The sequence below is a fragment of the Ktedonobacter sp. SOSP1-85 genome, assembly GCF_016587415.1.
Taxonomy (GTDB): Bacteria; Chloroflexota; Ktedonobacteria; order Ktedonobacterales; family Ktedonobacteraceae; genus Ktedonobacter.
The window spans coordinates 2,008,137-2,065,807 of the sequence record NZ_BNJI01000003.1 but is presented as its reverse complement, the minus strand read 5'-3'; the positions used below and the strand labels follow the sequence as shown (position 1 = coordinate 2,065,807).

54 protein-coding genes and 6 pseudogenes (1 of these 60 only partly in view) are annotated in these 57,671 nt (G+C 52.1%); 33 read left to right on the top strand and 27 right to left on the bottom strand.

Going from position 1 to position 57,671, the window contains the following annotated elements; genetic code table 11:
• Positions 1–168: 168 nt before the first annotated feature.
• From KTE_RS47125 to KTE_RS49220, 3 genes and pseudogenes are all read right to left on the bottom strand, one after another.
• Positions 169–953: pseudogene (locus KTE_RS47125) on the bottom strand (IS6 family transposase).
• A 2,720-nt stretch (positions 954–3,673) separates the two neighbouring features.
• On the bottom strand, positions 3,674–4,390 hold the full coding sequence (locus KTE_RS47120) for an IS6 family transposase (protein ID WP_201391781.1): 717 nt from the start codon (positions 4,388–4,390) through the stop codon (positions 3,674–3,676).
• Between the two features lie 53 nt (positions 4,391–4,443).
• Positions 4,444–4,680, bottom strand: a pseudogene (locus tag KTE_RS49220) (Tn3 family transposase); the annotation flags it as partial.
• Positions 4,681–4,928: 248 nt separating this feature from the next.
• On the opposite strand from KTE_RS49220, the gene KTE_RS47105 reads away from it, so the two are divergent.
• From KTE_RS47105 to KTE_RS47075, 7 genes are read left to right on the top strand one after another with little or no spacing between them, the layout of a single operon-like run.
• The gene (locus tag KTE_RS47105) at positions 4,929–5,249 is read left to right on the top strand and encodes a PadR family transcriptional regulator (RefSeq protein ID WP_201394645.1); all 321 of its coding nucleotides are present in this window, start codon (positions 4,929–4,931) and stop codon (positions 5,247–5,249) included.
• Positions 5,233–5,580, top strand: a complete 348-nt coding sequence (locus tag KTE_RS47100; RefSeq protein WP_201394486.1) for a DUF1048 domain-containing protein — start codon at positions 5,233–5,235, stop codon at positions 5,578–5,580. The genes KTE_RS47105 and KTE_RS47100 overlap by 17 nt, the downstream gene beginning before the upstream one ends.
• Before the next feature lie 10 nt (positions 5,581–5,590).
• Positions 5,591–5,938 (top strand): DUF1048 domain-containing protein, encoded by a 348-nt coding sequence (locus KTE_RS47095; RefSeq protein ID WP_201394484.1) that lies wholly within the window; start codon positions 5,591–5,593, stop codon positions 5,936–5,938.
• Positions 5,939–5,949: 11 nt separating this feature from the next.
• The gene (locus KTE_RS47090) at positions 5,950–6,723 is read left to right on the top strand and encodes an ABC transporter ATP-binding protein (protein ID WP_201394482.1); all 774 of its coding nucleotides are present in this window, start codon (positions 5,950–5,952) and stop codon (positions 6,721–6,723) included.
• Between the two features lies 1 nt (position 6,724).
• Positions 6,725–7,477 carry an ABC transporter permease gene (locus KTE_RS47085; RefSeq protein WP_201394473.1) on the top strand — a complete coding sequence of 251 codons (753 nt, stop codon included), beginning with the start codon at positions 6,725–6,727 and terminating at the stop codon, positions 7,475–7,477.
• A 20-nt stretch (positions 7,478–7,497) separates the two neighbouring features.
• A complete protein-coding gene (locus tag KTE_RS47080) occupies positions 7,498–8,193 on the top strand; it encodes an ABC transporter ATP-binding protein (RefSeq protein ID WP_201394470.1) in 696 nt (231 codons plus the stop codon).
• Positions 8,193–10,457: an FtsX-like permease family protein gene (locus KTE_RS47075; protein ID WP_201394468.1), complete on the top strand. Its 2,265-nt coding sequence runs from the start codon at positions 8,193–8,195 to the stop codon at positions 10,455–10,457. Before KTE_RS47080 ends, KTE_RS47075 begins: the two co-directional genes overlap by 1 nt.
• Before the next feature lie 122 nt (positions 10,458–10,579).
• Here KTE_RS47075 and KTE_RS47070 read toward each other — a convergent pair whose 3' ends face one another.
• The 4 genes and pseudogenes from KTE_RS47070 to KTE_RS47055 all read right to left on the bottom strand — a co-directional run bounded on the left by KTE_RS47070 (position 10,580) and on the right by KTE_RS47055 (position 13,616).
• Complete coding sequence (locus tag KTE_RS47070) at positions 10,580–11,365, bottom strand: IS6 family transposase (RefSeq protein ID WP_201394466.1); 786 nt, start codon at positions 11,363–11,365, stop codon at positions 10,580–10,582.
• Between the two features lie 43 nt (positions 11,366–11,408).
• Positions 11,409–11,706, bottom strand: a pseudogene (locus KTE_RS47065) (IS6 family transposase); the annotation flags it as partial.
• A 391-nt stretch (positions 11,707–12,097) separates the two neighbouring features.
• Entirely contained in the window at positions 12,098–12,457 is a 360-nt protein-coding gene (locus KTE_RS47060; protein WP_201394464.1) for a cupin domain-containing protein, read from the bottom strand.
• Positions 12,458–12,821: 364 nt separating this feature from the next.
• The gene (locus KTE_RS47055) at positions 12,822–13,616 is read right to left on the bottom strand and encodes an IS6 family transposase (protein WP_236601046.1); all 795 of its coding nucleotides are present in this window, start codon (positions 13,614–13,616) and stop codon (positions 12,822–12,824) included.
• A 135-nt stretch (positions 13,617–13,751) separates the two neighbouring features.
• On the opposite strand from KTE_RS47055, the gene KTE_RS47050 reads away from it, so the two are divergent.
• The 5 genes from KTE_RS47050 (at position 13,752) to KTE_RS47025 (ending at position 18,261) form a co-directional block, all read left to right on the top strand.
• On the top strand, positions 13,752–14,210 hold the full coding sequence (locus tag KTE_RS47050) for a hypothetical protein (RefSeq protein WP_201394462.1): 459 nt from the start codon (positions 13,752–13,754) through the stop codon (positions 14,208–14,210).
• 1,000 nt (positions 14,211–15,210) lie between these two features.
• On the top strand, positions 15,211–16,605 hold the full coding sequence (locus KTE_RS47040) for a mercuric reductase (protein ID WP_201394460.1): 1,395 nt from the start codon (positions 15,211–15,213) through the stop codon (positions 16,603–16,605).
• Between the two features lie 53 nt (positions 16,606–16,658).
• Positions 16,659–17,270 carry a sulfite oxidase-like oxidoreductase gene (locus tag KTE_RS47035; protein WP_201394458.1) on the top strand — a complete coding sequence of 204 codons (612 nt, stop codon included), beginning with the start codon at positions 16,659–16,661 and terminating at the stop codon, positions 17,268–17,270.
• The gene (locus tag KTE_RS47030; RefSeq protein ID WP_201394456.1) at positions 17,240–17,998 is read left to right on the top strand and encodes a ferredoxin reductase; all 759 of its coding nucleotides are present in this window, start codon (positions 17,240–17,242) and stop codon (positions 17,996–17,998) included. The genes KTE_RS47035 and KTE_RS47030 overlap by 31 nt, the downstream gene beginning before the upstream one ends.
• The gene (locus KTE_RS47025; RefSeq protein ID WP_236601045.1) at positions 17,995–18,261 is read left to right on the top strand and encodes a DUF6510 family protein; all 267 of its coding nucleotides are present in this window, start codon (positions 17,995–17,997) and stop codon (positions 18,259–18,261) included. Before KTE_RS47030 ends, KTE_RS47025 begins: the two co-directional genes overlap by 4 nt.
• Before the next feature lie 243 nt (positions 18,262–18,504).
• Here KTE_RS47025 and KTE_RS47020 read toward each other — a convergent pair.
• From KTE_RS47020 to KTE_RS50425, 6 genes and pseudogenes are all read right to left on the bottom strand, one after another.
• Positions 18,505–19,222 (bottom strand): annotated as a pseudogene (locus tag KTE_RS47020) (IS6 family transposase).
• Positions 19,219–19,437 (bottom strand): DUF4277 domain-containing protein, encoded by a 219-nt coding sequence (locus KTE_RS47015; protein ID WP_201390282.1) that lies wholly within the window; start codon positions 19,435–19,437, stop codon positions 19,219–19,221. Before KTE_RS47015 ends, KTE_RS47020 begins: the two are co-directional and overlap by 4 nt.
• Positions 19,438–19,701: 264 nt before the next feature.
• On the bottom strand, positions 19,702–20,889 hold the full coding sequence (locus KTE_RS47010; RefSeq protein ID WP_201394454.1) for an IS256 family transposase: 1,188 nt from the start codon (positions 20,887–20,889) through the stop codon (positions 19,702–19,704).
• 181 nt (positions 20,890–21,070) lie between these two features.
• Positions 21,071–21,436 (bottom strand): VOC family protein, encoded by a 366-nt coding sequence (locus KTE_RS47005; RefSeq protein WP_201394452.1) that lies wholly within the window; start codon positions 21,434–21,436, stop codon positions 21,071–21,073.
• A gap of 247 nt (positions 21,437–21,683) precedes the next feature.
• Positions 21,684–22,871, bottom strand: a complete 1,188-nt coding sequence (locus tag KTE_RS47000; protein ID WP_374226845.1) for a hypothetical protein — start codon at positions 22,869–22,871, stop codon at positions 21,684–21,686.
• Between the two features lie 10 nt (positions 22,872–22,881).
• A complete protein-coding gene (locus tag KTE_RS50425) occupies positions 22,882–23,232 on the bottom strand; it encodes a hypothetical protein (protein WP_374226844.1) in 351 nt (116 codons plus the stop codon).
• A gap of 214 nt (positions 23,233–23,446) precedes the next feature.
• Between KTE_RS50425 and KTE_RS46995 the strand changes: the two genes are divergently transcribed.
• The 3 genes from KTE_RS46995 to KTE_RS46985 all read left to right on the top strand — a co-directional run bounded on the left by KTE_RS46995 (position 23,447) and on the right by KTE_RS46985 (position 26,887).
• Positions 23,447–23,848, top strand: a complete 402-nt coding sequence (locus KTE_RS46995) for a response regulator (protein WP_201394450.1) — start codon at positions 23,447–23,449, stop codon at positions 23,846–23,848.
• A 331-nt stretch (positions 23,849–24,179) separates the two neighbouring features.
• Positions 24,180–25,370: an IS256 family transposase gene (locus KTE_RS46990; RefSeq protein WP_201394448.1), complete on the top strand. Its 1,191-nt coding sequence runs from the start codon at positions 24,180–24,182 to the stop codon at positions 25,368–25,370.
• 728 nt (positions 25,371–26,098) lie between these two features.
• A complete protein-coding gene (locus KTE_RS46985) occupies positions 26,099–26,887 on the top strand; it encodes a hypothetical protein (RefSeq protein ID WP_201394446.1) in 789 nt (262 codons plus the stop codon).
• A gap of 583 nt (positions 26,888–27,470) precedes the next feature.
• Here the strand turns inward: KTE_RS46985 and KTE_RS46980 are convergent.
• Positions 27,471–28,112, bottom strand: coding sequence for an ATP-grasp domain-containing protein (locus KTE_RS46980; protein ID WP_201394444.1), 642 nt, complete (start codon positions 28,110–28,112; stop codon positions 27,471–27,473).
• Between the two features lie 366 nt (positions 28,113–28,478).
• Positions 28,479–29,051 (bottom strand): hypothetical protein, encoded by a 573-nt coding sequence (locus tag KTE_RS46975; protein ID WP_201394442.1) that lies wholly within the window; start codon positions 29,049–29,051, stop codon positions 28,479–28,481.
• 230 nt (positions 29,052–29,281) lie between these two features.
• Here KTE_RS46975 and KTE_RS46970 point away from each other — a divergent pair, with 230 nt between their 5' ends.
• Entirely contained in the window at positions 29,282–29,773 is a 492-nt protein-coding gene (locus tag KTE_RS46970) for a transposase (protein WP_201394440.1), read from the top strand.
• Positions 29,774–29,927: 154 nt separating this feature from the next.
• A complete protein-coding gene (locus KTE_RS46965) occupies positions 29,928–30,644 on the top strand; it encodes an IS6 family transposase (protein WP_201394438.1) in 717 nt (238 codons plus the stop codon).
• A 150-nt stretch (positions 30,645–30,794) separates the two neighbouring features.
• Here the strand turns inward: KTE_RS46965 and KTE_RS46960 are convergent, their stop codons facing one another.
• From KTE_RS46960 to KTE_RS46950, 3 genes are all read right to left on the bottom strand, one after another.
• Positions 30,795–32,960: a DPP IV N-terminal domain-containing protein gene (locus KTE_RS46960; RefSeq protein ID WP_201394436.1), complete on the bottom strand. Its 2,166-nt coding sequence runs from the start codon at positions 32,958–32,960 to the stop codon at positions 30,795–30,797.
• Between the two features lie 181 nt (positions 32,961–33,141).
• Entirely contained in the window at positions 33,142–33,963 is an 822-nt protein-coding gene (locus KTE_RS46955) for an IS6 family transposase (protein WP_201394434.1), read from the bottom strand.
• 87 nt (positions 33,964–34,050) lie between these two features.
• Entirely contained in the window at positions 34,051–36,633 is a 2,583-nt protein-coding gene (locus KTE_RS46950; RefSeq protein WP_201394432.1) for a tetratricopeptide repeat protein, read from the bottom strand.
• Positions 36,634–36,941: 308 nt separating this feature from the next.
• On the opposite strand from KTE_RS46950, the gene KTE_RS46945 reads away from it, so the two are divergent.
• The 7 genes from KTE_RS46945 (at position 36,942) to KTE_RS46915 (ending at position 45,011) form a co-directional block, all read left to right on the top strand.
• Positions 36,942–37,547 (top strand): DinB family protein, encoded by a 606-nt coding sequence (locus tag KTE_RS46945; RefSeq protein WP_201394430.1) that lies wholly within the window; start codon positions 36,942–36,944, stop codon positions 37,545–37,547.
• 307 nt (positions 37,548–37,854) lie between these two features.
• Positions 37,855–38,805 carry a WD40 repeat domain-containing protein gene (locus KTE_RS46940; RefSeq protein ID WP_201394428.1) on the top strand — a complete coding sequence of 317 codons (951 nt, stop codon included), beginning with the start codon at positions 37,855–37,857 and terminating at the stop codon, positions 38,803–38,805.
• Positions 38,806–38,943: 138 nt separating this feature from the next.
• On the top strand, positions 38,944–39,288 hold the full coding sequence (locus KTE_RS46935; protein WP_201394426.1) for a hypothetical protein: 345 nt from the start codon (positions 38,944–38,946) through the stop codon (positions 39,286–39,288).
• On the top strand, positions 39,285–39,620 hold the full coding sequence (locus KTE_RS46930) for a hypothetical protein (protein WP_201394424.1): 336 nt from the start codon (positions 39,285–39,287) through the stop codon (positions 39,618–39,620). Before KTE_RS46935 ends, KTE_RS46930 begins: the two co-directional genes overlap by 4 nt.
• A gap of 332 nt (positions 39,621–39,952) precedes the next feature.
• Positions 39,953–40,993 (top strand): WD40 repeat domain-containing protein, encoded by a 1,041-nt coding sequence (locus KTE_RS46925; RefSeq protein ID WP_201394422.1) that lies wholly within the window; start codon positions 39,953–39,955, stop codon positions 40,991–40,993.
• Positions 40,994–41,286: 293 nt separating this feature from the next.
• Entirely contained in the window at positions 41,287–43,569 is a 2,283-nt protein-coding gene (locus KTE_RS46920; protein WP_201394420.1) for an FHA domain-containing protein, read from the top strand.
• Positions 43,570–43,733: 164 nt separating this feature from the next.
• Positions 43,734–45,011 (top strand): cation:proton antiporter, encoded by a 1,278-nt coding sequence (locus KTE_RS46915; protein WP_201394418.1) that lies wholly within the window; start codon positions 43,734–43,736, stop codon positions 45,009–45,011.
• Between the two features lie 600 nt (positions 45,012–45,611).
• On the opposite strand, the gene KTE_RS46910 is transcribed toward KTE_RS46915, so the two are convergent.
• A complete protein-coding gene (locus KTE_RS46910) occupies positions 45,612–46,178 on the bottom strand; it encodes a helix-turn-helix transcriptional regulator (RefSeq protein WP_201394416.1) in 567 nt (188 codons plus the stop codon).
• A 216-nt stretch (positions 46,179–46,394) separates the two neighbouring features.
• Here KTE_RS46910 and KTE_RS46905 point away from each other — a divergent pair, with 216 nt between their 5' ends.
• The 3 genes from KTE_RS46905 to KTE_RS46895 all read left to right on the top strand — a co-directional run bounded on the left by KTE_RS46905 (position 46,395) and on the right by KTE_RS46895 (position 48,239).
• The gene (locus tag KTE_RS46905) at positions 46,395–47,186 is read left to right on the top strand and encodes an IS6 family transposase (RefSeq protein WP_201394414.1); all 792 of its coding nucleotides are present in this window, start codon (positions 46,395–46,397) and stop codon (positions 47,184–47,186) included.
• Positions 47,187–47,326: 140 nt separating this feature from the next.
• Complete coding sequence (locus KTE_RS46900; RefSeq protein ID WP_201394412.1) at positions 47,327–47,656, top strand: YciI family protein; 330 nt, start codon at positions 47,327–47,329, stop codon at positions 47,654–47,656.
• Between the two features lie 166 nt (positions 47,657–47,822).
• On the top strand, positions 47,823–48,239 hold the full coding sequence (locus KTE_RS46895) for a hypothetical protein (RefSeq protein ID WP_201394410.1): 417 nt from the start codon (positions 47,823–47,825) through the stop codon (positions 48,237–48,239).
• Between the two features lie 98 nt (positions 48,240–48,337).
• Here KTE_RS46895 and KTE_RS46890 read toward each other — a convergent pair whose 3' ends face one another.
• Positions 48,338–48,565 carry a hypothetical protein gene (locus tag KTE_RS46890; protein ID WP_201394408.1) on the bottom strand — a complete coding sequence of 76 codons (228 nt, stop codon included), beginning with the start codon at positions 48,563–48,565 and terminating at the stop codon, positions 48,338–48,340.
• 494 nt (positions 48,566–49,059) lie between these two features.
• On the opposite strand from KTE_RS46890, the gene KTE_RS46885 reads away from it, so the two are divergent.
• Positions 49,060–49,485: a VOC family protein gene (locus KTE_RS46885; protein ID WP_201394406.1), complete on the top strand. Its 426-nt coding sequence runs from the start codon at positions 49,060–49,062 to the stop codon at positions 49,483–49,485.
• A gap of 600 nt (positions 49,486–50,085) precedes the next feature.
• Here KTE_RS46885 and KTE_RS46880 read toward each other — a convergent pair.
• Both KTE_RS46880 and KTE_RS46875 read right to left on the bottom strand, forming a co-directional pair.
• Entirely contained in the window at positions 50,086–50,670 is a 585-nt protein-coding gene (locus tag KTE_RS46880; protein ID WP_201394403.1) for a DUF308 domain-containing protein, read from the bottom strand.
• Positions 50,671–50,748: 78 nt separating this feature from the next.
• A complete protein-coding gene (locus KTE_RS46875; protein ID WP_201394401.1) occupies positions 50,749–51,324 on the bottom strand; it encodes a TetR/AcrR family transcriptional regulator in 576 nt (191 codons plus the stop codon).
• 69 nt (positions 51,325–51,393) lie between these two features.
• On the opposite strand from KTE_RS46875, the gene KTE_RS48700 reads away from it, so the two are divergent.
• Complete coding sequence (locus KTE_RS48700) at positions 51,394–51,588, top strand: helix-turn-helix domain-containing protein (protein WP_307812085.1); 195 nt, start codon at positions 51,394–51,396, stop codon at positions 51,586–51,588.
• 274 nt (positions 51,589–51,862) lie between these two features.
• On the opposite strand, the gene KTE_RS48695 is transcribed toward KTE_RS48700, so the two are convergent.
• From KTE_RS48695 to KTE_RS46860, 4 genes are all read right to left on the bottom strand, one after another.
• On the bottom strand, positions 51,863–52,066 hold the full coding sequence (locus KTE_RS48695) for an HNH endonuclease (protein WP_236601044.1): 204 nt from the start codon (positions 52,064–52,066) through the stop codon (positions 51,863–51,865).
• 55 nt (positions 52,067–52,121) lie between these two features.
• On the bottom strand, positions 52,122–52,502 hold the full coding sequence (locus KTE_RS48690) for a group II intron maturase-specific domain-containing protein (RefSeq protein WP_236601043.1): 381 nt from the start codon (positions 52,500–52,502) through the stop codon (positions 52,122–52,124).
• Positions 52,393–52,917, bottom strand: a complete 525-nt coding sequence (locus KTE_RS48685) for a reverse transcriptase domain-containing protein (RefSeq protein WP_236601042.1) — start codon at positions 52,915–52,917, stop codon at positions 52,393–52,395. The genes KTE_RS48690 and KTE_RS48685 overlap by 110 nt, the downstream gene beginning before the upstream one ends.
• Before the next feature lie 159 nt (positions 52,918–53,076).
• Positions 53,077–54,867: a reverse transcriptase/maturase family protein gene (locus tag KTE_RS46860; protein ID WP_201387724.1), complete on the bottom strand. Its 1,791-nt coding sequence runs from the start codon at positions 54,865–54,867 to the stop codon at positions 53,077–53,079.
• A 564-nt stretch (positions 54,868–55,431) separates the two neighbouring features.
• Between KTE_RS46860 and KTE_RS46855 the strand changes: the two are divergent.
• The 4 genes and pseudogenes from KTE_RS46855 to KTE_RS48675 form a co-directional block, all read left to right on the top strand.
• Positions 55,432–56,014: pseudogene (locus tag KTE_RS46855) on the top strand (ISKra4 family transposase); the annotation flags it as partial.
• Between the two features lie 88 nt (positions 56,015–56,102).
• The gene (locus KTE_RS48680; RefSeq protein WP_201394399.1) at positions 56,103–56,510 is read left to right on the top strand and encodes a DUF6444 domain-containing protein; all 408 of its coding nucleotides are present in this window, start codon (positions 56,103–56,105) and stop codon (positions 56,508–56,510) included.
• Between the two features lie 315 nt (positions 56,511–56,825).
• Positions 56,826–57,080, top strand: a complete 255-nt coding sequence (locus KTE_RS46845; RefSeq protein WP_201394397.1) for a hypothetical protein — start codon at positions 56,826–56,828, stop codon at positions 57,078–57,080.
• Positions 57,077–57,574: a hypothetical protein gene (locus KTE_RS48675; protein ID WP_236601041.1), complete on the top strand. Its 498-nt coding sequence runs from the start codon at positions 57,077–57,079 to the stop codon at positions 57,572–57,574. Before KTE_RS46845 ends, KTE_RS48675 begins: the two co-directional genes overlap by 4 nt.
• On the opposite strand, the pseudogene KTE_RS50420 reads toward KTE_RS48675, so the two are convergent.
• Positions 57,546–57,671 (bottom strand): annotated as a pseudogene (locus KTE_RS50420) (GNAT family N-acetyltransferase); it runs 314 nt beyond the window's last position. The gene KTE_RS48675 and the pseudogene KTE_RS50420 sit on opposite strands and share 29 nt — an antisense overlap.

Below are 57,671 nucleotides of genomic sequence, written 5' to 3'. Positions count from 1 at the left end.
ACAGCTCTTCCACACATTTCCGCGCTTTTCTCTCGGGGATTGCACATCGCGGCATTTCATGCTACAGTAAAGATGAAAAGAGGCATTCGTCCATGGTGTGAATGCCGGTTGTGTTGCAAGAAAGATGAGACAAACAATTAGGCATGGGATGAACCCTCTCGCTCCTTCTTAGGCAGCCACTCCAAACAGTGTGGAGATCAAGGCGCTCTGGCTTCTCACATCTCCTTTCGCCACTCCTTGCAGTTGTCCCTTTCTGATCATGTTCATGGCCTCATATCCTTGTAATGTTTGCCACGCCGTCGCAAAGGAAAAGAAGCCCATCCCCGGCTTCGTCAACCGCTTGATGAAGCGATGATCTTGTTCGATGAGATTATTGAGATATTTCACCTGTCTCAATTCCACGTGCTGAGGCAGCGCTCCAGCGGATTTGAGCTCACCAATGGCTTTGGGATAGGCCGCGTTCTTGTCGACATTGATCACACGAGGGCTGACGTGATGGTTGTGACGTCAGTCAGAGCTATGGGCTGAGTCACCTGCTCAGCGACCGAACATGCCAGAGGAACGAAACAAGCAGTCGAAGCGAGTGCTTTCAGGAAGAAGCGTTTCGCTGCCTCGGCATCGCGCGTCGGGCTCAAGAGAAACTCCAGTGTGTTCCCTTCGGAATCGACGGCTCGGTAGAGATAGACCCAGGCTTTTTTGATCTTAAGATAGGTCTCATCAACGCGCCAGGAGTCGTTGCATGCTTTGAGATACGGTCGGCAACGTTTTTCCAGTTCCGGCGCATACCGCTGAACCCAGCGATAGATCGTCGTGTGATCAATACGCAGACCCCGTTCGAGCATTATCTCTTCCAGGTCACGATAACTGAGCGCATACCGCAGGTACCAGCGCACACAGAGGAGAATCATGTCGGGCTGAAAGTGGCGCCACTTGAACGAATGCTGATGACTCATCAAGGGTACTCCTCGGCTACGCCTCAAATAAGGAAGAGTTTACCATCGCGCCCTCATTCTTGCAACACAACCGTTGTTCGCGCAGCCTTTGTCTACCGTTGGTATTTTAGGGACACTGAGCTTATGAGGATGCATTTTTGTGTATTCTTGTGTATCGTTTGGCATGTGAATGGATCGTGTCTGCTGTCAATGCTGCTGTCAAAGTAGGAGGTTCTAATGGCTTGCCACTGATACCCATAAGAAGGCTAGGAGTAGGTTTATTGATTCTACTCCTAGCCTTCTTATGGGTCGGGATGAGAGGATTTGAACCTCCTATTGTCGCTTTTAGCTTGGCTTAGGTAGGCAAATGATGGCTTTTTGAGCTTGAGCATCGGGTATTTTTGCCTATCCTTGTCTAACTTTTACGATGTGTGTTGAGCAGTTTTGCTCTCAATTGTTAAAGGGGTTTGGGTTCGTAAGAGGATTATAGCTTGGCACTAAGCCAGCTTTCCGATGGCCGTTTGTTTTAACATTCAGGCGTGGGAGGACCACTCTCAAAATTCAGGGAGGACTGGTACGCCGGTCCTGTACCTCCTTCTGCAAAACCCGTGGAATGGGTCCAACACGGCGTATCAACAAGCTGCTGCCACTGATCGTATTGATACGCTGTGTTATCGTCTGCTGGGGTGTTCCAGCAATACCAGTACTTCATATTGCCAACGTCACTTGAATACGAGCCGCACTCATTGTAGTTGTATTCGGTTACCCTAACCGTCTTTATGCTAGTGACCGCTCCTGTTCCCTTTGTACTCGCGGCTGACACTGGTGCCGTTGTGCCAATCATTGTACCAACCGCGAACAACAATACCACCACTTTAGTCAGTATGACGAGACAAACGTTCATCTTAATGGCGGAATGCCTCATTGTGTTCTCCTTTCCTATTTTCCTTCTCTGTATACTACGGAGCCCTCCTGCGTCTTTTCCTTCCAAGTAGTAGCCAGTCCAGATTGCCTTTGGTGTCAATACACCTTAACAATCACAATATGAAGCAATTCATTCTCGTTATTTTTGCAACAATCAAAGTGAACTGATACTCGTGGAAAGAGAGGTGTGGGCGTTTCATCTCTAACCAGTGCACTCTGGATCGTTAGCACGGGCATAGTTATAACCATCCATATAGCCCTCTTCTTTAGGGGTTGGTCGGTATGCTCTGCCATATCCAGGCTGTGTTTCGCAGTCGGTTACTGCGTCCCTGTATCCCATACGATAGCCTCTCATATAGGGAGTGCGCGGCCGTTGCTGTGAAAGGTTAACCTGGGATCTGCCCAAACTTTGGGAGAAGGCAGGCAGAGTCGTACCAACAAGAGAGAACGCGAAAGCGCTAAGGAGCAGTGCTCCAAACAGGATGACACGTAGCTTGTTATGCATAAATGTGTCCTTTTCTGGGGAATAGATCTACTCTTATCTCTTTTGCATTACTGGGCGCACTCTAGAGCCACTTACCTAACAATGTTTTCTGAGTAGCGCAACGTGTATGTATGTTGTCTTTTTGTACTATCGTCCTACTATAGCCTCCCTCCTCTCATTTTTGATACTAATTCCGCGTGGAGGCCAGAAACTTGTCTTAACTGTCTTGTAGACACTCACTACAGTGCTCTGACCATTGTGATAGTACCAACTTATCATCCCCAAAAAAAGTCAACCATGGTTGCTGTACCCACTTACTATATCGCATGCGTTCTTCTCAAATATCTTCATTCAGTTAGGACTTGAATCATTCTAAGGTAAATGATTTGATAATTTGTGATACTTGGTTTATGAGAATTGCTTCTACGATAGTTTTTTCCTGTAATGGCACTGAGGATGACGCCCACGCTATTATGGCCAGTGGCGAGGATGACATTTTTCCATTGAGGATCTGTGCCGAGGATAGGGTGTATCTGGCGTTTTGGGGCGTAGTTCTACTCATGCTGCTGTGAATGTGCTTTTCTATATTGCCTTTTGTAAATATAGTTTTGAACTAACTGCGATTAGTTGAAGCAATGCCAGTTTCTCACGTTTATGGTATTCTTTGAGGAGGAGACCATTTGTTTTTGAGAGGCAGGGTAACCATGACAACCAGGGCGAGATTGTTTGCAGTGACTCCTGCTGATTGGGTGCCAGGTCCAGGCCAGGGACAGTGGACATATGCGGAGTATGCAGCGATACCAGAGGATGGGCATCGTTATGAAGTGGTGAATGGAGTTGGGTGTTTGTGGGTGTTCTTCTAGCACTTAAAACCTGGGTTTAGCGTTGGTTGGTATTGATAGTTTCTTGTGTAAGTTTGTGGGTGTCGCTGTACTAATTGCTGTACTGATGGAGTAGCAACGAATAGGGCAGGCTGTAGGAATGTTTGCTACAACCTGCCTTACTTTCTAAGAGTTTAGCGGAACCGACGGGATTCTGCTTATTTCCAACAACACTGGGTGACAGGTTGCTATTTCAGCTTAGCGGAAGGGTCGCTATATGGCTAGACGATGGATGGGCTGTCGCCAGGATAGACGATGATAGGAGCGAGTCCGCCCAGGATAGGCCATATCGAGGGAGCTAGCGCCATGCGGGTAGGCGACCTGGGGGGGCGAGTTATGCGGAAAGGCAGCGGGGGGGTATTGTCAACTTAACCAGAAAAATGAAGAATATTGCTGAGTTATAGCGAAGAAGGATGTTGATGGGTCATGGAAGATGTGGGGGATACCTATGGTTATGCGACTCGCTTTGCTCCAGTCAGTTCATTCCACGTCTGAAATCGGTCCTGTAAAAGAGCGCGATATTTTCCGGCCCTCAGACGGTGTCGTCGCGGTTGAAAATGTCCCGAGATCAGACCGAAGGCGGAAAGAAAGCGTTGGGCGTGTTTGGCTGATGTAAAGCGCCGCATTTTCTTCTCTCGAAGTCGCGTGGGTTGATGCGAGTTTTCTGCCCGATTGTTCAAGCCTTTCTGCTGCCGATGCTCCACGCCAGGGAAGATCTCGCGTTTCGCCGCCCCATAGCTCTTCAGTTTATCGGTAATAATCACACGTGGCACGTATTGCAGCCCTTTGAGGAGTTTGCGGGAAAATCTTTTGGCCGCTTGTTTGTTGCGTCGGCTCTGCATCAGGATATCAAGCACATTCCCATCCTGATCCACCGCTCGCCAGAGGTAGTGTCTTTCGCCACGGATGGTGAGGAAGACCTCATCCAAATGCCATTTGTCGCCACAGCGAGGGCGACGATGACGCAATTCATTGGCATACCTTTGCCCAAATTTGAGGCACCACTGACGCACGGTTTCATAGGTGACCACGATATCGCGCTGTGCCAAAAGCTCTTCAACATCGCGAAAACTCAGCGAAAAGCGGAAATACAGCCAGACAGTATGGCTAATGATTGCAGGCGGAAAGCGGTAGCCTTTGTAATCAGGAGTGGTGGGGTTTATTTTCATGCAGCTATTTTAGCACAGTATTCAGCTCTGTTCCCAAGTTGACAATGCCGTGGCTCGATATGGGTGTAGTGAGTTGTGACGTCCGGACGGTAAAAGGTGAGGTTTTTCCAATTCCGTATCCGTGACATCAGCTCGATGCCTAAGAGCGACGCGAGACCAAAGACCGGCAGGTTCTACCCCTGCGTATCCGCGTGGACCGTTGTGGGTTTCATGGATGAGCGATTGCGAATAAGTCCATCCAGAATAGAAATGGCTTCCCAGACCCCGCAAGCAATGAGGATCTGGTGGAGCTTGGCGCCTGCGGTTTTGGGGTTCGTTGCCAGACAAGAGGCAGCTCATCGGAAATGCCCTGGGTGACATTCTGCTTCCACGTTACTCTTGGCCGAAATTGGGACCGTGTCGCACTTCACTTGAAAATCCATCATTGGCCTCTTGACACCCACACTACTGCGTGTTACAATATAGCAGTAGTAAGTGATACTTGATATTGGTGATACTGATTAGAAAGGAGGTGTTCGACACGGATAATTTAACAGAGATGCTCAAAGGTGTCCTGGAAGGGTGTGTCCTTGAAATTATCAACCGGGGAGAGATCTACGGGTATGAAATCACGCGCAAGCTCAACAATTTGGGCTTTACGGACGTGGTGGAGGGAACGGTGTATACCATCCTTATCAGGCTCGAAAAAAATAAGCTGGTGGAGATTACGAAAAAGTCGTCCGACATGGGGCCACCTCGAAAGTTTTTTACGTTAAACGACGCGGGCCGTGAGGAACTGCGCAAGTTCTGGGGAAAGTGGGAGTTTCTCTCAGCAAAAATCAAAGAGTTAAGGGAGCAAAACCATGAATTTTTGGGATAAAGTCACAGGCAACGACATGACGAGAGAAATGAAGACGTTTGAGGCGCGCGCAAAAGGACTTCCGGCTGATTATCAAGCGGCATGGGAAGAGATTCAGGTCAATCTTTGGCCTCGTACAGATTTCTCCGGACGGAACCTCATGCCGATTTTTGATCGTGTGCTTGGCCTGCTCGAAGAAGGGGTGGTGGACGGCCAGAGCGCCCGGGAGGTTTTGGGCGACGATATCGCGGGCTTCTGTTCGGCATTGGCCGGCGAGGAGGGGGCAAAGTCTTATCGCGACAAGTGGCGCGAGCAACTCAACACTACTATCGCTAGAAAACTAGGCAAGTAGGAGAAGAACAATGAGCATACGAGATCTCATCGAAGGCAAAAAAGCGTGGCGGGCGCATATGGCGCGTGTCGAGGCGCTCCCGCAAGATTATCAGATCGTTTACAAAGAGCTTCAAAAATACCTCTTTAAGGTCGGACCTGTTGAGCTAACCGAAATGACTGATTTGCTTGCGGGGATTGTCGATCTTTTTGAGGAGGGCGCAGCCGTTGGGAAAGGCGTACTCGAAGTGACAGGCAGGGATGTGGCAACGTTCTGTGATGATCTCATCAAGGGTTCAAAAACGCATGCCGACGTCTTTGAAGCGGTTGACCAGGAAACCGGCAAAGCCATGAAAAAAGCGACGGAGAAAGATCATTGAGGGGGATCAGCATGGAAAATGCAATTGAAGTCAAGAGCCTGCGAAAGATTTTCGCAGGCGCGAAAGGCGCGAAAACCGAGGTGCTGAAAGGCGTAGATTTCAACGTCCGCAAAGGCGAGATATTCGCCCTGCTCGGCTCAAACGGTGCAGGCAAGACGACGACCATAAACATCCTTTCGACACTGCTGAAATCCGACGAAGGAACCGCGACTGTAAACGGTTTTGACCTGGTTTCGCAATCTGAGAAGGTACGGCGATCCATCAGCCTAACCGGGCAATTTGCCGCCGTGGACGAGATACTGACCGGGCGGGAAAATATTCTTCTTATTGCTAAACTGCGCAATATTCCCAAACCCGCCCAATTTGCCGATGGCTTGCTAAAACGCTTCGGGCTTACTAACGCAGCCAACAAACCGGCACGCACGTATTCGGGAGGGATGAAGCGCAGGCTTGACATCGCTATGAGCCTTGTAGGTGAGCCCGCTGTCATCTTCCTTGACGAGCCGACGACGGGGCTTGATCCGGAGGGGCGACTGGAAGTCTGGAAAACGGTCAAGGAACTTGCCGATGGCGGCACGACGATTTTACTGACGACACAGTATCTGGAGGAAGCGGAACAGCTTGCCGACAGGATCGCGATTCTGCATGACGGCAAAATCATCGCCCATGGGACGCTTGAGGAACTGAAAAAGCTATTCCCGTCTGTGAAAGTTGAATACATCGAAAAACAGCCGACCTTGGAAGAGATCTTCCTCGCTATCATCGGCAAAAAGGAGGACAACTAACATGAAGCATACAGGTGTCCTGACCGGGCGCTTAATGAAGCACATTCTGCGCAGCCCAGACACCATCATCACGGTTGCGATAACGCCGATCGCGATCATGTTGATGTTTGTCTATGTTTTTGGTGGCGCGGTAAAAATGAGCCTGCCCGCCAATGTGAATTATGTGAATTACCAGTTGCCGGGCATATTGCTGATGGCTATTGCCAGCGGCATAGCCTATACCGCTTACCGCTTATTCATGGATGTACAGAACGGGATGTTCCCGCGTTTCAACTCCATGCCCATCAGACGCTCATCGTTGCTGTGGAGCCATGTGTTGACCTCTCTTGCAGCCAACATGATGACCGTTGTTATTATTATTCTCGTTGCGCTGATTATGGGCTTTCGCTCAAGCGCGGGGATCCTGAACTGGCTCGCGGTGGCGGGAATTCTCGTGCTCTACACACTTGCGCTGACATGGGTCGCGGTCATTCCTGGAATCACGGCAAAATCAATGGAGGGCGCGAGCGCTTTTTCGTATCCGCTGTTATTCCTGCCATTTCTGAGTTCAGCTTTTGTTCCCACAGGAACCATGCCAATCATCCTCCGTGTGTTTGCGGAAAACCAGCCGGTAACGTCCATTGTGAACTCGATCCGGGCGCTCTTGTCCAATCAGCCGGTGGGCAACCAGATTTGGATCGCTCTCGCATGGTGTGTCGGCATCATTGCTGTGGCCTGGTTCTTCGCTATGAGGGCTTATAAAAGCCGGATATGATTCAGAATGGAGATGTGAGTATGTTTTTAGAGGTATCGGGACTGACGAAAAAGTATCAGATGGGGATTGCCACAACTGTCCTCAAAGAGGTGTCTATCCAACTGGCAAAAGGGCAAATTGGCGTCATCTTGGGGCCTTCGGGGTCGGGTAAATCCACGCTGATGAATATCATTGGCGGGGTGGACAGGGCCGACAGCGGTACAGTCGAGATAGATGGTGAGCGCATTACGGATTTCAGTAATGATCAACTGGTGGAGTATCGGCGGAAAAGCGTGGGCTTCGTCTTCCAGTTCTACAATCTTGTGCCCAATCTTACGGTCGCCGAAAACATCGAGGTTGTGTCGAACATCAGCAAGCAGCCGCATAAGATGAGCGATGTGCTTTCCGCCGTCGGGCTTTCCGACAAGAAAAACCGCTTCCCACGGGAACTTTCCGGCGGCGAACAGCAGCGGGTGTCCATCGCCCGCGCCATCATCAAAAATCCCGCGCTGTTGCTCTGCGACGAGCCAACCGGGGCGCTGGACTTCGATACTTCTCGAGGTGTGCTGTCGCTGATTCAAAACGTGAATCGGCACTTCGGCACATCGATCCTGATGATCACCCACAACAGCGCCATCTCTGCCATGGCAAACACCGTTTACAGGCTGAGAAGCGGTGAGGTAGCGGAAATTACTCACAATGCTGAGCTTGTTCCCGCGGAAAGGATTGAATGGTAATGGTCCTGCAAAAACGCGTCTGGCGCATGCTGGGGGAAAACAAGGGCAGGTATATTGGCATTGTCCTTCTGATCCTTATAGGGAGCTTCTACTTCACTGCGGCTACAGGAGTGGCCGGCAGTCTGGAAAACCAGGTGGTTGACTTTGGCCAAACAAACATGCAGGAAGACCTGACGTTTTCCACAGACAAGACCATTGAGGATCTTCCGACGCTGGAAAGTGAGTCCGGCGCGGTTATTGAAGCGCACCAGCAACTCGATGTCAAATTGCCGGATGGACAGAGCGAGCTTCGGCTGCTCACGCCTACTTCCAAAATCAATATCCCGGCAATCCTATCGGGTCAGCCGTTGAAAAATCCAGGGGACATTTTGCTCGACCCTGCCTTTTTTCGGACACATGGCTTAGCCGTAGGCGGTCAACTTGAGCTCAACGGCAAAACCTTCCATATTACGGGCACAATGGCGCTGCCCAATTATGTGTATATCATCAAAAACTTGTATGATGTGCTGCCAGCCCCCGGTTTCGGCATTGGCCTTGTTTCCGCCGCTGATATGGAGATGTTCCCCAACGTGGCCAATGAAGCGGTCACGGTCTATGGAGCGCGCTTTACGAAGAGAGGAGATATCGACACCCAAAATGTGAAGTTGCACGGCCTTTTACAGCAAAAAGGGTACAGCCTTTCCGACTGGCTGGACGCGAAAAATAACAAGCGTATCATGCTGCCCTGGACCAATATTACCAGTTTGCAGTCATTCAGCTTACCCGTATCAATCGCTTTTTTCCTGCTGAGCTGTATTATCGTCGGCGTAACGATTCTGCGCATGGTGAAGTCCGACACTGTTGTGATTGGTACGCTGTACGCACAGGGGTACCGCCGCTGGGAACTGACACGGCATTATCTGGCGATCCCGGTGCTGCTGTCCATCGCGGGCGGCCTTCTCGGAATACTGCTCGCGTGGCCGTGTATAGGGCTTGTGGTAACTTCCATGTTGGCCACGTACATTCTGCCCAACACTGGTATCACCTTCTCGCCATTCAATCTCGCGCTGGCTCTGTTGCTGCCCCTCGCTTTGATCAGTCTGGCGAGCTTCTTTTCTCTACGCGGCGTACTCAAAAAAAGTGCCGCCGAACTGATGAGGGGCGACGAACAAAAAGCCAGGGTGAATGTTTTTGAGCGCATGCTCCGTCTGGAGCGCTATCGTTTCACTACCAAATTTCAAATACGCGAACAGGTGCGAAGCATACCGCGCCTGCTCTTCCTGCTCCTGGGAGTGAGCGCCGCGTCGTTGGTACTGCTGTATGGTTTTACCTTCAACTCCTCAATGGACCTGGTGATGAAACAAGGTGCCGTGTCAAGATACAATTATGGCATAGAATACAACTTCAAGGAGATGCAGAACCTCCATGATCGACCTGTACCCGCAGGCGCAGAACCGTACAACTCATTCCGTGCCTACCCCGAGGGCAGGGATGAGGTTGAATTTTACGTGTTGGGCATGGAACCAAATTCCGTTGGTCTAAAGGTGAACGGCATAGGGGGCGCTAAGATATCCCGGAATCAGGTAAACATCACCTCGTCGCTTGCCCAGCGGCTTGGGCTTGGAGTTGGGGATAGGCTCACTTTTATAAACAAGCTGGATGGAAAATCATACAGCCTGAAAATCGATGGGATGATCGAATCCTACGGAGAGCAATATGTTTTTATGCCGTTAGGTGAGTTTAACCACATGACTGGTCAAGCTCCTGGAAGCTACCGCACTGTGCTGAGCAACCATATACTGAATTATGACGAAAGCCTGCTTGCTGGCGTGCTGGATGTGCGGAATCCCGCGAAGTTTGCAAATGTATCCGCGCCGACGACATTGATCGTCACGGCCACAACGAGCGTCGCTGTGCTTCTGGCAGTGGTCATTATCTTCATTGTCACCTCGTTAATCATTGACGAGAACTGGAAGACGATCTCCCTCCTCAAGATATTCGGCTACCGCCGAAAAGACATCGCGAAGCTGATTCTCAACAGTTCAACTCCAGTAGTGTTCCTCGGCTTTGGGTTGGGACTGCTGCTTATGTTGGCCCTGGGGAATTACTTATTCAGTTCCATCGCGGAATCGATAAACATGCTGATACCCATGACGTTGAACCCGCTCTATGTCCTGATATGCTTGGTATTGATCTTTGTGGTGTATGAGATAACGAAGTGGTTTTGCGGCAGGAAAATCACGCTCATATCTATGAGCGAGGCGCTGAAATCGGGTTCGGAGTGATATGAGTCACTGTATGACAGACAGGTTCAGGGCGTTCAGGCAATCCTGAGCTTGTCCGTTTGGTTGTGTTGCAAAAAAGGGAATGATATGCAAAGGCCTGTTTTCTCCTCTTGCTGTTGCACTTAGGCAGCCACTCCGAACAGGCGGGAGATGAAGGTGACTTGACGAAGAATATCTCCTTTTCCCACGCTTCGTATCTGCCCTTTGCGTATCATGTTCATCACCTCGTATCCTTGCAAGGTTCGCTCCGCTGTCTCGAATGAGAAGAAGCCCATCCCGGGTTTGGTCAGCCGCTTGATAAACCGATGGTCTTGTTCGATCAGATTGTTGAGGTATTTGACCTGCCTCAATTCAACACTCTCTGGAAGCACTCCGGCTGCTTTCAGATCAGCAATGGCTTTGGGATAGGCCGCGTTTTTATCGACGTTGATCACGCGAGGAGCCAACGTGATGGCTGTGATGTCAGTCAGAGCCATGGGCGAGGCCACCTGCTTAGTGACCAGACACGCCAGCGAAACCGAACGAACAGTCGATGCGAGTGCTTTGAGGAAGAAACGTTTGGCCGCCTCGGCATCGCGCGTCGGGCTCAAGAGAAACTCCAGCGTATTCCCCTCGGAATCGACGGCCCGGTAGAGATAGGCCCAGGCTTTTTTGATCTTGATGTAGGTTTCATCCACTTTCCAGGAGTCGTTGCATATTCTCAGGCGGGTCCGGCAACGTTTTTCCAGTTCCGGCGCATATCGCTGCACCCAGCGATAGATCGTCGTGTGATCAACGCACAGGCCCCGTTCGAGCATCATCTCTTCCAAGTCGCGGTAGCTGAGTGCGTACCGCAAGTACCAGCGCACACACAGAAGAATCATGCCGGGCTGAAAGTGACGCCACTTGAACGGGGGATGATGACTCATGAAGAGAAATCCTCGCAAATAAGGAAGAGTTTATCATCGCCCACTCATTCTTGCAACACAACCGCAAAACGAGCTTCCCAGCCTCGGATCGCCTCATGAGTGAAGACCCAACCGCGCTCGAGAAACATCTCAGCGCGATCCCGCAGGCTCAGTGTATAGCGCAGCCGCTAGAGAACGACAAGCAGAACGAGATCGGTTGGATATTCCAGAACGTTGAAAGGCGTGTTGGTGCGCTCATTGAAGATATGGTGGCACCCTCGGCAACGGAATATCCGGTAGCCAAGTGTGGTTTTCCCGTTTTGTTCTCTTGTCGTTACAGACAGGCAGTACGGGCAGTTCATCGGGCACGCCTCCTCAAAATGTTTCTGTGCTGATCAGTCTATCACACTCTAGCGGAACTTCGCGTAGAGTCCTGTTCTCAGTTCTGACGCATCCCGAAGACCCGCAAGACGACGCAGCCGTTACAGATTGCGCTTCATGCGGTATTCACCTATGTTCGTTCCTTCGCATCCCAACCTGACGCTTCTTAAGATGCTATCTGCCGGCGTCACTGTCCGGATCTGTAAACTATCCGGTCTCTCCCGCACTTTTAATGAGAAAGTGCAGGAGAGTCATCTCACCCCAAATTGACCCCTCCCCTGGTGAGGGCATCCATCTCTTGCTCGGAAAGATGCCGTTTTCACCAGGGTTCTCTGTCATGTCCTGTTTGGATCAGTTTTCGTCCTTAAGCGGCTAGGCCAGTTTGAAATCATCGAGAACAGACGGATAGCTGAACATGACCAGGACGGAGCAGCCATTCTTCGTCGTATGTGGACCGTGAGCAATCATCGGCTTGACATTGAGTTCCGTGCCCGCCGGATAGGAGATGCCCTCGTTTATGAAATCACCCTCAAGGACGTACAGCGTTTCCGTTGTTCGCTCCTGCAGGTGTCTTGCAATCTCGCTCTCCGGCTCCATTCTCAGGAGGGCCAGTGCTGGACCCAAGGGCTGATCAGCGTTTAAAATCTTGAGCGTGACAGTCCCTTTTGTGTTGGGAAATGGTGCCGGTATCGCCTGGATCTCCGAGGTTTGGAGCGTTTGGTTAAAACTCATAGAACTGTGCCTTCTTTCTGTCTCTTTTTTCTTTCTTCGTCTCAGCCAAGACAGGTGTGCCTGACCTGTTTCTCGTGTAGAGCGAAATGCACGAGAAGTCATGGACCAAAAGACCCATTTTGGAGAGCACCAAACACCGTCACTTGCGTCGTAGTATCTGTCTCTTCAGACAAGAACAGACCACCCATTTCATTATGCAGCTTCCCCCAATCTCAGGGTCTGGTACAGATATGGTGGCCGAAACGTTTTCACCACACCTGCACCAGACCTTGTCATCAAAAGAGCGGTTGACCCACTATCCGCAGCGAGGTTTCGCCCCTACATACAAAATCGAAAAGTTTTGTAAAGGTCTCCATACCGTTTTTTACATTCTTGAACGAGTCAGCTTGTCGCAAGAAACCAACCAGCCTGTTGAAAAGGTCCTTGCTGAGTTTATAAGAATGCCTGAGCTTGCTTGCCCATCGATTTGTTGGCAGAAGCGTGATGCTGACGTGAAGCTTCCAAACCCGTGCATCGGAGAGGAACGTTGTTTGATCCCGCGATGATCTTGTTCCAATCGATTGTTCAGGTAGGCATTCGTCCGGTGCACGACAGTATCGCCGAGGGTCTCGCGGATTGCGCGAGGGGAGGAATCATGCCCATCGGTTGTCACCCGCTCAGGTGCGTGATCAACCATGGTCACCGCTTGGTTGAAGAATCGCTTTGCTACCTCCATATCGCGTTTCTCACTGAGACGTGAATCGACCAGATTGCCATCTCGATCAATCGCTCGATACAGGGAACACCAGGTGCCATGGACGTTCACGTACGTTTCATCGACGTCCCACGATGTTCCTGCTTGTCCGCGTCGTTTGGCCCGTAGGTGATCGGCGATAAGTGGGGCAAAACGGGCTTCCCAGTCTCTGATCGCTTCATGCGTGAACACAAAGCCACGCTCTAAGAACCTCTCAGCGAGATCACGCAGACGCAACTTGTACCGGAGCCGCCACACAACGACGAGCAGGACGATATCGGTGGGATATTCGAGGGAATTGAAGGGAGTCCCAGTCCGCTCGTTGAAGATGCGTTGACAAGCGAAACAACGAAAAGTTCGATAGCCAAGTACGGTGCTTTTCTGCCGTTCTTTCGTGGTTAGGGATGTGCAGTGTGGGCAGTTCATGGTTCCTTCCTCATAACGATGTGCTCAATGATCGTCAGTCTACCACAAGCGCTTTTTTCACACCGTCCTTGTTCGCAGTTCTGACGCTTCCGTGTTGCGCACCTATTTTCCTGCATAAGAGGCTGGTGATCTTTCATGCCAATGCGATCAGATGACCCATTACAGACAATAGCACATACCTTCGATCGTATTCGAAAAGGCCAGGATCCGTGGGTGGCCATCGGGAAATTTTCCAACGAGTGGTTCCTCTATGCTGCCGATCGGCGACCGACTCTTATCGCTGAGGCGCCTTCTTTGCCATTTTCCCCAACCCGAGAGGAATGCCGCTGGGCCAGTTTTCTCTCTGCCTCGGTAGGGTATCTGTGCCAGGAGTACGTTTTGCCTTGTCCAGAATGGGTACATGAGCTGGACGAGCTGGTCCATCTAGACGTCCCCTGGTATCACGTGCTCTATGTCGACGAAGAAATCAAAAAGTGGCTGGAAGTTGCACTCCCTTTAGCATTTAAACAGAGAAATATCTTCTGCGGAAGCCAGGTCTTTCCTGACAAACGATCTATTCTCTCCCAGGTGCCAGAGAGAGAGCGTATGCGGTAGCTGTGCCAACTGCCGGTCGACACACCACACAAACAACGCGTACCAGAAAATGCCAGGCCATCAACCATGCTGGTCCCGCACTACGAGATCGCTATTTATTGATGAGTAGAGGCCCAAAGAGTCTCTTTCCTCTCAAGGTCGTGGGGACATTTATCAGTCCGAGCGTAAGATCCCTGCCTTTATGTGCTTACACTTACACACAAGTTTGAACGTTTGTAGAAGATCCGCATGAGCATGCGAGAGAAAGACGCCAGGAAAAACGCGTAATGATGCGCAATGATGTGCTTCAAGCTTAGCGAGACATGCGGCTTCTTCTGAGAGAAGCGGGCCACTTCTCGTGTGGGAAAAACGAGGCTTGTGCAGCGCATCGCCTCCACGTTTTTTCTCCAGATCCAATAGTTGTGTATAAGTGTAAGGGATAAACGGTCTGGAGCTCGCAGATTGGCTGGAAAGCCAGGAGGAATATGAGCATATCCCTATCCTGCTGATGAGCGCGGATATGCCGCAGGAAGTCAGTGGCAACAAGCATCTCAGAACGCTGCAGAAACCCTTTGAACTGGAAACCCTGCTGCTCCTGGTCGCGGAACTGCTGGCCTGAGCAGCAAAGGATGTCTCTGGCGTGGGAAAAGTATTCTCCAACAGCCATGATGCTCAAGCCCTACTTCCGTGATCGGGAAGATCGGCGCGCATAGGGACAGACCAGCATGGATGCCTGGCTGCCCTGCAGCGATTTCAAGAGATCAAGGGAAAGCCTTCTGTTGCAAATATCGGTTGACGGAACATGACAAGGCCGTTCTCATTTTGGGAACTTAGCTGGAAAAACATGTGCGTACCATGAAATGACATCCCTGTAATCTTTTGCATAAAGAGATGGAGATATGCTTGTCATTCTCTTGTACTCAACATATATCTTGAAGATGGAACACCATTATTGAGGTAGGTAGGTTGCTCGTGGGAAGCACCTATTCCGTCTACGGAGAAGCAGAAGGAGAACAGTGAGATGCCCCAAGCCACCACCTATGACGCGATTGTGATCGGGACCAGCCGGGGTGGCAGACTCCTCCCCATCACCCTGGCGAAGGCAGGCCGAAAAGTGGCGTTGATTGAGCGAGACCATATCGGCGGGGTCTGTGTCAACGTGGGCTGTACCCCCACCAAAACGATGATTGCTAGCGCACGCGTTGCGTATCTGGCACGGCGTGGCTCTGAGTACGGCGTCCACACGGGCCCCATCTCGGTCGATCTGCAGGATGTCCTCCAACGCAAACAAGGGATCGTTGAGGGTGCGCGCAAGGGCCACCAGAACCTTCTGACTGCGGCACAAGGGCTGGATCTGCTCAGGGGCGAGGCTCACTTTACCGCCCCAAAAACGCTTGAGATCTCTCTCCAGGACGGCGAGACGCGAGAAATCACCGCGCCCCTGATTGTGATCGACACCGGCGTCCGACCAGCGCCACTCGCGATCAAGGGCGTCGAGAGTATCCCCGTGCTCAATTCCACCACGCTCATGGAGCTGGATACACTTCCCGAACATCTGCTCATTCTCGGTGGCGGCTACATCGGGCTGGAGTTCGGACAGATGTTTCGCCGCTTTGGCAGCCAGGTCACCATCATTCAGCGCCGTCCACGCTTGCTGATGAGTGAGGATGAGGATGTGTCTGACGAAATCACGAAGATGTTTCGCGAGGAGGGGATCACGGTCCTGACTGGCACCACACCGCAACAGGTGGAGCCGCTCAGTGATGGGTGTCTCCAGTTGACCGTGCGCACGCCTCAAGGCGAACAGCAGCTGACCGGCTCGCATCTGCTGGCGGCAGCCGGTCGCATTCCCAATACCGAAGCGCTCACCCCCGAAGCGGCGGGCATCCACCTGAACCAGGAGGGCTACATTCAGGTCAATGAGCGACTGGAAACGAACGTTCCTGGCGTCTATGCTATGGGGGATGTGAGAGGGGGGCCAGCGTTTACCCACGCCTCGTACGATGACTTCCGCATTTTGCGCACCAATCTGCTGGAGCAGGGCAGTGCTAGCACGCGGGATCGCCTGGTCCCCCATACCATCTTCATCGACCCCCAGCTTGGACGGGTTGGCATGACTGAAAACGAGGCCAGGAAACAGGGGCGAAATATCCGTGTGGCGAAATTGCCCATGACTGCTGTGCCCCGTGCCCTGGAAACGGGAGAGACGCGTGGGTTTATGAAGGTTATCGTCGATGCCGAGACCCAGCACATCCTGGGCTGCGCCATCCTGAGCATCGAAGGGGGCGAGATCATGACCATCATCCAGGTGGCGATGATGGGGAAGCTGCCCTACACCGCTTTAAAGGAAGGCATCTTCACCCATCCACTCCTGGCGGAAGGGCTCAATCTGCTGTTTATGACACTCGATTCGTAGGACAAGTTGTCGTTCATCAAAAATACCATGAGAAAGAGATCAGGAGTGAAGAAATGAGCGAAGGTTTCGTCTCGCGGGGATTCCGAGGTCGCCGAAAGCCTGGCGACGAGCGTGGGCGAATCCCGCCAGGACAATATCTGGAGCGTGGCTTCCCCGTTCTTTCGGCAGGACCAACGCCACACACGCCCCTCGCAACCTGGGATTTCTCCCTGCTTGGGGAGGTCGATCAACCAAAACGGTGGACCTGGGATGCCTTTCGCGCACTGCCACATGAGATGGTGACCAAAGACATCCACTGCGTAACCAAGTGGTCGAAACTGGATACACACTGGGAAGGTGTCTCTGTCGAGACGCTGCTCGAGCAGGTTGCGTACGATGCCAAGTACGTGATCGCCTTTAGCGATGGCGGCTATACCACCAACCTTCCGCTGGAAGACGTGTTGGGTGGGAAGGCATGGGTGGTGGATGCGTATGAGGGGCAGCCGCTCCCCCCTGAACATGGTGGCCCGGCCCGCCTGCTGGTTCCCCATCTCTACTTCTGGAAGAGCGCCAAGTGGGTTCGGGGTCTGCGGTTGGTCGCGCAGGATGAACCGGGCTTCTGGGAGTCGCTTGGCTACAACAATCACGGTGATCCATGGAAAGAAGAACGATACCGGGGCGACTAAGCTGGCAACTCGGCGAGGTGGTTGTGACGCAGGAAGAAACAGCGCGGGCGAAGAGCATCACGCTTGCCGTCCCCCACTGGAACGGGCATCGACCAGGACAGCATGTGGATGTGCGCCTCACGGCTGAAGACGGCTACCAGGCAGAGCGCAGCTATTCGATCGCGTCTGCTCCTCAGCTGGAACCACGTGTGACGCTTACCGTTGAACGGCTCGATGAGGGGGAAGTATCGCCCTACCTCACGGGTGAACTCCGTGTCGGTGACCAGCTGGAACTGCGTGGTCCAATCGGGGGATACTTCGTCTGGGAGGAGCAGATGGGTGGCCCTCTCTTGCTGGTAGCTGGGGGATCGGGGATCGTGCCGTTGATGGCGATGATCCGCTATTGGGCTGCTCTCGGGAGCACGATTCCGATCCGTTTGCTGTATTCGTCACGATCATACACAGAGGTCATCTACCGTGAAGAACTCGCTCGCCTGGTCAAGGGCAACACGAAGCTTGAGGTGGTGCATACGCTAACCCGTGAGCAACCGTCAGGATGGACAGGGTATCACCGCCGGATCGATACCGAGATGCTGCGTGATGTGGCATGGCCAGTTGATCAACGCCCGTTGCTGTTCATCTGTGGCCCAACCCCCTTCGTTGAAACAACCGCCACGAGTCTCGTCACCCTGGGATATGAGCCAGGACGCATCAAAACCGAACGCTTCGGACCGACAGGAGAAACATGATGGAGAACAAGCTTGATGGCAACGCTGCCGGGGGCATCCTGCAAGAGATCTTCCCCTTTGAAATGACGCAGGTCCAGGCAACCTGCACAGGCTGCGGCGCAACCGCTGCCATCGGTGCTTTGGCTGTCTACATGCATGGGATGGGGACGGTCATTCGCTGCCCCTCCTGCGATACAGTGCTCATTCGCGTGGCACAAGGAAAGGGGCGCTACCGGCTGGATATGCGGGGAGTGCGCGTTCTTCAGATCAACACAGAGATCTAGTGCTGGAAAGCAACAGTATTGCAGCGGAAAAGGAGAAAGCCAGTATACAGGCGAAGAGGCTTGCGTATGCGGAAAGGTGAACAATGCAGCAGCCACAGGCAATCATCTTTGATCTGGACGGGGTTGTAACCGATACCTCGGAATATCAGGTATTGTCAACTTATTTGTTAGGAATGCCGATTATTGTTGAGTTATAAAGAAGAGAGAGACTGAAGACAGTGAAATGCGAGGGAGGGTTAACTATTATGCGATGCGTTTTCCTACGGTGATCTCGTTCCACACCAGAAAGCGAGCCTGTAAAATAGCACGGTATTCCTCGGCCCTCAAACGGTGACGACGGGGTTGGAAATGCCCTGAAATGGGGCCAAAAGCAGAGAGAAAATGTTGGGCATGTTTTGGCAGACTTGAATCGCCGCATCTTCTTTTCACGCAGTCGCGTAGGTTGGTGCGAATTTTCAGCACGATTGTTCAACCCTTTGTGCTGACGATGCTCCACGCCAGGCAAGGTTTCGCGTTTCGCCGCCCCATAACTCTTCAGCTTATCGGTAATGATCACGCGTGGAACGTATTGTAACCCTTTGAGAAGCTTGCGGAAAAATCGTTTCGCGGCCTTCTTGCTGCGTCGGCTTTGCACAAGGATGTCGAGCACGTTGCCATCCTGATCTACAGCCCTCCAGAGATAGTGCGTTTTCCCGTTAATCTTCAGATAGACTTCATCCAGGTGCCATGTGTCGCCACAACGAGGGCGGCGACGACGTAACTCATTGGCAGAGGTCTGCCCAAACTTCAAGCACCACTGCCGCACGGTTTCATAGGTCACGACGATCCCTCGCTGTGCCAGCAGTTCTTCGACATCACGAAAACTGAGCGAAAAGCGAAAATACAGCCAGATGGCGTGGCTAATGATTTCCGGAGGGTAACGAAAGCCTTTATATGTGGGGGCAACGATGTTTGTTTTCATGAGGTTATTTTAGCACCATGTTTCGCCACACCGTCAAGTTGACAATACCTTCCGTTCTTGCAACACAGCCCAGTGGAGGTCCCGTAACTGACCACGCGCTGTTGGTTGGGTTCCAAGGCATCCAACCACTGCGCCAGGCCCAATTCCTGGCACACGCCTGCCACAATGCCCAAATGGTCCAAACGTTCGTTCTGGTAATCCTCAGCTCGTTGCATGCTTTTTCTGCTCCTTTTCGTTCTGAGATTACCTTATCCAATTTCAGTTTTTCGAGGCCATGCAGGTTGTTGTGTAAAGATAAAGGCGGGAAATCTCAGCAATAAAAGCCCAGGATGAGGAGAGAAAAAGGCTCGTTCAGAAGAGAGAAAACGCATTTTTCAAAGAATAAGAAGGGAAAGTAGCAGAAAAACACAACAAACCTCCCTTAAGCAGCCAAGATAAGCCAGCTGCTTGCTTCTTTACCCCTCTCTTGTGCTTAGCTATTATGAAACCGGAATGCGGGGTAAATGAATGTCCTGCATAGTGGCCCAAACAATCGTGAGGCAACTGGTCTCTGTTGTAAAAGCGCCAATTTGGTCAGTGCGTTGCCGAACATTGCTGAAAAAGCTCTCAATCGCATTGGTGCTGCGAATGTAGCGATGCATCACTGGCGGAAATGAGTAAAATGTCAGAAGATGCTCTTCGTCTTCACAGAGGCTCCGTATGGCTTCTGGGTAGCGTTTCTGGTATTTGGCTTTAAAAGCAGTTAGATTGAGCAGCGCGTCCTCTTTCTTCTCCTGCTTCCAGATCCCTCCCAGTTCAGTCGCGACCTCTTGCAGCTCGCGGTGGGGAATGGCGTTGAGGACATCGCTCTGTTTATGCACCAAACACCGCTGACGTGGGGCCGCTGTAAACAAAGACTTGGTCGCTGCCAGAAGTCCATCATGCCCATCGGTGACGAGCAGATCGATCTCGGGCACACCTCGGTTGCGCAGATCTTGCAGGAGGCAACTCCAGCCATCTTTGTCTTCTTCGGCACACGCCCGTAAAGCCAGGATATCCTTGTTGTCTTCCAGATCCACCCCCAAAGCGGTTAAGATGACGGTAGAGTCCATTTGAGTTCCATGGCGCACACTAAAATGGATGCCATCCAGATACATGACGCGGTAGTGGAGGAGCAGAGGGCGTTCTCTCCACGCTTCAAATTGCTCAGTCAAGGTCTGGTTAAGGCGGCTCACAGCGCTGGCACTGGGGGCAACCCTCATGAGGGCTTGGGCTACTTCCCCAACTTTATGGGTGCTGGTTCCAGAGACAAACATCTGGGTCAACCCATCTGCTACTTGTTGCTCGTAGCGATTGTAACGCTCGAAGATCTGTGTATGAAATTTCCCTGCACGATCTCTGGGAACGTTCAAATCCTCAATGGGGCCGTTGGTCGTTGCTAAATCACGTGTGTAAAAACCATTACGATAGCCTTTGCGTTTGGGAGTGCATTCTCCCCAAGCCGCTCCCACAAACCGTTCCAGTTCTTCGCACATGATTTCTTCCATCACCACTCGTGTAGCATTGCGGATCTGAGCACGCAGATACCGATGAAATTCGTCAGGGGCTGGAAGGTTTGGGATTGACGACTCCGAGGTTCGAGGCTGGTTTTCTTCTGGGGTGGTATGCTCTTTCTTGTGCGCAGGCATAGTTCTCTCCTTCTTTGAACTGAAAGGTTTTGACCCAAAGGGTCATACTATGCCTGTATTATCTCCTCAATTGAAATCCCGCTCACGTTTTGCATCAAGGTTGATGAGCGAACACTCATGAGGTCGTTCAGATTCAGCCGATGGAATTGGGATTATCCCCGATTCCATCGGCTGAAAGTAGCTAAAGCGGACTGCTTACCTCAAAGAGAAGATTATTGAGTGCAGTGAAGTAGAAGCCGTAGCTTCCTCTCATTTTCTTGGGCTCTTGAGTGAGTTGAACCTCTGCTGTCGCAAGACGACGGTAGACTTGGTCTACCTGATCACTTGTTTCCAAGATAAATCCGATATGGAAACCTTCTGGATACGGTCGCATCTCATTGCCAAATGCGCGAGGATTACTCAGAACAAGCGTGAAGCCATGCCCATCGCTCATGACGGCGACTGCATCCTTTCTTTGCTCCACGAAGTGAAAATCGAAGCAATTTTGGAAGAAGGTGCGTGCTTCGGTGAGGTCTTCTACACAGAGGTTGAGGTGATTGAGTTGCATGAGGTCCTCCTATTGGATTGGAGGTCCGATGGAATGAGCTTCCTGTCGGTTTACAAGCATCGGACCTCGGCAAATCAGCAGATACACTTTACCTGCTGTTGTCGTGGGTCCGAGCGCTGTTGCGCCGAACAGTTACCCTCGCAGTGGTGAGGGCGACCGGGCTACCTACCAGTCATGCCTTTTTGACAATGGCATCATAACACATCAGTACCTCCTGGTCAACTGCTCTCATCCTTTCGGGTGTGGCTCAACATTTTGCAAACTGCCTTGAACGACAGGCTGCTCCACGTTTCCAAGGATGATGGGCAGAAGGCCGCGAGGTCCCAGGGATCATCGCAGGAGGATCAGGGGGCAGAAGAGGAGCCAATGCACACTTGGGAGCAGGTTCAGCAGGCTTGCATTCTGGAGAAGCGGACAGGGGCTTGCGTCGCTGTGCTGCCCGTTGACGGCGCACGTCCTTGCGCTCTTGTTGACGTTCTTCGCTGGCCAGTTGCCAGGTTTCTTGCCAGCGCTCATTGCAAATCCCATTGCGCAACGCCAGCATCGGATTCACATTCTGATTTTTCCAGTGCATCCCTGACCCTTTGAGGCGCCTTTCCACGACGAGTTTGTTGGCACTTTCAACCATCCCTGAGCCAAGAGGCCATCCCGCTTCTCGAAAGAGAGGATACTGCATCTGTGCGCATCGTTTCTGCAAGTAGCCCAGATGCTCTCGAACTTCTGGCTGAGAGATCTCTTCCTCGCTCAAGCTCGCAGCCATCTTCGACAACACTGCCGGTCCCCGCTCTTTGAGTACATGCAGACACCGATGCAACAGATTTTCAGGAACGTCTCTTCCACGCGCACTCAGCGCTTCTAGCAGTTTCGTGACATGTTCGGCGGCATGAGGGAAATCGAGAATCCGCACTGCATCTGGCCGATGCACATCGATCATCCCTTGCAGCCACGGTGCCCCATCCATGACCGCACACACCTCATTGGCCTCAAGCAGCTGGCGTCGGCGGGTTTCGACTTCTGCCAGATCGACAAAGGTCGCAGCATCACTCAAGCGGGAGAAGTAAGACAGCTTCCCAACATGCACCGCCTCTGCTTTGGCCTTGCTCGCCCCTCTGGCAGGAACCTCTCCGATGGCCAGGGTGCGCACCTCAACCCATTCTCCCCCCACTAAAGGAACCATCGCGCCATCAGCACTCATGGTGAGGCGAAGGGCCTTGGGTCCGCTGGAGACCTCTTGCTGGTCAGGAAGATGAGCTTGCGTGGTTTGAGCGTGCTCCACCTGCTTGCCAACCTGCTCGGTGAGCCTTCGGGCCGTTTCCCCGCTCACGTGAACGCCCAGCAGATCGCTCATGATGCCGCTGGCATGCTCAAAGGGCATCAGACCTGCCAGATGGACGAGATGCTCCTGCTGCCTGGGAGCCAGCGCTCCAGGAAGCAAAGCCAGTTCTTCATCGAGGGGGAAAAAAGCTTTCCCCGCACTTGGGGCACGTTCCGTAGGTTCGCGTGAGGGTCACCGATTCTCCCCCATTGCCTTGCAAGGTTCGTGAGCGTTTGCCACGGGCTTGTAAGGGGACATGACAGGTGGGGCAGGTTGGCGCTGGCTCAGAGCTGCCTCTTCCCCATTCGCGACTGCTACTCTCAAGAGCCGCATCTTGCAGCAGTTGGGCTTCTAACTGCACCATTCGTCGATGGACCTCATCTTCAATTTCCACAAAGGTGGCTTTGGGGTGAGCTTTGCGCCATGCTTTGACGTCTGACAACACCTTGGCACTCAGGCTGAGCCATTCTTCATGTTCCACGGCTTGCGACCTACTTCCTCTTCTGATACCACGATCTTACCCGCTTTTCTTGGCGCTGTCCACCCCGTTGCAAAATGTTGAGCCACACCCCATCCTTTCTCAGAGCTGCCACGAAGTCTACCTCGATCTTGACACAGGGGATCTTTACACAACAATCGGCATGGCCTCAGAAGCACGCCTCTAGCGACCACAATGGAAAGGACCGCGACGCATAATGCAAGCACCTGATGCTCCCTCCTCCCAGGAGGAGGACCCTCCACCTATCAAGACCATTCTCATCATCGAGGACGATCCTGATATTGGCGGGATTCTCGTGCAGTTCTTCAAAGACGAGTTGCCCTGTCAGGTGATCCTCGTTGGTGATGGATTTGCCGCTCTCAAAATCATACGTACGCTTGTTCCCGATGTCATTCTTCTCGACTATCTTCTGCCCGGCATGAATGGATTGGAATGCTTTGATGCGCTTCGAATCTCCAAAGGTCTTGAGCAGACGCCTATCCTGCTGATGAGTGCTAATCTTCCGAAGCGGGCCAGAGAGCGCAAAGATCTCATCTTTGTTGAAAAACCGTTTGAGTTAGATCGTTTGCTTCGTCAGGTACAGGAACTCTTCGCGTAAGCGCCAGGTGCCTTTGAGCCTTGCTTCCACGCTTGATTTTTGCTACAGTGATGTAGGTATATGCGCAAGAGTGATTTGACAAGAGAAGCGTCCCCGGCATTCACAGAATGCCGGGGACGCTTCTCTTTGAATGATTGCTCCACGAGCCTCAAGTTATTTACAGAAATTTCTGCTGGCACCTCAGATGAGAAGCGGCTTCTCTAGATGCTACATGTTAAATTCCTACAATTCGCGCTGATTATTTCACGTTCGCCTCAAAATTGTTGCGGATTTCGCCTTATTTACTACCTAAACCTGGTAATAAGTCGAAAACACAACCAGGAGGAGAACCATGACCACTCGAGACAACAGTATCCAAGAAATCATCAGCAGTCAAGATACCTTTGAGCGCCTGGTGAAAGAGCGACTCCAGTACGCGGTTCGCATCGCCCTCATCGAGGTATTAGAAGAAGAAGTGACGGCCTTCATTGGGGCCAAACCCTATGAGCGCAGCCAGAGCCGTCGCGATCAGCGTAATGGGCAGTACACGCGTCATCTGGACACGACCGTGGGAGAGATCCCCAATGTAGCGGTTCCTCGCACACGTGGAGGCTATCATACGCAGTTGTTTGAGCGCTACCACCGGCGCCGAGATGAACTGGATGGAGCCATTGAAGAGATGTTTGTCAAAGGGGTGAGCATGGCCAAGGTCGGAGAGATCGTTGAGACTCTCACTGGCTCTCATCCGAGCCCCTCAACCGTCTCGCGCGTGTTCCACACGCTTGAGCAGGAGTATGAGCAGTGGAAAGCCCGTCCCTTAGCCCAGCATTATGCCTATGGCTTTGTCGATGGAACCTACTTCACCGTCATCTACCATGGGCAGGGCTGTAAAATGCCCATCTTGGCAGCGATCGGCATCCACATGAGTGGGGAACGAGAAGTGCTTGCCTTTCGCATTGGAGATCGGGAAAATCAGCACGCGTGGGAAGACCTGTTTGAAGACCTCAAACAGCGAGGCGTCGAACAAGTGGATCTGTGGATCAGCGATGGCAACCAGGCCATGATCAATGCCATGACCAGCCACTTTGCCGCTTCCCAGAGGCAAAGGTGTGTCGCGCACAAAATGGAAAATGTGTTGGGCTACGTGCCTCGTAAGCAGCGAGAGCAGATCGAACCCGAGCTCAAAGCTCTCTTCTCTCAGCCAAGTCGACAGCAGGCTGATCAAGCAGTGGTTGCTTTTATCGAGAAGTATCAGAAGGTCTATCCCACGGCTGTGGAATGTCTCCAGCGCGATCTGGAAGCATGCTTGACGTTTTACGCCTTCCCGAAGGCACATTGGAAGACGATCCGTACCAACAATGTGAGTGAGCGACTGTTTGGGGAAGTCAAGCGGCGTTCGCGCAAGATGGCTGCCGCCTTTCGCAATGAGGGAAGCTGTCTACTGCTCTTCTATGCCGTCATTCGCAGTCTCACCTTTCACAAGCTCACGATGCCATCCGCATCGCAAACTCAGCCAGATCTTGCCCTTTGTAACGATAGGTAGGGCCTCTCGGCCTTTCCCCCGTTCCAAACCGAGCAGGCCACTTTCGCGGCACTCGGCTTTCCGTACTCGTTCCTGTGACCCATTTTTGACCCTTCCCATGCAAGGTCATAGCCTTGTCTTACAGGTAGACCACGCTCTAGCGATTGCTCGTCGATGTCTTGGTATCTTTAGGTCTACTTAGGTCGGTAACTTTCCTGGCGGACCTTCGTCATGTCCAATCCATTACAGACTGGCATTTGGCTACTACGCCGCCTCCGTCCTCTGTTCTGCACGCTGGCATTCTTGCGTCCTGAAATCAGGTCAAGCAGTTTCAGAGTTCCCCAGTTCTGTGTGGACGTGTTCTCGCAACCGGTAGCTGCCTGCTATACGCCGGGTGTATGGTGGGAGAATCCTCATGGATGTGTAAGCCATGAGGCACAAACACCAGCACCTTTTGGTCACGTGTTTCAGCCGCTTTCACTTGTTCGAATTCACGACGCTTCACACACAGGTTTCTTTCGTCAGCATAGGTCGCAGGGGGAGTCCTTGTCTCTGTTTCGGCTCAAAGACCTCGGTCCATTCTCAGCAGGCTTCACACCCTGAGGAGCGCCACTCCTCAACGCATGCTGCTTCCCCCTCACATCATTCTCCAGATGGGCCTTTTCAGGCGACACGTTCACTCGTTAAAGGGCGCACTACACAGGACTTGACATACTGCCGGTAAAAAAGCGAAGTCAGGAAGGATAAAAATGTCTTCAAACTCTGATGCAATTATACAATGGTTCTCCCAGATCGGTAATCGTTACGTGGAATCTTATCTATCGGCACATGATGTGAATGTAGGTCTCCTGCGATGTAATCCAGAGTATGGCCTTAAGCTCTTTCTGTTCAGATGGGCTTATGAGCGTAGTGGCGCCTCCTACGCGTATCGTATTGCAGCTGTAAAATCTGTCAGCGCGGCTTGGCCTGATCTTAGCAAAATACCACAAGAATACTCTAAATTCTATCGTGGTCATAAAAATGCCAGTCACAACCCATGTTTGGATTCTAAGATCGAACAGGTAAATATTCCAAGGATTGTAGAGTGGATTGAGCAAGGTAACCTAGAAAAAGCCTTTCATTGCCTTCAAGTTAGAGGTATTGCTCATAAGATAGCAGCGTTTTTCATACGTGATATTATCACAGTCATCCAGTCAGAAAATAAGGTGAAGGACATTAAAAACTACCTTTACTGCCAGCCAATTGATACTTGGGTACGGGACACGGTGGATATATTAGCACTACCTACCCCAACGCTTACTGAGACTTTTCATGCAACGCATTATAGAATTTATAATGCAAAAGATTTAAATAAAGCCATTAGGATCATTTATGCATCTCTTCGGGCTGGCGTATCACCTTTGCGTGTTAATCAGGGAATTTGGTACTTCTCTTCGAACGCTGTAGGTGACAGTGGACGACTTAGAGAGCTGTTAACTAATGCAGATACTAAAAAATTAGCTGACGAGCTATCTCTGATAGATAAATTTATGCCGTGATCTTATTGAATTTTATTCAGATTATTTAGTTCCAAAGAATTATGATGGAGTCAGTTTTCTGGACAGGTGGATAAGACAAAATAACAGTATTGAGAAGTGCCAAGACAAGAGGTAAACGAGTGCGAATATGGGCAGTCCAGGCCCTCGGACGCTGGGAGCCTCTACCATCGTATCACGCACCTCGACCTTTAACGAGGCAGAGAAGAGCGGGAAATATTTTTCACTCTTTTGAGGACCCGTGTACAATCACATCGTCCTTCCACTGGGTCGTCGGCACGTGACCCCTGCGGAACTTGTGGAGCACTGGAGGCGTACACTTCAGGAAGACGACTGCTCCCCGGGGACAGTGAAGAAGTATGGTCAGGCATTAGGCGCCCGCCAGGTCTTTGGCGTCTCAAGCAAGCAAGTGCATGTGGATACCACCTCATTCTCGGTAAGTGGGGAATATGCACAGACGAAGAAAGAGCTCCTATCATCGGCTTGTTTTCTTTACTCTTCTTGATGATTTCCCCCTCTTCTTGGCCCATTCAAGCTCATTCCGTCTTTTTCAGAGAAGGGACCATGTGTAGCCATCTGGACCAATTCAGCGCGCTCGCTTTGCATTTCGATTGCTTTCCCAAACCACAAGTTCAGGAGTGAGCTGAGTACGATGAATACAGGCATGTTCAAGCACTGGGAGAATCTGGAGAGGATCGCACCCATAGATCCCGGCAGCCCAGGCAGCGTTGGCCTCGATCACCGCCCAGCCGCGATCGCGAATCTTGCCGGCATCAATCACGATCGCTGGCGGGATTTGCACGCGCGAATCGGCAAGAAGGGAGTCTATAAAATGACGTGCCTCTTCAATCTCTGCTGACTCGGCCTGCCATGTTCCGTCATCCAAACGGGTGGGACGGTTCCCACGCCAGTACGATGAGAAGGTCGTCACACGCTGCTCAAGGACAAAGAAGCGAAATTCAATATCCCATTCAACCGGCTCAGAGACGAGAACGGGGGTTGCCTCTGCCAGTCCCTCAGACTCCTCGAACAAATGAACTCCTGAGGGATACACAGTTGCGGCAAACAGTTTCTCGAGAGCGGGTTTGACGAACCGGGCTTGGGAAAGCTTTCTTGCTTCTGCAAGAGTCGTGTACTCAATCACTCGTTTCTTGTAGGGTATTGGCAGGTGGAGAAGCCAGTTAGGAGGGGCATCAAGCAGCGCCCAGGAGAGCTTGTGTGCTATCACCTTAATGTAGGAATACTCACCAGAAAAAATCAGCTTTCGCGGCAAAAGACGCTCTGGGACCTCCCACCCCCAAGGCGTTCAACTTGCCACCCCTTGTGGATTGCGGCAAGACGCAACATGCGTGAATCAGACGAGTAACGTGGGGATAAAACAAGGACAGGAGCAGAACCGGGTTCAGGTGACATGGTCTGTTTTCCTTCCAGGCTTTTCAACGCCTTGTGTGAGATGAGCTGGTTCTCTTTCGGCACAGGTGCGACAGAGCAGGGGGATGCTTTCGCTCTGATGATCACTGACCACAGTAATCAATACACCCAAAAAAGAGCTTTTTATCCTTATCTCGACTTTGTACATTTTCAAGGCTTCTTCTCAAACGAAGTCCTGTGAGGGTCGGCGGAATTCGTTTCCTCTCGCGATCTCTCGCAGACTGTCCGGCGATTTGACGAAGGTGATACGAGGCTTGGACAACAGGTGGTGGGCGATGATGCTACTACCGATGCAGAGAGGAAACCCGATGAGCATCAGCCAGAAACCTGGGCCGGAAGTGTGGATCTCGGTGACACGACCACCCCACCTAGAGAAGGACAGGAGAAGTGCGGAAAAGAGCAAAAATTCGAGGAAACCGAGGATGGCAAATCCCAGGCTGAGGAGGAGAATGTTTCGCTTCCCTGTGCCGAGAAGTCCGGCAAGAGAGGTCAACAGTGGAATGAGGATCGCGAGCAAAAATGACCCAATTTCCATTTCCAAAGACAGTTCATGTATGGTGCCACCGGTTACGGTATCACCGAGCATACTCCAATAGGAATCAGCAGAAGACGACGCAGGCAGTGGAGGAAATGCTACAGTGACAAAGCGAGTTGGTAGGAAGAAGCCAATGATCACGAGGGCAGATCCCAGCAAGCCAATCAAACTCACAAGACGCAAGGAAGACAAATGCGGCATACAGAACTCCTTTACGAATATTTCTCATTTCGTCGTACATACAATACGCGAGAGACAACAAGCAATCTCACGCGGAGAATACCAGGCACACGGATGAAAACCGGACTCTTTTGGGGTCTGTACGCAGCATGTGAACTCGACTGTGTCTATTTGGGAAAGCATAGGGCATGAAGCCACCTTTGAAGTAAGATAGAGGTAACCAAACGACGATCTTGCTCAGGAGAAACCTCATGCTCCTTCCCGATCCCATTATAGAGGTTCTGGCCGCCTTTCGGCCACTGTTTACGGCTCCGACATGGAGGAAATTGATGATCTTGTTGACTGGTACCCTGTTGGCTCATGGACGTCGCACCGTTGCGGCTGCTCTGCGCCACACCGGTCATGAAAGGGAGACCAACTTCAGCACGTTCCATCAGGTGCTCAATCGAGCACGTTGGTCGCCTCTGGCCGTGAGCCGTCAGTTGCTCACAACCATCGTGGAAACCTTTGTCCAGGCGGGCGGCACCTTGGAATTGGTCATCGATGAAACGCTGGAGCGGCGCTGGGGACCGAAGATCAGCAAGCGTGGACATTACCGCGATAGCATGCTCTCCAGCCGCAAGAGATCGGTGAGTAGTCCGGGGCTGCGATGGATGGTGATGGCTGTGGTCGTCACACTGCCTTGGACCAAACAACGCTGTGCCTTGCCTTTTTGTGCGTGCTGGCGACGACACCAGCGGTGAGCGCGAGCTTGGGCAAACGTCACAAAACGGTCGGGGTGTGGGCGTGTCAAATGGTCAGTCTGGTGCGCCGTTGGTTCCCTACCTTGCCGATTAGGTATTGTCAACTTGGAGAGCCCACCTCATGGAAAACTGAACAGTATGATACAATGACTCCATGAAAAAGAATGTTTCAGGGGCTCCCTACAAAGGATTCCGCTTCCCACCGGAAATCATCGGTCATGCTGTCTGGCTGTATTTTCGTTTCTCCTTGAGTTTCCGCGATATTGAAGAGCTTCTAGCTGCGCGTGGTGTCATACTCACCTACGAAACCATCCGCCAATGGTGTCTGAAATTTGGACAGCAATACGCCAATGAGCTCAAGCGCCAGCGTGCTCGGCCAGGGGACAAGTGGCATTTGGATGAAGTCTTTCTCAAAATCAATGGGCAACAGTACTACCTCTGGCGGGCTGTCGATCAGGATGGCAACGTGCTTGATATTCTGGTCCAGAGTCGACGCAACAAACAAGCAGCCACACGCTTCTTCCGCAAACTGCTCAAAGGACTTGAATATGTGCCACGCGTGATCATTACCGACAAACTGACCAGCTATGCCGCTGCCAGGCAAGAGATCATGGCAAGCGTGGAGCATCGGCGACACAAAGGGTTGAACAATCGAGCCGAAAACTCACACCAACCAACCAGACAACGTGAGCGGGCTATGAGGCGGTTCAAATCCCCTGGCCATGCGCAACGCTTTCTCTCCGCCTTTGGTCACATTTCCGATCACTTTCGTCTCAAACGGCATCGTCTCAACGCCTCGGAGTATCGTGTTCTCATGCAGGGACGATTCCACGTCTGGAACGAGGTGACCAGAATGAAAACAGCTGCCTAACGTCATACTCACCTTCCCGATTGGCCGCTTTTTCCTTCTCTCTCATCCTTCCTTTTTGAAAAGCTCTTCATTCTCTCTTTAAGTTGACAATACCCTCAGAATAGCTATACAGATTTCTCCCGCTCAATGTTGGGATTTACAGACTATGAGCTAGGCTTGCTCCAAATGGCGACGCAGAAACTCTACCAGTTGGCGCTCCATATGCTCAAGGTCGGCGGGGTTGCGCGGCATGTGACGGGCTTCTGGAAAAAGCATCAGTGAGTAGTCTCGCGCCGCGGCAGAGAGGGCCTCGATCAGTCGCATGGTATGGCGAGCATGGACATTCTCGTCTACCAGGCCGTGTACCAGGAGCAGTTTCCCTGCCAGTGATTTGGCGAGAGGCAGCACAGAACTGGCCAGATAGCCTTCTGCATTAGTGGAGGGCAACCCCATGTATCGCTCGGTATAGTGGGTGTCGTAGCCCTCCCAGAAGGTGACCGGCGCACCGGCGATGCCCGCTTTGAACACTTCCGGGGCCTTCGTAAGAGCCCGGCAAACCATGTAGCCACCGTAGCTCCAGCCATAAATGCCTACGCGCTCGCTATCAACATAGGGGCGTTCGGAGAGGAAACGAACCCCTGCCACCTGATCGTCGACTTCGATATGCCCCATAGTCCGCGCAATGGGAGCCTCAAATGCCAGCCCACGGTTGGCGCTTCCACGGTTATCGACTTTCAGGACGACAAAGCCCTGTTGAGCCAGATATTGTGCTCGTAGATCGACGGTGAGAGCCCAATTGTTGATGACCATCTGTCCGTGTGGGCCACCATAGACTGAGACCACCAGTGGGCGCGGTTGACCCGCAGCTTGTGTCTCCTCCGAGGCGTAGATTGCAGCATGGAGCAAGACACCATCGTGTGTGAGGAAATTGGTGATCTCCGGCACGCAGAGTCCCAGCGAGGTGGGTGTGATCTCTGCGTTCTCGAACAGCAGAGCACGCTCTGTTCCATCCGCCAGGTCACGCAAGGTCAGGTGTGGCGGCTGCTCCGCGCTATTCCAGCCGTCGACAAAGAAACGGCAATCCGGCGAGATCACCACATTATGCCAACCTGGCTCCTGCGTGAGACATCGAATGGGTCCGCCATCAAGTGAGACTACATACAAATGCCGCTCTAGTGGCCCATCAGCGGTGCCCTGAAAATAGACGAGGCGCCGATCTTCATCCAGCGTTACCTGACCTGTCACCATCCACTCGCCCTCAGTCAACACTCTTTCCTCACTGCCGTCGGGATTATGGAGAGAAAGGTGGCGAAAACCTGTCCGCTCGCTCGACCAGATGAACGCGCCTGAGCGGAGGAAACGCAGATCGTCGTGGAGGTTGAGCCAGGGGTGGCCCTCCTCTGCGAGCAACGTCGTCGCCGCGCCGCTCTGAGCCTCGAAGGCGAGCAGCCGCTGTGTGAGCTGATCGCGTGATTGAACCAGCGCTGTCAACACTCCATCGGGTCGCCAGTTCACACGTGCCAGGTAGATATCCTTCTCCTCGCCAAGGTCCATCCAGGTGACGTCCCCAGGCTGCCCATCAATCGCCACGATGCCCAGTTGCACGATAGCGTTCTGAGCGCCCGCAAAGGGGTAGCGATGTTCCTCTACCTTCACGTGCTCCGTTCCCTGGTGGACAATGGGATACACGGGGATATGGCGGCTGTCGGCACGTACAAAGGCCAGGCATGTGCCATCGGGACTCCACCGGTAGCCAGCCTGGCGACCCATCTCCTCCTGGGCGATATATTCCGCCAAGCCGTTGGTCACGCCATCTATTGCACCATTGGTCAGCATACGTGGTTCCCCTGCGCCATCGGTTGCGACGACATACAGTTCGCCAGTCCGTACAAAAGCCACATGCGATCCGTCAGGGCTCAAGCGTGCATCGATAGCTCCTTCGCAGCCTGCCAGAGGGGCCAGGCTTTCCCCACCGCGCGCGAGATAGAGCCGCCCATCAAAAGGAACGAGCAGTACAAGCGGAGCCCCTTCAGCTGGTTGGGCGAACTGATAGCTCGTCACCCCCGATATACGTTGGCGGCCGCGCTCACGCCGTAATTCTTCGTCAAGGGAGCGCGACTCGGAGGGCTGAGCCGTACCACTGGTCAATCCGGTCACTTGTTGCTCTGCTCCGCTCTCCAGGTCATAGGTCCACAACTCCTGATCCAGTGAGCCTGTTACGCTCTGTAGATAGGCAACCTTTCGGTTATCGGGCGTGAACTCCACACTGCCCGGCACGCTCATGCCGGGGCGTGGAAAACGCGCGACATCCGCCAGGGATAACTGTTTGTCTGTCATGTGTCTCACCTCGTGCTGATAAGTGCATTTTTTCCTCGGCTAAGGTCGAGGAGAAAAGTGCCTCACTCTTTTCTCTTTTCTGATGGGTTTAATCATTATAACGTTTGTGCCGGTTCTGTCAGAGCTCAGGATACGAAAAAGTGTATCGGGGTGCGTGGATGCTTCTCTCTCACTCATCGGCCTATGAAGCAGCTTGTAGCAATACCTGTAAAGCTGTAAGTCGCTGGAGAAAATTTTGCCGTTGTTCCCGCAGCGAGGCTGGTTTTCCTCTTGTGCAAGAGAAGCGAAAATAATTGCGTAATTCGTCAAACGCACGACAAAAACGAGCCGCTGACGCGAAGGCTCCAAAGCCATGCATGGGAGAATAGCGCTGTTTGATGCCTCGATGATCTTGCTCTATCTGATTGTTCAGGTATACATGTGTCCGATGTGTCACCTCATTCCCCAACATTTCGCGTATTGCACGAGGAGAGGAACGATGTCCATCTGTCGTGACAGACTCTGGAGCCTGACCACCCCCCTCAAGTGCTTGTTTGAAGAACTGCCGTGCAGCATCCATATCTCGCTTTTCACTCAACCGTGAATCAACCAGATTCCCGTCCCCATCAATAGCCCGATACAGATAACACCACTTCCCATGAACTTTGATGTACGTCTCGTCAACGTACCACGATCGTCCTGCTTGTCCACGTCGTTTCGTACGCAATTGCGTTGTAATAAGCGGAGCAAACCGCCTTTCCCATTCCCGAACGGCCTCATACGTGAACACCCATCCTCGCTCGAGGAACATCTCGGCGAGATCTCGCAGGCTTACCTTGTACCGGAGCCGCCACAAGACAACCAGAAGAACGATATCAGTGGGATATTCCAGGAAATTGAATGGAGTTCCAGTCCGCTCGTTGAAGGTTTGCTTGCAATCCAGGCAATGAAACGTCCGATAGCCGAGCGTGGTCTTCTTGGTTCGTTCTTTCGTGGTGGCTGAGGCACAGTGCGGGCAGTTCATGAATCACTCCTCGTCAGAGAATTGTTGTTCTTAGCATACCTCGCGAACGATCGCCAAGCCAAGCTCTTTTCTGAATTCTGACAGAACCTACGTTGGTACTACCGTCGCCAGCCACTGCTCTACTTCAGGAACCTGGTAGTGTTCCATGCCTTGGAGGAGAGCGAGACTGGCCTGTCCTAGTTGGTGGGCCTTTTGCATATCTCCCTGGATGTGGGCGACACGAGCCTGTCCATACAGGGCAAGCGCCTCGCATTCCTGGGAGTTCTGGGCACTCAGTTGATACATTTCGGTAAAGGCTGCGGCAGCGTCTGCGACTTTCCCCTGTTCCAGACAGAGCTTTCCCCACTCATTGAGTGTGCCTGCAAGCGCCCATGGGTTCCCCAGCATTCGCGCGATGCGTAATCCCTCCGCCAGATGCGCTTCTGCCTGGATGTAATCGCCCTGTTTTAGGAAAAGAAGCCCCAAATTTGCCAGCGTTGAGACCTGATATTCGCGATTCTCAAGACGGCGGGCCAGCGCAAGTGACTGTTCAAATGGCTCGCGGGCCAGCGCATATTTTCCCTGTTCCATGGCCACTATCCCCAGGTGCTGCTGGAACAGGCACATCCCAGCGCGAAAACCAATCTGCATGGCGAGATCCAGGCCTTCTTTAATTATTTTTTCTGCCTGTGCATACTGGGCACGTATGAGTGCTATCTGGCCGAGGTTGATGAGCAGCGTACAGGTGTGATCCGGTTTTCCTACCCGACGTGCCAGGACAAGCCCTTCTTGCAAATACTCCTCGGCCTGTGCGAGCTTTCCCAGATCGTTGGCAATTCCGCCCATACTTCTGAGTACGAGGCTTATGAGTTCGTCGTCCTTTTCTTGCCGCGCAAGAGCTAAAGCTTCCTGAAGGTGAGACTCGGCTTGGGCATAATTGCCTTGAGAGGAGGCACAGATACCGAGAACACGTAAGAAGCGGCTTCTGAGTGCGGGGGCGTCGAGTTCAGACGTCAGCTCGAGGCCGCGTTGCAGGTAGTTATATGCCCGGGCATATTCTCCCATGTTGATGACAATGTCCCCCAGTTGGTAGAGGGCAGTTGCTAAGCTTTGCTGATTCTGCATAGCGGTTGCAGCCTGACAGACACGCTCCAACAGGTCTACTGCCTCGGTGTACGATCCACGGATAAAGAGAAACTGGGCAAAGGCGTTGCCTGCGACGATCAGGGCTCCCGGGTGATTGTGTTCGCTGGCCAGACGCAAGGCCGCCTGAATATTGCTGCTTTCCTGTTCCAGACGCTGATAGTCCTTCTCAGAGAGGCTCACATACTCTGCCATAAAGCTCGCGAAACGTTCGACAGAGGCAGCATCCCTTCTCTGGAGACTGGCATAATCGGCGATGGTCTGATGGAGCGCGTAGCGGTCGGGCGCATAGCTCTCCAGCAATCCCGCGTCACATAACGTATCGAGCACTTCGGCAGGTCTCTGGCATACAGCCAGGGCAGCAGCTTCGCTGAACGTATTTGGTTTGGCTGGAAAGACTGAGAGGGTGTAGAGAGCCTCGCGGGCCTCTTGCTCTACTTGCTGATCGCTGATCGCAATCAGGGTATGCAGTGAGATCGCGGGGGTATCTGTCATGCTGGGGGAGCGTTCAGCGAAAGCCTGGGGTTCCTGAAGGTGCAGACGCATTTCTACTGAGCGCAGGCGCTCGATGGCCTGGCGCATGCGACGCTGTTGCCCATTGTATGTTTGCACGCGCAGAAAATTGCCCGTGAGCAGGAGCGCCAGCGGCAGCCCACCAACCAGGCGCGCAATTTCCGCCGCCGCAGCCGGCTCTTGTTGAATAGCCAGAGGCGCCAGGCGTTCCAGGAGAGTGATACTGTGAGATGTATCCAATTCGCTGACGGGGAAAGCGTTGTTGGCCGCAGTGTGCCAGGCGAGCTGGGGAAAGCGGGTGGTAACCAGGTAAACACAGGAATTTCCTCCTACTTTGAGGGAGGCGAACGCTTCAAGGGTCCAGATATCATCCATGATCAGCAACATCTGACGTGAACCTATGGAGGTGCGGACCGCCTGCGCCCATGCTTCGCGCGTGGTGAGCCTCGAGGCTTCGGTGGCTGAAATATCAAGCAGCGTGCCCCAGCGCCGCAAAATCCCTATGACATCTGGGTTCTTGCCTGCTCCAGCCCAGAGAATTCCGTCGCGGAAGTATGCTCGCATCTCTGTATCGTGAGCTAATGCAATCGCCAGAGCCGTCTTTCCCACGCCCGGCAGCCCATAGAGAGCAAGAACCATTGAGGGTGTATTCGCGCACAAACGGCTTTTCAGGAGAAAAAGGAGAGTTTGGCGACCAATCAGCGCACGAGATTCATCCGGTGGAGGTGGAATGGCAGGATCGTCACTACTTCCATGAGCAATGCTCTCAGGTTCCAGCGTATCCATTTCCAGCGGCGTTTCCTGGGAAATGAGGCCCAGTTCCCTGGCGTTTTTGCCAAAAAGCGCACAGAGCTTCTCTCGGTAGTAGGGGCTGGGCAGCATCTTGCCATTTTCCCATCTGCTGAGGTAGTAACGGTCGGCTCCAAGTTGCTCGGCAACGTACTGTTGAGACCAGCCGCGCATCTCTCGCTCTTCTTTGAGATGCTGTCCGGCACTCTTTTTGGTGGACGAGGGTATCTTCTGCTTGTCGCTCATGGTGATACTACTTCTTTTTCATTGCTATTAGTAATGAATTTGGTAAAATCTTTCTACTATTCTAGCACAACCTCTTGCGTTTCTTGAAGATACGTAAGCTAAGCATTTTTCTGGCGTCGAATCTGGCTTTTGCTCGTTGTTCAGAGAGTGATACCTCTTTGCCCCTCTTATGATACCTCTCTGCTATCTCATCATGGCCTCTTTCTCAGGCATACTATGGGCATCACAACAGAATGGTGGGCGTTGGCGGAGAGGCGATCCTTTCCAGGATGTGGGACGCCCACCATTGCGATAGGTGAAAGAAATCGATGGATACACGAACTTTCTTCCTGTTGCAGTATGACGTGGCGCTCACAATGGGTGACGAGTTGATTCTGGCTGCGCAAAGCGATGAGCAATTGCGGTATGCCCCCGGTGAGAATCAACATTCGCTGGCCTGGCTGCTCTGGCATAGTGCACGCTGGGAAGATATTGCAGCGACCATGCTGCAACAAAATACGTACCAGGTGTTTGAACAGTATAGCTGGTTTGACCGCCTGGGGGTTGAGCGACATGACATTGGCATGTTAATGGGCGCGGAAGAATGTCGCGCCTTCAACCTTCGCATCAACCTGCCCGCTCTGCGTTTGTATCGGACGGATGTTGAGCAGCGGACCCGACTGACTGTTGACGCGTTGCGAGACGAGGATTTAGACGAGTGGGTATCAGCACAACACTTTCGTCAGGTTTTGGAGACCGGGGTAATAGGAGAGCAGAGCGCCCCCTGGCTGGAGCGCTTCCTGGCGAACCGGTCGAAAGCCTGGTGGCTCTCCTCTATCATTTGGCACCAGACAGCCTATGTATTAGGAGAGGCGGCGTACCTTCGCCGGCAGGCCTGGCAACCCCAGCATGTTTTGCCTGAATGGCCCTTTTAAGTACGAAAAGAAGAGGCGTTGCTGCCGTAAGAACAGCATTATGAAAGGATAGTTGTATGTATCAAGTAGACAGGCGCGTCTGTTCTGCATGCGGGACAGCCCTCGCAGCTCATGAAGCATTCTGTAACAATTGTGGAAAACCCTATAACGCGGCATATGCTCCGCCACCTTCTCCTATAGGGAGCCCGCAGCCATATGACAACCGCCGAAATCTTCAGGCACCGCAACGTCGGTCTCCCTGGCTTATTGGAAGTATAAGCGTGCTTGTCCTGCTGGCTCTTATTGGAGGGGGGTCTTTTTCCTGGTCTTGCCGCGTCTCGGGACGCACGCTGGTAATGTTACCCAGGCTCCTATTCCGACTATTGCGCCACTCCATATCCATCCCTATAGCTACACAGGACATTCATCAGTGGTCTGGCAAGTTGCCTGGTCCCATGATGGGAAACGAATCGTCTCCGCAGGCGGACTTGGCGACGATTCGGCGCAGGTTTGGGATGCCGTGACCGGTAAAAACCAGATGACCTATACCGGTTATGCCATCATGAATGCGGTTGCCTGGTCGCCTGACGGGAAATATATCGCAGCCGGTGGAAATAGCAATGATGTGGATGTCATTCAAGTCGCTGGCAAGCAGAGAATCACCACCTATAAAGGGCATCAGGATGTGATTCTTTCCCTTGCCTGGTCGCCTGACGGGAAATACATTGCTTCTGCCAGCTATGACAAGACCGTGCAGATCTGGAATGCCATGACTGGCGCGCATGTGCTCACCTATCAGGGACATCATGACACGGTGAGTAGCGTTGCCTGGTCGCCCGATGGAAAGAAATTAGCCTCCGGGAGCTTTGATGGCACCGTACAGGTCTGGGATGCCATAAGCGGCAAAACGCTCCTTACCTATAAGGGACATACCGACAAGATCTACACGGTTGCCTGGTCGCCTGATGGGAAATCCATTGCTTCGGGCGGCGTTGATCAGACCGCTCAGGTCTGGGATGCCAGCACTGGCAAAATGGTCTTTACCTATCAGGGGCACAAGGCGAGTGTGAGCAGTGTTGCCTGGTCTCCCGATGGCAAGCGCATTGCCTCTGCTAGCTACGACAAGACCGTGCAAGTCTGGGACGCGACCACTGGGGGCAATGTGTTCACATATAGCGGCCACCACGACTATGTTTACTCGCTTAGCTGGTCCCCTGATGGCCAGTATATTGCTTCAGCCAGCGCCGATCATACCGCGCAGGTCTGGCTAGCTCGTTAATGGAGGCATCATGGCAGAAGCTGGAGAGCGTTTTTCATAACGTTTAGTGGACGCATCCCCATATCATCTCTGATAGTCACTCTCTCGCTTCTGCCAGTGCCGTTTTCTGCGGCCCACATCTCACACCAGGAGAAAATCATGATAAAAAAACAGCTTCGCTGGCAGTCTCGCTCCCTGAGCTTGAGTTTGCTCGCTCTTATCACCGCCTGTTGTCTGTTCTTTGCGGTATCGCTTCCTGCGCAGGCGGATACTGTGCGCATCAGCGATCCGGTAGAAGTACTTAATGTTCAGCAGGTGATGAGTGAGGGCTCAAACCTGGCCTACCCGCTCGATGTCTATACTACCAACACCTTCAGCGGAACCGCGTCTGGTTTTGTGCAGCGCACGATCAGTGCTCATCTGACCAGCAAACGGTTGATCGTGATCGCCATCGATGTCGTGCATCGCTACTTCACTGTAGTGGGGGTTCCCAGGTTCCGTTGACCAAGGCGCAATATACCACTGCTGGACAGGCTTTCAAAAATGCGGCTGCTGGCAATCATTTCACTTCAGCGACGCTTGCGGCCATTCAATCACTGGAACGCTCGCTCCAAAGCCACACTTCTAGCACGAGTTCCGGGAGCGGGGGAGCGGTGCTGATCCTGCTAGGTATAGTCGTAGCTCTCGTCATTCTCGGGTCCATTGTTGGTTTCATTAGGCGACTCCTCGGATTGGGGGGACGCCCGGTAGCCCCTCAGACCTCATCGGGAGGCCAGCAGATACGTTATGGAGACGGGCAAGACAATTTTGGCGGCGGGTCAGCAGGGAATTTTTAACCGGCTTAAAGAGAGGGTAGTGCTGCAAAGATTATAATCTCATAAAAGGGACATTAGGTAAAAATCATTCGAGTGCAATATACAAGCACGTAATGCTCAAAAAGCAGAAACAGTCTTACCCATAAAGGAACCTCTGATGACAACAAGTACGAAACGCTCTTTGTGTCTATCGAGACGTGCCCTGCTCTTTGAGAGACAGCTAGACCTGATAATGGAGGGCTCATAGATTGTGCGCCGATAACCTCTCGGTGATACTCACCTCACAATGAGGTGTTCCAGCCAGTGCTCCCGTTTCAGTTGAATTATCCTTGAAACGATAAGAAAGGTTTCTTATGATTGAAAATCAGCACACATTGTCATCTCCCACTCATGGCTTCCCAACAGAAGAGAAACAGGCGGGATCGCACCACCCACGTCTCTCTCGGCGCGCTGTTCTTGGAGGGATTGCCGGAGGAGCAGCATTGGCTGTTGTTGGAGGAGGAATCGCATGGTGGGTCTCCTCACCTCATCCTCGCCTCATCTATCGAGGGCATCATGGTTTCGTCAATGGAGTTGCCTGGGCACCTGATGGAACGCGCATCGCCTCCGCCAGTGTGGATCGCACCATCCAGATCTGGAAGGCCTCGTCTGGCGAAGCAGCCTTGGTCTACCGGGGCCACAAGTCAGAGGTTGGGGCAATCGCCTGGTCTCCCGATGGGACGCGTATCGCCTCGATCTCCGAAGATCTGACGGTCCAGATCTGGGATGCAAGGAACGGCCACATGCGCTATCGCTTTCCAGTCCTGGCTGGCGTGATGACCACCGTGGTCTGGTCTCCCGATGGCAGCAAGATCGCTTTTGCTTCAGAGGATGCGACCATCCAGATCTGGGACGCGACGAAGGGAGAACGACTCGCCACGATTGGGCGGACAATTGCCTTTTCCCTGGCCTGGTCCCCTGATGGGAAACGCCTTGCCTCAGGCGGAGACGAATTGGTTCAGATGTGGGATGTGACGACGCAGAGCCAGATTGCTGCCTATAAAGGGCCTGCCGCCTCAGTCTCCAGCGTCGCCTGGTCCCCCGATGGAACACAACTCGCCGCCAGCTCAGTGGGAGGAGTGCATATCTGGAAAGTCAGCACAGGGAAGCAGGTTCTGACCTATCGCCGACAAACAGATATGGTGTCTCAAGTTGCCTGGTCTCCCAATGGGAAACGTCTCGCTTCAAGCTGTTGGGACAAAACGGTACAGGTATGGAATGCCCTCGATGGAGGAGATGTCTTCACCTACCGTGGACATTCCGATTTTGTCTTTGCCGTCGCCTGGTCGCCTGATGGCTCAACGCTCGCCTCTGGGAGCCGCGATACCACTGTCCAGGTCTGGTCAGCGGAGTGAGCTACCCCAGTTCTCTCGTCTGACGAATGTGTGTACTGAAAAGGGCTGTGTTGCAAAAAATCGGAACGGCGTAGTAAGCTTGGGCTTATTTGAAATGGCAGAATGCTCAAGCCACATTGCCTATTCTTTCTATTCCAGCGATCTCCGCGCAAAAGTAGGCACTCAAAAGGGCTATACATCTGCCCTGAAAAGTTGTGGACAAAAACTGATGAGTAACAACGTAAATGAACTAAAAGAGATATTTGAACATATACAAACTTGAATGCATATTCATGAGGAGGGTAACGCGATCTATGAGCGACGTGATACGCAATCCAGACTTTCTGGCATTGGGTCTGGGCGGTACGAACATGATGGCCATGTTGTGGACTGTGGCACTGGGGCGGACCGCGGTGGGTGTTGAGATGCGTGGTGATCCCTTCCTTGGCGTACATTGGAATATCCGTGCAGACTTTTATCACCAACTTGGCCTGATCGATCAGATGATGCTTGAACGATATGGCGAGGCCAGGTTGCCTCGTCGGGGGGATGGACGATTATTTCGCCTCGCTGAGTGCTTCTACAGCCCCCATACTTCCGCTGGAGATATCGTCGCCGATGAGATCATCGATGGCTTTGACGCGGACCAGCATATTGTGGGAACCATTCACAATGTCGAATTTATTGATGACCGCTGGCGCGATGGCCTGCCCAACCGCGTCATTACGGTGTTAGAGCCACCCAAGCCGCCAGAGCAGCCTGACCCTCGCAAGATCCGCACCTCGATGATGGAGGTGCTCGATGGCCCGTCGACATTCCAGGCGGAGGCTGCCTCCATTCAGAAGTTGCTGCGTCGCTATCTGGAGATGATCGAACAGAAGGATCGAGAGACGAACAGCAAGCCTCGGGTCCAACTGTTTACGCATCACCGCGTGGTTCCGAAGGAGGGTGAGGGTTTCATTGATGGTCCCGATGGTCGGAAGCGGATTCGCATCGAGAGTCTCAAGGAATTTGACTTCAAGGGGCAGTTCGTTCGTGTGAGGGAGCCAAATAGTGAGATCATTGACCTGGGTATTCCCGAACTGTTCATGATCGCCCAGGGATTTAAGAGTACTGACGCGAACCGCCTGGGATTTGAGCAACATGATGTCGAGGTTGACCATGGAGACGGGTATGGGCCAGTGGTGGCGCAGGCGGATTTTCTGGCGGGCCTGGTCGAGGTGCTTGTAGGTGGTCGCCTACGGCGGAGAATCTCTTCAGCGTTCGACCAGAATGGCAAGGAATACTGGGTGCGGCAGATCGCTGTGGGCCATGAGAATGATCCAGAGGTCGGCTGGGTTCTGGTTCAGGTTCCAGACTTTACAACCTTCGATCCCATCGAGGCGGGACTCCTTCCAGTGGGAACAGACCCTGGTTCGCCCGAGTTCTTCGCTTCCTACCAACAACTGATCTATGACTACTATATCAAGCAAGCCACAGAGATTCTCGACATTCCCAGGCAGGAGTTGATGAAGGTCCAGATGATCTATGGACCCACGTTGTTCAGCCTTGTCGAGCGGGTTGGCGATGATCCATTGATTGCGGTCAACGGCGTGGTCGCTGGCGATTCCTTTGGCAATGGTCACTTTCTGACCAGTGGTGGAGCGATGACTGGGATGATTGGGCACAGCGCCCGCGTTCTTGAGTATTGGCAGGCGCGGGATGCGGGTACCTTACCAACTGATGCCCTTCGCCGGCTCGCTGATCGCATTAAGGAGGACACCTACGCCTGGCTTCAGGTGAGCGCGCAGGAATACAGCCAGGCGGCCCCGATCAACTTCGGCGCCGAACGTATCGAACAGATCAGTAAAGCGAGTGGTATCGACACGAGCGCGCGCGCCAGCGCAATCGGCGCCGCGCGACGCCGGCGCCATGCCCTCATTCCCCTCGATCCATCCAACTGGAGAAGATTATTCGTGCGCAACGGGAGGGTGCTCTCGGTCCTGCCGGAACTTGAGGCCGAACACCCTCTCCAGCGTCCTGAGCATGTGGCGAGCCTGCTTGCGGTCATGAAGTCTTTTCCAGCCATGGTGAACCAGGCGAGCGCGAAGCTTAAATTAGATGAGGAATTGGCAGAAGGGGAGCAGACCCTTCTCCGGCCCCGATCCAGCATACACCAGGAACTGTCAGAGGGGGAGCAGACGATCATCAGGTCGAAACTCTGCATCGGGCCAGTAGCGCCGGAGAGCGCAAAAATTTACGCATTTCTGGATATTCAGCAGAACGGACAGGTCGTGCAACGCATCGCTATCAAAGAGGATCGTGTCGTTGTCGGACGGGCCGATCCCAAACGTAATATCACGCCAGGGATTGACCTGACGCCGTTCGATACATCGAGCAGCGTCTCGCGTCGGCATGCGCAGATACACATCGAGCAAACGTGCTTCTCTCTCGAAGATCTGAATAGCCGAAATAAGACACGCTTGGGCGAGTTGGTGTTAAACCCGCGCAAGCCAGAAGTCCTCCAGGACGGAGATGTGGTCAGCTTTGGTTCGGTCAAGGTTATCTTCCGCCTGCTTGGAGCAAGCGAACTGCCCGAACCCTGGTCACCATCATAGGAGTCCAGTAGCCGCGTATAGAAGTAGCGGCTACTTCGTTTCCCTTCTGCCAGCAAAAGGGTGATGTCGTGAGGGAGTCTCCATCTACTCTGCGCGTTTGACCCGTATCAAATTCACACTCGGAGGACTCCCTTTTTCTTCTTCTTAATTTGATAGGAGGTAGTATGCTGACTGGACCACTTCTGCTTGAATTAATTGTTATTTTGGTCGTTGTACAACTCTTTGGAACCCTCCTTCGAGGAGTTGGCCAGCAATGGGTGATTGGCGAAATTGTGGCTGGACTTGTTCTGGGACCATCAGTATTTGGAGTTCTTTTTCCCTCCCTTGAGCTCAGTATCTTCCCAACAAATGTTTTTCCCACTCTGCAAACCCTTGGCGATATCGGTTTGATCCTCTACATGTTCTCTTTGGGGGCACGCCTGGATACTCATCTGATGCTTGGTCAAAGTCGCAAAGCCATTGTAACTTCTTTGAACGGCATTGTGTTCCCGTTTGTTTTGGGATCTGCGCTTGCTTTCTTCCTCTATCCCGCAGGCTTTGGAGGGGAGAATGCTACCAAACTATCATTTCTTCTTATGATTGGAACAGCGATGGCCATTACTGCCTTTCCAGTGCTTGCTCGTCTCCTATCTGAGAAGCAGCTAGTCGGAACGAAGATTGGTACCTTAGCTCTTACGTGTGCCGCGGTAGATGATGTGATTGCGTGGTGTCTTCTTGCATTGGTCATGGCTATTGTGCATGCAAAAGGGGTCGGTGCCGCGGTAGCGACGCTCGTTTGGGTACTGCTGTTTGTTGCCTGTATGTTCTTGGCGATTCGCCCTCTTCTCGTTTGGCTTGAGCGGCATGTGCATCTTCCTGGGGGGCATATGATTCTCCCCCTGATTTTCTTATTGCTCTCTGCTTATTGCACCAATGCCATTGGTATCCACCCCATCTTTGGAGCCTTTTTAATGGGAGTGATTTTGCCGCGACGCCCTAAGCTGGTGAGCTTTACCAGAAGCATTGAACAAGTAAATACGACCTTGTTTCTGCCACTGTTCTTTGTCTACAGCGGTTTGCGTACGCAGATAAGTTTGATCAATACTCCACTGTTGTGGATGATATGCTGTATTATCATTGTTATTGCATGTGCGGGCAAAATTACTGGGGCGCTTGCCTCTGCAAGATTGTTGGGCGAATCTTGGAAAGACTCACTCACCCTGGGTATACTCATGAACACACGTGGACTGGTGGAACTTATTGTGCTCAATATTGGTTTAGATCTGAAAATTCTCTCTCCTACTCTCTTTGCTATGCTTGTGATTATGGCCCTGGTGACCACCATGCTGGCTTCACCGCTCCTTTCCTTGCTAGGGTACAAGCAACAACCTCAATTGCTGCCCGAAGAGGAGGACGTCCGAACCATGTCGGAGAACAATTTCTTGCCAGAAGCCGAACGTTAATAACAAGAGTCCCGTTCGTCGACCACACCAAACAGGGTCAACTCCAGGATGTCTCAGATGAGAAAATGGGGACACAAGATCCCATCATCATAGAGATGTCTTTTTGATGATGTCCCCAGAAATACATATATTTCTGTTCATGATCGTATTACAATAGAATCTGTGACCCACGGTAAGTCCAATCCTATCTATAGCCATTACTAACCCCATAGACATTTGCTCTATGGGGTCCGCCCCTTACAGATACAGCCATGGGTGGTGCGCAGGCATGTCTGATGGCCCCATGGGAGTACATACATCGCTTCACGTCACCAGATCACGCTTAGTGCTTTCTTCCTGCTTTCTCAGGAGAAACTCGGCTACTCAACGATTGGCAACAGTTCTCGTAAACGACTGAAAATGGGCTTGAGCCCGCGCAAGCCACGGGTCTTTAGACCCAGTGGTTAGCGGTCCTGGTTTTACCCCTTACATCTCGTGCATTTCCACTTTTTTGCTCCTCTGTGTGAATATATCGGTAGTACCTTGAGAACTGAATAACGTACGGGTTCCATAGCGAAGGGCTACGGGGAAAAACGTTACCGCATTCAACCATTGTACAAGCTATTTGCTGAGGCGTCGGCACGACACCACAGGATGCACGGCATTAGGAAGAGCAGCAGTGTCAAGAAGAGCATCAGGAAAAGCCTCCGCCCCGGTGGGTACGTTCCCCAGGATTGAGTCTCGAAAGAGACGGGTGTTGCGTCTCTCCAGGTTGCCGAAAACGAGAGGTGTGGGCCATTCTTTCCTTCTCGAAAGGCATGAGATGAGCAACGCGCCTGGCACCGCGCAAGAGAGCGCACGAGATTCATCCGGTGGAGGTGGAATGGCAGGATCGTCACTACTTCCATGAGCAATGCTCTCAGGTTCCAGCGTATCCATTTCCAGCGGCGTTTCCTGGGAAATGAGGCCCAGTTCCCTGGCGTTTTTGCCAAAAAGCGCACAGAGCTTCTCTCGGTAGTAGGGGCTGGGCAGCATCTTGCCATTTTCCCATCTGCTGAGGTAGTAACGGTCGGCTCCAAGTTGCTCGGCAACGTACTGTTGAGACCAGCCGCGCATCTCTCGCTCTTCTTTGAGATGCTGTCCGGCACTCTTTTTGGTGGACGAGGGTATCTTCTGCTTGTCGCTCATGGTGATACTACTTCTTTTTCATTACTATTAGTAATGAATTTGGTAAAATCTTTCTACTATTCTAGCACAACCTCTTGCGTTTCTTGAAGATATATAAGCTAAGCATTTTTCTGGGGGCGAATCTGGCTTTTGCTCGTTGTTCAGAGGATTGTGTTGCAAAAATAAGAGAAGTTCTCTAAACTCTGGTGTATTGAGAGAACATGAGGTATTTTTGCAATGCGTGTCCAACCTCCAAGTGCATTTAAATGGCGACATTTTGAAGCTAGCATCATACTCCTGTGTGTACGTTGGTACTTGCGTTATGCATTGAGTTACCGGGATCTGGAGGAAATGATGATGGAGCGCGGATTCGCCGTTGACCACACGACGATCTATCGCTGGGTCCAACGCTATGCCCCAGAACTGAATAAACGATGCAAGCCTCACCTCAAGGTTACCAACGACTCCTGGCGTGTGGACGAGACGTACATCAAGATCAAAAAAACGTGGACCTATCTCTACCGAGCGGTTGATTCGCATGGGAACACGCTGGAGTTTCTCTTGAGCCCAACGCGGGATGCAGAGGCCGCCAAACGCTTCTTCCGCAAAGCCTTGCAGTCCTTAGCTCGCTCAGCCTCTCAAGCCTGTTCGAGGCGTGAGGGAGAGACCACGTCTTCTCTTCTCACAGTTCCCCCGACTCTCCAGTTAGCCCCTCGTGTCATCAACGTCGATAAAAACGCGGCCTATCCCAAAGCCATTGCTGATCTGAAAGCAGCCGGAATGCTCTCCGAGAGTGTTGAATTGAGGCAGGTCAAATACCTCAACAATCTGATCGAACAAGATCATCGGTTTATCAAGCGGCTGACCAAACCCGGGATGGGCTTCTTTTCTTTTGCGACTGCGGAGCGAACCTTGCAAGGATACGAGGTGATGAACATGGTGCGCAAAGGGCAGATACGAGGCGTGGGCAAAGGAGATATTCTCAGTCAGGCAGCCTTCATCACCGGCATGTTCGGGGTGGGTGCCTAAGTGCTATAGCAAGAGGACAAACAGGCCTTTGCTGATCTTTTCCTTTTTTGCAACACAGCCATTAAGAGAGTATCCAACGTCGAGTTCACAAAAGAAGGAGTGGCACAAGATTACCCCAGTGCCACTCAAGGAGAAGAGAAATGTTATTCGCGATGTTCTACACTCCAGGGCTTAATTGGATTCAAGGAAAGCTGGTGACTGAACAGGACTTGGAAGAACATACCAGGTATATGATGCGCCTGGATGGGGACAATGTGCTCGTTATAGCAGGGCCTCTGATGGATGACGCAGGTGGCTTAAACATTATCAATGTTCAAAGCCAGGAAGAGGCGGACAAGGTTATAGAGGCAGATCCAGCCATCCGTGCAGGCATCTGCAAAGGGGTCGCCCATCCGTGGCACCCTTTAATTTCCCATAACCTTGGAGAATTCAACCACATTGCAAACATCAGAAGCGAAGTTAGTCATTAGGACAAACAGGTTGTATTGGTATTGTGAATGAGAAACAGCGTTTCTTCCATTGAAGAAATCTGCATGGTAGAATAGCAGCATGCCGAATAATGATGGAGTCTATGGTTGCTTCTATTGGGAGGGGAAGGTATTCTTTTGTGACGAATCCGACAAGGGAGAAGGCGTCTTGAGTAAGACGGATCAGCAGAACGCCGGGCTACAAGGTGATTATCGTCTTCTTACCCAGTCGCTGCGCGCGACTGTCGCGGAGCACACCCTCTCTCAATCCACAGGTATTCCCACCACCTATGTCCTTTGTCGGGAGGGAGAGACCCCGCTCACTTTGACCGTTTTGACGCAGGTGAGGGCCTTTCAAAGAGAGGTAAAGGCCTTTATGTTGTCAGATCCCGACAAGTCCATTGGGATTATCGGGATCTGGCATCATGGCGTTGAGGAGGTCCTTTTTGTTCAGCGGTTGCAGGGCCAGCTCCTCTGCCGATCCCTGCGCCATCAGAATGACAACACGATTAAGCAGGGGTTGCGTTGGCTGCAAACCAACCTTGGGGACCTGCACGATTATTGCCTCTGTCCAAAAATGCTATAGAAGTGCCAATACCCTGGAAGTGAATACGTGAATACGGGTGTGCCACAACTTTTTGCATCAGGGAATAGTGGGCATATGAACTCGACCACAGAAGGTTGTCAATGCCATTCAGCGGCCACTATATATAAAAATGGAGAAGGGGTAGGGGAGAAGATGAGGATAGCCATTATCATGATGAGAGCAACGATCATGATGCCCAGCAACGTACTTATCATTGCTAGAGGATTAGTGTAGCGCGATTCGTAGACCTTGCGCACCTTTCCTAACTGATGCATGGTTGCCTGCTGAGAGATCCCCTGTGGCAACATGTTGTGTGAAATATGCATAGATGGATGTGCCCTTGTTTTTCACTTCTTTGAACGACATCTGTAAGGATATGTATATGAGAGAGTATATCTGTTTCTTTCTCAACCTGAATGTACAATACCTCACATTGCTTTATCGATGCGCAAATGACGATGACCCCCCTGGGCGCGACGCGTTTTTTTGCGTACAGCTCATCCAGAGAAAAGGAAAGGTAGTGGTGTAAGTTCCATCGTAAGCGCGAAATGAAATGAGCTCAAAGACGGTTCCTGTTCTGATGAAAATCGTGAAAAATGGTAGTAAGCGCGAAGAGTGGTCAGATTTTAGGGCGACGAGTGATTAATCGGCGCGAAGAGTGAACACTGGTACAGATGTCCCTGGGAAAAACCGCTTCTCATCTGATATCCTTCTTCTCAAGGGTGTAAATGACGTTCTTTGTCGCGCGACGGATTGAGCTGCCCGATCGTATACTCAGTAGTATGGTAACGATACTGCTCACAAACTGGAAAAGGAGAAGATGATGAAGGTCTTGTTCGTCGTCGGATTCGGGCCGATCGTCTCAGATATGCAGAAAAGCGCAACGTTCTATCAAGAGAGCCTGGGCATTTCTTTCCAGGAAGAAACTGACGGTTACTTGCACACCGAAGGTCTTCAGGGAGTCAAAACATTTGCCCTGTGGCCGCTTTCACAGGCAGCTCAATCCTGTTTTGGCGTGAACGAATGGCCAACCGATCTGCCAGCTCCCACCTCCCGGCTCGAATTTGATGTCGAAGACGTTGCCCAGGCATCTGAGGAGCTAAAGGCAAAAGGCTATCAGCTCCTGATAGCAGCGAAGAAGGAGCCATGGGGCCAGACAGTGACCCGTCTCCTCAGCCCTGAAGGTATCCTAGTTGGTCTGACCTATACGCCATTGATGCGCAAAAGCGAAGCGGTGCCTGAATAGTTACTCCATCTGAGGAGCCTGACAGATACCGCTTGTTCCTCGTCTTGACCAGCCTCATGGTTCCTCTTAGCTCTTCCCGGAAGCATGCAAATTTACAAAATGTTGCTGGAAAAAGCAAGATGGGGAGCAGCTTCTCAAGCAGTCAATGGTTGAGCTGCTCACTCTTCGCGCCGATTGATCACTCGTCGCCCTAAAATCTGACCACTCTTCGCGCTTACTACCAAAAAATTCTATCGTATCCGCGAAAAAAAGCACATATTCTTCCACAACTGCGAAAAAAAAGCAGAGTAGGGCTTCTGAGTATTGATGGATACTGTTGCTAAATTCACTTCTTATCCTTTTGGGGAGGTTGTTCAAGCTCACATTGAGAAAGTCAGCACTTTCTTGTCAAGCTAGGCCAGCGAATTTAGCAACAGTATCATTGATGGAACGAAAACGCACGCTAAGGAATTTGAGATAAGCCCAGGATACGTGCTGAATTCTATCACTAGGGTCTCACGTCTGATAGAATTTTACACGTATCCTGGGCTTATCTCAGTTGATGGAGTTCCACTTCATGCTTCAATTGAGACAGAACCATGAAGCGAGCACATCTGCATCCTAATGCAGATCAGTTTGTGTATTCTGGTGAGCTTGTTTGATCAGACGGAGAGCAGAAAAAAGAAATTGCCAGCTTCCCATCAGGGCGTAACCAGCCAGGCTGCCCAGGCCAAATGTGGGCTTTCCAGCAGAGGCAATAAAGACGATTCCGGCAATAATAGAGACAGCTCCACCGAAGACGAGGACCGCTTGACCACGAAGTTCTTTCCACCGTCGTATTGCCGTTACTAATTCTATTCCACCCGTGAGAATAGCCCAGATACCGAACACACGTAAGATAGCTGGAACTCCCATCGAGGTAACAACGAGCACAGCTAGAACAGCAAGTAAGCTAATGACTCCATTTGTTTTTTGAGCCAGAGTGTTCTTTGAGGTACGATGAACGTAAGCATCATAGAGAGAAGAGCCAGCGTCAAATGCTGGATAAAAGATGAGTAGGAAGGTAGCAAGTACAGGCATAGTAACCAGGGAGAGAAGGCCAAGCGCCCAAACCAGTGCAAAAGCGGCTCGCACAAAGTACAGATTACGCATAAGAAGTGCAGTGTTTGCACTCGGGTTAGCTCTCAATGAATTTAGTATCGACATGTTTTCCTCTTTTCAGTAATGCTATCAGATTTATACCTTCTAGTAAGTAGGTTTATACCCCAAAAAAAGAGACTTCCTCTACGTTTGCAAATCTGAACACACCTGGAGCGCAATCGTGCGAAAGTGCTCGGGATCTTGATAGGCGCGCGCGGCAATCATGGCTCCCTGGATGGCAGCGAGGACACTTTGAGCCTTGATCGTGGAATCACCACCAAAGCTGAAGATGCCCTGTGCTCGACCGCTTGCCAGTAGCGTAGCAAACCAGGCTGTGTGCTCGCGGAAATAGCCCTGAATCTCGTCACGGACGCATTCAGGCAGGGTCGGAAGCTCAGTGGCCAGGAGGGTGCAGAGACAAAAGAATTTGGCTTCCTTCATTTGCCTGTAGAAATTCTCTGTGTAGAGAGTGAGCTTCTCTCTGGGATCAGACATGATCTGGTCAATCTGGTTGAGTCCCTGCTGCGCCAGTGTACGATAATAGGAGACAACGGAACGCCCCAGGTCGCTTTTATTAGGAAAATGATAATGGATACCGGCCTTCCTGATTCCCATCCGCTCACTAATGTCGGCATAGCTGAAGGCGTTGTATCCTCGCTCTATCATGAGTCCAAGCGCGATCTCAATAATCTGTTGTGCTGTATTTGCCTGTGTATTCATGCTTTTAATTTTACTTACTAGTAAGTAAAATGTCAAGGGGAACTATGAACGAGTACGATCTATTGCCTTGTGTTGAGCCAGGGGAGTGTGGGAGGCCGACCACGAAAGCTTTTGACGGAGGGGAAAGTTGCCCTGGTGAGGCAATTGGTTGAAGATCACAATCACTCCGTTGACGACATTTGCTCAACTCTTGGAATCTTTCGCTCGACATTATACCGCTACGTGAGAGAGGCGAAAAAAGCACCTCCTGAACCGCCTACATGATCTTGGGATGAGCACCCAGGGAGTGCTTCTACTTCCTCATTCTTTAGAGTAAAAAATCTAAGATGGATTTTTGATTCTATCTCCTTAGAGTAATTTAGAGGGGAAAATTGGAGCTACCCCGAATCGCCCCGTGCATTAGCGTTGTGTTTTTCGTATGGTCGGCGAGGAGATCGCTCTCCTCACCGCCAATCCAGAACCGTGCGTGAAAGTTTCCCTTCACACGGCTCCTCAGTGTATGGTCACGTGTGATGGATACCTGCCACTGCGAATTTGCTCAGTTTTCTTTGACAGATTTCGCGTGGCGTGCATCGTGGCAATGCCGATGGAGTGCAAATTTATTACTGAGTTCTTCCCCGCCTCCTTCACTTTTCGGGGTGATATGATCGATCTCAATAAGATCTCCTTCGTGAAAGTGCAGTTCACACCAACGGCATTTCCTGGCTTGCTTTTGTAAGAGTTTCGCTTTGGTCTCGTGCATTAGAGGATGCATTTTGAGCCGCTGACTCCAATACAACAAGTTTCCGTCATATGGGCTAGCTGTTCCCTTTACCTTGATATGTCGCCGGATTTTCGTGGTACTGTGTGCGAAGTTGCGCCTTTTCTGGAGTTGAGAAAACCCAGTTCCGGTGTTCTACGCTATGCCAGTATCGCTGTGCAATCCATTGATTCCCTTTGTTCCTGTGTCTCTTTCTGGCCCAACTCCACAGTTGATGCCATATTATCCTGTCACAGTGAGCAAAGGTTTGGGATGAGATGACCGTTCGATAATAGGCGGCCCATCCCCAGATAATGGGATTTAACATTTTAATCACCTCTGCTTGTGAGGCTGACCGAAGTTGTATCAGCTTTTCCCGTAGGACAGCCGTGTGTCGTTTGATCGCTTCTTTGCAACTTTTCCTGATTGATGTGGTCAAAAGCGCCTTGGATATCTGCATCAAGCACAAATTTGGGTTTGTGTTCGATGCAGAGAAAAATGGCCCCTATCGCATCGTGACAGGAGCGGCCAGGGCGAAAGCCGTAACTGTTGGCTTCAAACCTTGCTTCCCATTCCGGTTCGAGGGCTGCTTTCGCCTGGGCCTGCTTGCAGCGCTCAATCATGGGAGGTATCCCAAGTGGGCGCTGTTCCGCTTTGCCAGGTTTGGGTATCCAAACCCGTCTGACCGGTTGGGGAGTTTGTTGTTTCCAGTTCCTTGGATGAATGCGGGCAGCCATGACAAGACGTTCGGCGGGTTTGAGGGCTTTTACCCCGTCTACGCCGGCGGTCTTCTTGCCCTGATTGTCCTGGGTCACTCGACAAACTGCCAACAGTCGTGCTGCTTCTGATTTCATCAGGAATTTCTGAAGCTTTTGAACTGCTCGTTGATTGCCACACTGACTGGCTCGGTAGGTAGGGTAGGCCGCTGGCGAGGTATTGTTAACCAATCCTTTTCCCTCGGCCTCCCTCAGAACCGGACTTGATACTTTTGCATCATCCGGCTCGCCAGTGATTTATGTCCTGATATTCTGTCCGACAGGTCTTCCGGCATGGATAGCCCTGTGACAGTCTTGGCAGACGACAAGCGTCTTTCTATGCCTCGCTGCCATACGCTTTGCCCAGGTTGGCTTTTCGGCTTTTCCTTTCATGTTCAGGTCGGCGAGCTTGCGAATGTGATGAACTTCGATGTTCTCTCTTGATCCGCAAAGTTCGCATTTCTCCGCAAGAAGTCGTTTCAGTACTTCATTGCGTTGATTTCTAAACACCAGGAAGGGCTGATCGATGAGAATGGCTGCGTTTTGCCATCGCAATGGTATCCCACCAAAGCGCGCTACAAGCGGCTTTTTCCCTTCTCGCGGAACAATGACTTCTAGGCATTTCATGGTTCCATGTGGAGTTTTCGTCGTGGTTTGGTATTTCCTCACCACGTCGATCACTTTCTCTTTGTGCTTGCTCGCCAATGTTTTGAGCAGCGATTCCTTCATGATCCAGTGAAGTTTCCAGAATTGGGGAATGTTCTGGGCCAGCAGGTAGTACTGCACAATTCCGCGATATTCCAACTGGTATCGGCTCATGATTGTGAAATCATCATCATTTCTGAGCTCGGGACGATGAGTAGGCTTCCCGTGTTTCATGTAGATGCTGCATTTCTTCTCGATGACCGTTGTGGGAGCGCGTAACACAATACGTCCGTTCACCGAGCGGTGTCCGAGTCGATCATGTTTGGTATTTTCATGCTGCGTTGCAATCTCATACCCAAGAAAACGCGCTACCTCTGTATGTGCATGGGTAATGAGGGTCTTTTCCTGGGACAGTTCCAATTTGAGATGATCGCGTAGGAACTCTCCGAGTTGGCGCTTGATGTCTTCTGCTTCTTCCCTTGGTCCAGCAAATCCAAGCAATGTGTCATCCGCATATCGCACATAGCGGAGTCGCCTGTAATCGGGGTCGTAGGGATCACGACGTGGCAGTTTTTGCATCTGTTTGAACAGTGTTTTCGCCTGCTGTTTGTTTCCCTTTTTCCTTACCCGATACGAGCGCGTTTGGAGCGCGTCGTAGGAAGGATTGGTTTTCCTCATGTCCCCTTTGGTGTAAGCTGGAATGAGGGCTTGCTCGACATATTTGTCCAATTTGTCCAAATAGATATTGCTGAGTATTGGTGACACCACGCCGCCTTGTGGGCTTCCGCTCAGGGTTTCGTGATAGCGCCAATCCTCTAAATATCCAGCTTGGAGCAAATTCCGTATGAGTCGGAGAAACCGGTTGTCGTGCATCTTTTCTCGCAGAATTGCCAACATGACCTCGTGGTCGAGCTGGTCAAAACATTGAGCTATGTCTCCCTCCACCAGCCATTTCGTGCCTGTCCACGTGTTCTTGACTTCGCTGAGTGCCGTATGGCATCCGCGTTGTGGTCGAAACCCATGGGAACATGGACTGAACTGTGGCTCGTAGTATGCCTCAAGAATTTGCCGAATGGCTTCCTGAAGCAATTTGTCCGTCCATGAAGGGATACCGAGCGGCCTTAATTTCCCGTTCTTCTTGGCGATGTAGGTTCGCCGGACTGGAGTCCATCGATAGCGTTCGTGGCGAAGATCGTCGATGAGATGCTTGATTTTCTCCAGTTTCATTCCGTCTACGGTTTCTCCGTTGCTTCCTGGTGTCATGGCGCCGTCGTTGGCATACAGGCGGGCGTAGGCGCGCAGGTAAAGCGTTGGATTGTACAAGAGTCGATACACGTCCTCTAAAGGAAGTCCGCGCTTGCCTCGTTCATGGATGATATTCAGGACTGTTTCAGCATCCCGCATCTCGCTTGCTTCCCTTTCTGAATATCAAATCACCTGTGACCCTTCGCCCTGTGCGTGACTTTCTCACGCGCCCTGATGGAGCGTGACTTCCACGACTACTATGGTCACTCCGTCACCGTGAAGCTCTCGCTTTGTAGGTGATCCCATGGTACGTCACTGAGATACGTGGTAGTGCAACGTAGGTGGCCTGTTCGTTTCCTTCAATGACATCATTTGCCATCGTTCTCTGCTCTCAAGGGTGCAACACACACGCATCTAATGTATTGCAGAGCGAGATACCGTTCTTAGACGCTCTAGCGGCAGAGTCAAAAGCTCTCTGGAAACTGGGCTTTAAGCAGTTTAGCCTTCACCATATTGCACAGGTCTTGCAGTACCACAACCGCAGCGTCTCGGTTGCCCACCGCTTTACGAGTATGCTATTTTCCCCTCGGCCTTTCGGTTTCAGGTAAGCTCGTTGACCTTCGGCACATCCCTTGAGGTGCCACCTGGCTATGCCAAGGATATCTCAGTGCGCCTCATGGCGCACATTCGCTTTTGGATGCGGTACACATGTTGCTCTGTCAGAAGCGCGATTGGAGCGGGCAAGCAGTGGAGAAGCGTCCCCGTTGTCCGCAGTGTGGGAGCCCATTACAGGCCAGAGGCACGCACCAACGCAAACTGGCGACCCAAGGGGGCAAGGATGTGGAACTCACACGCAGATACGGAACCTGCCCGCAGTGTGGAAGCGGGCTTTTTCCCCCTGGATGAGGAGTTGGATCTCCCATCCAGTGGACTCACCCCTCATGCCCACCAGGGGCTGGTCTTGTTAGGAAGCCTCCTCCCCTTTGCTAGTGCTGCCAAACATCTGCACATTCTCTTGCATGTCCAGGTGAGTAAGAGTACCGTGCGTCGACTCACTGAACAGGCAGGAGCATGCCTACACCAGTGGCAGGATTTGCAGGCTCATCCATTGAGCGAGGACATCGAACCGCAGGTGGGGGCTTGCCGTCTGGTGATGGCAACTGATGGCGTCCTGATTCCCGTTCTTCCCAACGAGTGGGCGGAGGTGAAGATGACCACGATTGGCGAGATAGGCCAGACGCAGCAAGAAGAACCTCACAGCGAGCAGCTCAGTTACTTTGCCCGTCTGGCTGAGGACGAAACCTGGAGGAAATCTGGTAGAATAGCCTCATGAACATGGTGCAGAACTCGACCGCTTACGACAAGAGAATTTAGCTCTGCGGCAGGCATTAGGCGTGAAAGATGAGCAGACCAAGCGGCCCAAACAAGAGAACCAATCCTTGAAAGAAGCCCTTGCAGAGACCTTCCAGGCAGTCAAGCAGTTGCGAGAACGAGTCAAAACGCTGGAAGAGCAGCAAGCCAAAGACAGCCACAATAGTCATCTTCCCCCGTCGTCGGATTGCTTTGGAAAGCAGAAGAAGAGCTTACGCAAGCCGAGCGGCAAGAAACCGGGAGGGCAGCCGGGCCATCAAGGTCACAGCTTACAGCTCGTGGAGCAGCCTGACTTGGTGCTTATCCACCGGGTTCAGGAGTGGTGGTATAATCAACTCTCCCTAGAAATGCAACAGGATGCCAACGCGGCAGCGGAACTGCTAGCCTCTAGTGTCCCCGTCACCCTTACCATGTTTTCATCTCTATGCTAAATTAAAATATGGTTATATCTATCGAGCGCCTGGCTATTCCCTCTCAATGGAGGACTCTGAGTTTGTACTCAGAAACGAGAAATTGAGCAATGGCGCAGTCCGTTGGAACGTAGGGGGCGCAGATGGAAAGCAAGATCCGCGTCTAATACTTGACCTGGCGCTCCTCACGATGCTCCAGACGATGGATTCTGTTGAACCTCCAGCAGATCCTATAAAATATGTCGTCAAGAATGCGCGGCAATCTCGGCAGGAGTAGAGGTTAGCCAGTGATGGATATTCATCCAGCCAACGCAGCCGACCCTCGCCTACAACAATATGTCTCAATGGGGAACTTATCTCTTCGGGATCAACTGGGCCTATGGTGAGATAGCTATTGTCGTCCACAGCATCTGGAGCGCGGCCATTCCGATCCTGCTCACAGAGCTGTTGTTTCCTGCACAGCGTACTATACCTTATCTGCGACGTCCTGGCCTCATCACGGGTATCTGGTATGTACTTGGCATCGCTCTGATTGGACTCTGCGCCCGAACGACCTATCCATATAGCACACACCTGGCACGGTGGCAGTGATTGCACTCATACTTGTAGTAGTGGCACTGTTTGTGTTGCTCAAGCAAACCTCCCGGGCAAAATCTCAGGGCAATGCGCCATCACCGCTGATGGTTATGCTGATTATTGGCATCGGCGCATTTGTAGGACAGGCGCTGGCTTCCCTGCTCTGGCGCCTCCAACCAGCATTTGCAGCCTTCCCACTCGTCCTGTTTCCACTGCTGGGAACGCTGCTCGTGATTGCGGCAATGATCTGGTTGGTGCGCAGATTCGCACAGGCTCACAATTGGACGGATTGCCACCATCTGGCCTTAGCCAGCGGTGCATTGATTGCCCACATAGTGGTCGGAGGTCTGATTTTCAGCGACACCATGGCAGAGGGCATGGCCATCGCCGCACTCGGGCTGGTGGTGATCATTTTGCTGATGCTGTTCGCGATTCAGGTGCGCAACCGCGTCACGGATCCCATGAAGAGCGATGACGGAGCTAGCGAGGCAGCTCGATGTGGTACATGATGAAGCCACGATTCTCAGCCACCTTGTCGTACAGATGCCGTGCCGTGCTATTGGACTCATGAGTGTGCCGTGTATACTGGCACACTCATGAGCCTGA

Coding starts and splice junctions, on each gene's coding strand:
- KTE_RS47120 (WP_201391781.1), bottom strand. CDS start 4,390: ATGAAAATAAACCCCACCACTCCTGATTACAAAGGCTACCGCTTTCCG.
- KTE_RS47105 (WP_201394645.1), top strand. CDS start 4,929: ATGCTCAAAGGTGTCCTGGAAGGGTGTGTCCTTGAAATTATCAACCGG.
- KTE_RS47100 (WP_201394486.1), top strand. CDS start 5,233: ATGAATTTTTGGGATAAAGTCACAGGCAACGACATGACGAGAGAAATG.
- KTE_RS47095 (WP_201394484.1), top strand. CDS start 5,591: ATGAGCATACGAGATCTCATCGAAGGCAAAAAAGCGTGGCGGGCGCAT.
- KTE_RS47090 (WP_201394482.1), top strand. CDS start 5,950: ATGGAAAATGCAATTGAAGTCAAGAGCCTGCGAAAGATTTTCGCAGGC.
- KTE_RS47085 (WP_201394473.1), top strand. CDS start 6,725: ATGAAGCATACAGGTGTCCTGACCGGGCGCTTAATGAAGCACATTCTG.
- KTE_RS47080 (WP_201394470.1), top strand. CDS start 7,498: ATGTTTTTAGAGGTATCGGGACTGACGAAAAAGTATCAGATGGGGATT.
- KTE_RS47075 (WP_201394468.1), top strand. CDS start 8,193: ATGGTCCTGCAAAAACGCGTCTGGCGCATGCTGGGGGAAAACAAGGGC.
- KTE_RS47070 (WP_201394466.1), bottom strand. CDS start 11,365: ATGAGTCATCATCCCCCGTTCAAGTGGCGTCACTTTCAGCCCGGCATG.
- KTE_RS47060 (WP_201394464.1), bottom strand. CDS start 12,457: ATGAGTTTTAACCAAACGCTCCAAACCTCGGAGATCCAGGCGATACCG.
- KTE_RS47055 (WP_236601046.1), bottom strand. CDS start 13,616: ATGAACTGCCCACACTGCACATCCCTAACCACGAAAGAACGGCAGAAA.
- KTE_RS47050 (WP_201394462.1), top strand. CDS start 13,752: ATGCCAATGCGATCAGATGACCCATTACAGACAATAGCACATACCTTC.
- KTE_RS47040 (WP_201394460.1), top strand. CDS start 15,211: ATGCCCCAAGCCACCACCTATGACGCGATTGTGATCGGGACCAGCCGG.
- KTE_RS47035 (WP_201394458.1), top strand. CDS start 16,659: ATGAGCGAAGGTTTCGTCTCGCGGGGATTCCGAGGTCGCCGAAAGCCT.
- KTE_RS47030 (WP_201394456.1), top strand. CDS start 17,240: ATGGAAAGAAGAACGATACCGGGGCGACTAAGCTGGCAACTCGGCGAG.
- KTE_RS47025 (WP_236601045.1), top strand. CDS start 17,995: ATGATGGAGAACAAGCTTGATGGCAACGCTGCCGGGGGCATCCTGCAA.
- KTE_RS47015 (WP_201390282.1), bottom strand. CDS start 19,437: ATGCAACGAGCTGAGGATTACCAGAACGAACGTTTGGACCATTTGGGC.
- KTE_RS47010 (WP_201394454.1), bottom strand. CDS start 20,889: ATGCCTGCGCACAAGAAAGAGCATACCACCCCAGAAGAAAACCAGCCT.
- KTE_RS47005 (WP_201394452.1), bottom strand. CDS start 21,436: ATGCAACTCAATCACCTCAACCTCTGTGTAGAAGACCTCACCGAAGCA.
- KTE_RS46995 (WP_201394450.1), top strand. CDS start 23,447: ATGCAAGCACCTGATGCTCCCTCCTCCCAGGAGGAGGACCCTCCACCT.
- KTE_RS46990 (WP_201394448.1), top strand. CDS start 24,180: ATGACCACTCGAGACAACAGTATCCAAGAAATCATCAGCAGTCAAGAT.
- KTE_RS46985 (WP_201394446.1), top strand. CDS start 26,099: ATGTCTTCAAACTCTGATGCAATTATACAATGGTTCTCCCAGATCGGT.
- KTE_RS46975 (WP_201394442.1), bottom strand. CDS start 29,051: ATGCCGCATTTGTCTTCCTTGCGTCTTGTGAGTTTGATTGGCTTGCTG.
- KTE_RS46970 (WP_201394440.1), top strand. CDS start 29,282: ATGCTCCTTCCCGATCCCATTATAGAGGTTCTGGCCGCCTTTCGGCCA.
- KTE_RS46965 (WP_201394438.1), top strand. CDS start 29,928: ATGAAAAAGAATGTTTCAGGGGCTCCCTACAAAGGATTCCGCTTCCCA.
- KTE_RS46960 (WP_201394436.1), bottom strand. CDS start 32,960: ATGACAGACAAACAGTTATCCCTGGCGGATGTCGCGCGTTTTCCACGC.
- KTE_RS46955 (WP_201394434.1), bottom strand. CDS start 33,963: ATGAACTGCCCGCACTGTGCCTCAGCCACCACGAAAGAACGAACCAAG.
- KTE_RS46950 (WP_201394432.1), bottom strand. CDS start 36,633: ATGAGCGACAAGCAGAAGATACCCTCGTCCACCAAAAAGAGTGCCGGA.
- KTE_RS46945 (WP_201394430.1), top strand. CDS start 36,942: ATGGATACACGAACTTTCTTCCTGTTGCAGTATGACGTGGCGCTCACA.
- KTE_RS46935 (WP_201394426.1), top strand. CDS start 38,944: ATGATAAAAAAACAGCTTCGCTGGCAGTCTCGCTCCCTGAGCTTGAGT.
- KTE_RS46925 (WP_201394422.1), top strand. CDS start 39,953: ATGATTGAAAATCAGCACACATTGTCATCTCCCACTCATGGCTTCCCA.
- KTE_RS46920 (WP_201394420.1), top strand. CDS start 41,287: ATGAGCGACGTGATACGCAATCCAGACTTTCTGGCATTGGGTCTGGGC.
- KTE_RS46915 (WP_201394418.1), top strand. CDS start 43,734: ATGCTGACTGGACCACTTCTGCTTGAATTAATTGTTATTTTGGTCGTT.
- KTE_RS46910 (WP_201394416.1), bottom strand. CDS start 46,178: ATGAGCGACAAGCAGAAGATACCCTCGTCCACCAAAAAGAGTGCCGGA.
- KTE_RS46905 (WP_201394414.1), top strand. CDS start 46,395: ATGCGTGTCCAACCTCCAAGTGCATTTAAATGGCGACATTTTGAAGCT.
- KTE_RS46900 (WP_201394412.1), top strand. CDS start 47,327: ATGTTATTCGCGATGTTCTACACTCCAGGGCTTAATTGGATTCAAGGA.
- KTE_RS46890 (WP_201394408.1), bottom strand. CDS start 48,565: ATGCATATTTCACACAACATGTTGCCACAGGGGATCTCTCAGCAGGCA.
- KTE_RS46885 (WP_201394406.1), top strand. CDS start 49,060: ATGATGAAGGTCTTGTTCGTCGTCGGATTCGGGCCGATCGTCTCAGAT.
- KTE_RS46880 (WP_201394403.1), bottom strand. CDS start 50,670: ATGTCGATACTAAATTCATTGAGAGCTAACCCGAGTGCAAACACTGCA.
- KTE_RS46875 (WP_201394401.1), bottom strand. CDS start 51,324: ATGAATACACAGGCAAATACAGCACAACAGATTATTGAGATCGCGCTT.
- KTE_RS48695 (WP_236601044.1), bottom strand. CDS start 52,066: ATGCACGAGACCAAAGCGAAACTCTTACAAAAGCAAGCCAGGAAATGC.
- KTE_RS48685 (WP_236601042.1), bottom strand. CDS start 52,917: ATGAAATCAGAAGCAGCACGACTGTTGGCAGTTTGTCGAGTGACCCAG.
- KTE_RS46860 (WP_201387724.1), bottom strand. CDS start 54,867: ATGCGGGATGCTGAAACAGTCCTGAATATCATCCATGAACGAGGCAAG.
- KTE_RS46845 (WP_201394397.1), top strand. CDS start 56,826: ATGTCTCAATGGGGAACTTATCTCTTCGGGATCAACTGGGCCTATGGT.